This window comes from Paracoccus mutanolyticus (assembly GCF_003285265.1).
GTDB lineage: Bacteria > Pseudomonadota > Alphaproteobacteria > Rhodobacterales > Rhodobacteraceae > Paracoccus > Paracoccus yeei.
Genome location: NZ_CP030239.1, coordinates 2,440,923 through 2,498,593 on the forward strand (window position 1 = coordinate 2,440,923; position 57,671 = coordinate 2,498,593).

Consider the following 57,671-nt stretch of genomic DNA (forward strand, 5'->3'; position numbering starts at 1 on the left):
GGCGGATGCCAAGGCCGACCCAGCAGATCCGCGCCGGCAGGCCCTGGAAGGCGATGCGCTCGCGCGCCATGTCCAGCCAGTTGTGCAGATGCGGGTCGTCGACCAGTTCCTTGACCTTGGCGTCGGTCTTCAGGATGTCCTCGGGGTCGCCCGACAGCGCCGCCCAGCGGAACGGGCCGATGCCCTTGCAGAACAGCGGCCGGATATAGGCGGGGACAAAGCCCGGGAAGGCAAAGGCGCGCTCAAAGCCTTCCTCAAGCGCCATCTGGCGGATGTTGTTGCCGTAATCGACAGTCGGGATGCCTGCGTCATGGAAGGCCACCATGGCCTCGACCTGCTTGCGCATGGAGGCGCGGGCGGCGCGTTCGACGGCCTTGGGGTCGGTCTCCTGCCGGGCGCGCCATTCGGCGACGGTCCAGCCCTGCGGCAGATAGCCATGCACCGGGTCGTGGGCCGAGGTCTGGTCGGTCACGATGTCGGGACGCGCGCCGCGGCGGGCGAGTTCGGGGAACACGTCGGCGGCATTGCCGATCAGCGCCACGGATTTCGCCTCGCCGGCCCTGGTCCAGCGGTCGATCATCGCCAGCGCCTCGTCGAGGTCGTGGGTCTTTTCATCGACATAGCGGGTGCGCAGGCGGAAATCGGCGCGGGTTTCGTCGCATTCCACGGCCAGACAGCAGGCCCCGGCCATGACCGCGGCCAGGGGCTGGGCGCCGCCCATGCCGCCAAGCCCGCCGGTCAGGATCCACTTGCCCTTCAGGTCGCCGCCATAGTGCTGGCGCCCGGCCTCGACAAAGGTCTCGTAGGTGCCCTGCACAATGCCCTGGCTGCCGATGTAGATCCAGGAACCGGCGGTCATCTGGCCGTACATGGCCAGGCCCTTCCTGTCCAACTCGTTGAAATGGTCCCAGTTCGCCCAATGCGGCACCAGGTTCGAGTTCGCGATCAGCACCCGCGGCGCATCCTTGTGGGTGCGGAACACGCCGACCGGCTTGCCCGATTGCACCAGCAGCGTCTCGTCGGTTTCCAGCTTTTTCAGGCTGTCGACGATCAGGTCGAAATCCTTCCAGGTGCGGGCGGCGCGGCCGATGCCGCCATAGACCACCAGCTCATGCGGGTTCTCGGCCACGTCGGGATGCAGGTTGTTCATCAGCATCCGCATCGGCGCTTCGGTCAGCCAGCTTTTCGCGGTGATCTCGGGACCGGTGGGGGGAAAGATGTCGCGGGTGTTGTGACGCGGATTGGTCTGGGGGTTGTCCATGTCTTACGCCTTCAGTTCGGGGCCAAGGGCCGCGAGTTTCGTCAGGATGGCTTTCAGCGTGACCCGCAGCGCATCGGCCTTGGCCGGGTCATAGTCAAAGGGCGGGGCCTCGGTCGCCAGATGGGTGGACTGGGCCAGTTCCATCTGGATGGCGTGGACGCCGCGCGCGGGCTGGCCGTAATGCGCGTCGTCCAGCCGCCCTTGAAGCGGCCGTTCAGCACATGGGACCGGCCGGTGGCGGCGCAAAGCGCCAGCGTGGCGGCCTCGATCCGGGGGTCGCACGACGCGCCGCCGTTGGTGCCGATGTTGAAGTCGGGCAGCGTCCCTTCGAACAGGAACGGAAATGGCTGCGGATCGAATGGCAGTCGTAAAGGATCGCGACGCCATGCCGGGCGCGCACCCGTTCGATTTCCGCCGCCAGCGCCGCGTGATAGAGGGCGTGAAAGTGCTCCTTGCGCTCGGCGATCTCCTCGGCCGAGGGTTCGACCTGCCAGATCGGCTGGCCGTCGAAATCGGTCAGCGGCACAAGCCCGGTGGTGTTCTGGCCGGGATAGAGGCTCGCGTCGTCCGGGCCGCGGTTGGCGTCGATCACATAGCGGTGGAAGGTCGCCCTGACTGTGGTCACGCCGGGCAGCAGCCCGTCGTAGAGCCTGTGGATATGCCAGTCGGTATCGGACAGCACCCGGCCGCGGTCGTTCAACCGGCTCTGGATGGCGGCGGGCAGCCATGTGCCCGTATGGGGCAGGCCCAGGATGACCGGGCCCGCGCCCTGCACGACTTCGACCGGGATCATGCCCGCACCTCGTCCAGCAGGCCGGCGGGGACGGCATCGGTCAGGACGCCCGCCCGGACCAGCCGCGCGGCCTCGACCAGATCGGGCGCCAGATAGCGGTCCTGGTCCAGCGCCGGAATGGTGTCCCGCAGCACCTGGGCCACCGCCGCAGCGGTCCCGAGGTTTGCAGCGGCGCACGGAATTCGATCCCGGCGTCGGCGCAGATCGCCTCGATCCCGATCTGGGCAAGGTTCGCGTTCATCCGGCGCAGCCGGCGCGCGCCATGCGCGGCCATGCTGACGTGATCCTCTTGGTTGGCCGAGGTGGGGGTGGAATCGGTCGAGCAGGGCGTCGCGAGATGCTTGTTTTCCGACATCAGCGCCGCCGAGGTCACTTCGGCGATCATCAGCCCCGAGTTCAGGCCCGGGTCCGGCGTCAGGAAGGGCGGCAGGTCGTGGGACAGCGTCGGGTCGACCATCAGCGCGATGCGGCGCTGGGAAATCGCGCCGATCTCGGCAATCGCCAGCGCGATCTGGTCGGCGGCAAAGGCCACCGGCTCGGCATGGAAGTTCCCGCCCGAGACGATGCGGTCGGCGCCGACCAGCACCAGCGGGTTGTCGGTCGCGGCATTGGCCTCGATCTCCAGCGTGCGGGCGGCCTGCCACAACAGGTCGATGCAGGCGCCCGTCACCTGCGGCTGGCAGCGGATGCAATAGGGGTCCTGCACGCGGGTGTCGCCGGTCCGGTGACTTTCGCGGATCTCGGAGCCCTCCATCAGCGCCCGGATGGTCCGCGCCGCGACGATCTGGCCGCGATGGCCGCGCAGGGTGTGGATCTCGTCCAAGAAGGGCGCGGTCGAGCCCATGATCGCGTCGGTCGAAAGCGAAGATGTCACCAGCGCCGCCCGGGCCGCGGCAAATGCGTCCCAAAGCCCCGCCAGCGCAAAGGCGGTCGAGACCTGGGTGCCGTTGATCAGGGCCAGTCCTTCCTTGGCGGCCAGCACCACCGGGGACAGACCCGCGGCGGCCAGCGCCTCGGCGCCCGCCATCTCGCGTCCCTCATGGGTGGCGCGGCCTTCGCCCAGCATCACCGCCGCCATATGCGCCAGCGGCGCAAGATCGCCCGACGCGCCGACCGAGCCCTGCGCCGGGATCACCGGCAGCACGCCGCGCGCCAGCATGCCTCGATCAGCTGGATCACCTCGGGGCGCACGCCCGAGGCGCCGCGGCCCAGCGACAGAAGCTTCAGCACCAGGATCAGGCGCACCGTCTCGGGCTCGACCGGCTCGCCCACGCCGCAGCAATGCGACAGGATCAGGTTCCGTTGCAGCGTCGCCGTGTCGCCCGCCGCGATCTTGATCGAGGCGAGCTTGCCGAAGCCGGTGTTCACGCCATAGACCGGCGCATCGCCCTTGGCGGCGGCCTCGATGCGGGCGGCCGAGGCGGCAATGCCGGGCCGGGCGCTGTCGGCCAGCCGCACGGCCAAGCCCTCGCGCCAGACGCGCTCGAGCTGGGCAAGCGTGGTGTCGCCGGGGGTCAGGATCAGTTCAGACAAGGTCGCCTCCGAAGATGCGGGCATGAAGGGGGTTGAAGCCGATGCGATAGGTCAGCTCGGCCGGGGCGTGGACATCCCAGATCGCCAGGTCGGCCCGCATGCCGGGCGCGATCACGCCCCGGTCGGCCAGGCCCAGGGCGCGGGCCGCATTGCGGGTGACGCCGGCCAGGCATTCGGCCGGGGTCAGGCGGAACAGCGTCGCGCCCATGTTCATCGCCAGCAGCAGCGAGGTCAGCGGCGAGGTGCCGGGGTTGCAGTCGGTCGCCAGCGCGATGGGCACGCCGGCGTCGCGCAGGGCGCCCACCGGGGGCATCTGCGTTTCGCGCAGCGTATAGAAGGCGCCGGGCAGCAGCACGGCAACGGTGCCGGATGCGGCCATCGCGTCCACCCCGTCCTGGCCCAGCCATTCCAGATGATCGGCCGACATCGCGCCGTGGCGCGCCGCCATTGCCGCGCCATGCAGGTCGGACAGCTGTTCGGCATGCAGCTTCACCGGCAGGCCCAGGGTTTTCGCATGGTCGAAGATCGCCGCCATCTCGTCGCGGGAAAAGGCGATGCTCTCGCAGAACCCGTCCACCGCGTCGACCAGATCCTCGGCATGGGCGGCGTCCATGCCCGCGATCACCACGTCGCGGATATAGCCGGCGCGGTCGCCCTGATATTCCGGCGGCAGGGCATGGGCCGCCAGCCAGGTGGTGCGAACGGTCACCTCTCGGCGCGCCTCGATCAGCCGGGCCACGCGCAGCATCTTCAATTCGTCGGCGACGGTCAGGCCGTAGCCGGACTTGACCTCGATGGTGGTCACGCCCTCGGCGATCAGGTGATCGACCCGGCGCAGCGCGGATTTCAGCAAGCTGGCTTCGTCCGCGTCGCGGGTGGCGCGGACCGAGGACAGGATGCCGCCCCCGGCGCGGGCGATTTCCTCGTAACCCGCGCCCTCGAGCCGCATCTCGAATTCGCGGGCGCGGTCGCCGCCAAAGACGATATGGGTGTGGCAGTCGATCAGCCCCGGCGTCACCAGCCGCCCGCCCAGGTCGCGGCGCGATGCGCCGGCATAGCGTTCCGGCAGGTCCGTCTCGGGCCCGACCCAGCTGATTCGATCATCCTCGACCACCAGGGAAGCCTGCGGGATCAGGCCGTAACCCCCTGTTTCGTCGTTCATCGTGGCGATGGCGGCATGGGTCAGAAGCTGCATCGATGGCGTCCCGCATTGATTTCTTCCTGGTTCTATGTCTAAACTTAAACAGTCTCTATGTCTAAACTTATTTTGGCAGGAAAAAGGGCGTCGCGATGGAAAAGATCTGGGCAGAGCGGGCCTTGCTGCCCGATGGTTGGGCAGAGCATGTCTGCGTGACGATCGAAGCGGGCCGAATCGCCCGGGTCGAACCCGGCGCTGCGCCGCAGGGGCGCCGCGTGGCCCTGCTGCTGCCCGCGCTGGCCAACCTGCACAGCCACGCCTTTCAGCGCGCCATGGCGGGGCTGAGCGAGGGTAGGGGCCCCGAGCCGCGCGACACCTTCTGGACCTGGCGCCAGATCATGTACCGCTTTCTGGATCACCTGACGCCCGACGATGTCGAATCCATCGCGGCGCTGGTGCAGATGGAGATGCTCGAGGCGGGCTATGCCACCAATGTCGAGTTCCATTACCTGCACCACGGACCCGGCGGCCGGCCCTATGCCAACCCGGCCGAGATGGCCGGGCGGATCGCGGCCGCCGCCGCGCGCACCGGCATCGGCCTGACCCTGCTGCCGGTGCATTACCAGTTCGGCGGCGTCGACCGCCGCCCGCTCGCGCCCGGGCAGGACCGCTTCGGCACCACCCCCGGGGATTTCGCCCGCCTGGTCGAGGCGTCCGACGCGGCGCTGCGCGACCTGCCCGCCGACGCCACCCTGGGCATTGCGCCCCATTCGCTGCGCGCCGTCTCGCCCGAGGGGCTGGCGGACTGCGTGGCGCTGCGCCCCGACCGCCCGCTGCACATGCACCTGGCCGAGCAGGTCCCCGAGGTCGAGGAGATCCGCGCCGCCTATGGCCGCCGCCCGGTCGAATGGCTGCTGGACAATCACGCCCCCGACCGGCGCTGGACCCTGATCCACCTGACGCACATGACCGAGGACGAGACCCGCCGCCTGGCCGCCACCGGCGCCGTGGCAGGGCTGTGCCCGATCACCGAAAGCTCACTGGGCGACGGCATCTTCAACGGCACCATCTGGGCCGGGGCAGGCGGGCGCTACGGCTTCGGCTCGGACAGCAACATCCGCATCTCGCTGACCGAGGAACTGCGCACGCTGGAATACAGCCAGCGTCTGCGCGACCGCGCCCGGGCCGTGCTGGCCGTGGCCGGACGCTCGACCGGGCGGGTCATCTATGATGCCGGTCTTGACGGCGGCGCCACCGCGGCGGGGCGCGATACGGGCGCGATCCAGCCGGGGCTTTGGGCCGATCTGGCGGTGGTGGACCTGGACAACCCGGTCATGGCGGGGCGCCGGGGCGACCAGATGCTGGACAGCCTGATCTTTGCCGGCCAGGACGGGCTGGTGCGCGACGTCTGGTCGGCGGGCCGCCATGTCGTGACCGAGGGCAGGCATCTGGACCGCGACCGCATCATCGCGGATTATCTGGCGACCATCGCCCGGCTTCAGGACCGCATGTGACCGAACGCACCGCCCCAGGCTCCAAGGCGCAGGCCATCGCCGCCGAGGTGCGCCGCCGCATCGTCGACCGCGAATGGCGCCAGGGCGACCGCATCCCGGACGAGGCGGAACTGGCCGTCGAATTCGGCGTCGCCCGCGCCACGGTGAACAAGGCCCTGCAACTGCTGGCCGAGGAGGGGCTCCTGGACCGCAAGCGCCGGGCCGGCACCCATGTCACGGTGAACCCGGCGCGCAAGGCCACGCTGACCATCCCCATCGTGCGCGAGCAGATCGAGGGCGCGGGCATGGAATACAGCCACCGCCTGATCGACCAGCGCAGCCATCCGCTGCCCCCCGAGGTCGCGGCCCGCATGGGCCTGCCCGAGGGCACGCCGCTGATCCGCCTGCGCACGGTCCATTACGGCGATGCCCGTCCCTTTCAATCCGAGGACCGCTGGATCAATCCCGTTGCCGCGCCGGGGGCCGAGGCCACCGATTTCCAGCGCATCAACGCCAACGAATGGCTGGTGCGCAACTTTCCGTGGTCGCGCGGCGACATGATCTTTTCGGCCGAGAACGCCGATGCCCGCGACGCGCGGCTTCTGGGTACGCGGCAGGGTACCGCGCTGCTGATCCTGCACCGCACGACTTGGAACGACCTGGGCCCGATCACCTCGGTCCGGCTGGCGTTCCATCCGGGCTATCGCCTGATCGCGACACCCTGAAAGCTCTTGCCATCCGGGGCGGGCCGCGTTCAACAGGGGCATGACCGACCTCAGCCATCTTGCCGTTCCCGGTGCCCGCATCGCGGTGCGGGTGACGCCCCGCGCCTCGCGCAATGCGGTCCTTTGCGGCCAGGACGGGGCGATCCGGGTCCTGGTGACGACGGTGCCCGAGGACGGCAAGGCCAATGCCGCCGTCGTCAAGCTGCTGGCCAAGGCGCTGGGCGTCGCCCGGACGCGCCTGGTGCTGGAGCGCGGCGCCGGGGCGCGGGACAAGCTGTTCCGGATCGACTAGCGCCGTTCCAGGCGATAGTTGCCCTCGGGCAGGTTCAGGGCAGCGCGCAGCTCCTCGAGCTGCTCGATGGTCAGGATGATCTGGGCCAGCTCGCCGCTGTCGGGGTCGAACTGCTCGACGATCACGCGGTCGTCGAAGGTCTGGATCACGACATCCTCGTTCAGGGGACGCGTGCCGGCCTGGGCCCCCTGGGGCAGTTCGTCCACCAGCGTGATCACCGTGGCGTCGAAGTCGTGCTCGATGGTAAACATGGTGGATCCTTCCTGAACTGGCTTAACCAACATTCGCGTGAAGCGGGTGCAAGGGCAAGCCCGGTGCTTGGCCTCGTCCCCGGCCGCGGCTAAGGTGGCGCCAAGGGATCGGCCTCGGGCCGGCGGAACAGGCGGGGGCGCGGATGACCAGGGCATGGCAGGCAGCGGCGGCGGCGCTATTGCTGGCGGGTTGCGTGGCGCAGCCCGTGCCGCAGGGATCCGGCACGCTGCCGGTGGCCGTGGTCGTCACCCCGTCGCCCGACACGCCGGCAGGCGCGCGCGCCTCGGCCCGGACCTTCATCGACGTCATCAGCCGGATGGAGCCTGCGGTCGAACGCGAATGCCTGCAGCGCCGCACCCAGCCCATCAACTGCGACTTCCAGTTCGTGGTCGACGACCGCCCGGGGCTCGAGGCGAATGCCTTTCAGACCGTGGACGCCAACGGCCGGCCGATCATCGGCTTCACCCTTTCCCTGATCGGCGAGGCACGCAACGCCGACGAACTGGCCTTTGTCGTCGGGCACAAGGAGCGCTTCAGCCTGGGCCATATCGAACTCGCTGACAACGCCGCGACCATGGGGGCGGTGATTCTGGGCGGCCTGGCCAGCGCCTATGGCGGCAATCCGGACGCCATCGAAAGCGCGCAGGCGATGGGGGCCCAGTTCGGCGCCCGCTATTATTCCCGCGAATGGGAGCTTGAGGCCGATTATCTGGGCGCGATCATCGCCTTGAACGCGGGTTTCGACCCAGAACACGGGGCGCTGTTCTTTGCCCGCATCCCCGACCCGGGCGACAAGATCCTGGGCACCCACCCGTCGCGCGCGGCGCGGATGAACCAGGTGGCGCGCGCGGTGGCCGATTATCGTTCCGGTCGGGTCCGATAAATCTGACAGATGTGGCAGCTTTGCCGCAAATGCGCGCCTTGGCGTTAATTCCTTGAATTTCCCGTCTTCGTGACTTGTCTTTGGATAGGCTTCATGCGCGTCCAAGGCGAAAATGGCCGTTTTTGGCAGGGAAAATTCTAGTATGCCGGGAACTTACCGAAAGAATCCTCTTTCATGCGCGAAGGTTCGCCGATAGTTTCATCCCGTGATTGACAGGCTTGCCCACCGGAACGGGCGTTTTTTCTTGGGGGCAATTGATGATCGGCGTTATTCTGTGGAGCAGTCTGGCGAAGGAAAAGGCTGTGATCTGGTGCGAAGATCATGCCGCCCTGGCCTATCTGCAAGGACGCGACAACCTGCTCTCGGGACATGACTGGCCCGAAGCGGGCGATCTGGTCGAACTGGACAGCGAAACCATCGACGGGCTGCGTTATGCGCGCGGGGTCTCGTTGGTGTCGGCCCCGAAATGCTCCGAATTGCCCGAACTGCTCAAGGGAATGGCGGCGCCCAAGGGCAGCCGCCAGCCGGTTCTGCGCGTGATTTCCAACAAAAGCCTGACCAGCGACGCCTCTCCGCTGCCGCCGCACCGGGTGGCGGCAGCGGGCTAGCGCGTCAGGCCCCGCGCGACAGCGCGGCGACGCCGGTCCGGGCCAGATGCGACAGCCCCAAGGGACGCATCAGCTCGGCAAAGGCATCCAGCTTTTCCGGCGTGCCCGTCATCTCGAAGACAAAGCTCTCCAGCGTCGAATCGACCACGTTCGCGCGAAAGATCTCGGCGATGCGCAGCGCCTCGACGCGCTTGTCGCCCTTGCCCGTCACCTTGAACAGGCCAAGCTCGCGTTCGACGCTGGGGCCTTCGACGGTCAGGTCATGGACCTCGTGCACGACGACGATGCGGCCCAGCTGCGCCTTGATCTGCTCGATCACCGCCGGTGTGCCGCGCGTCACGATGGTGATGCGCGAGCGGTGGCCCAGGTGGTCCACCTCGGCCACGGTCAGGCTGTCGATGTTGTAGCCGCGTCCTGCGAACAGGCCGATGACGCGCGCCAGCACGCCCGGCTCGTTCTCGACCAGGACGGCCAGGGTGTGGCTTTCGATGACCTGGGCATTGGGGTCGCGCAGGTCATAGGCGGAATGGCTGGACGCGCCCTTCTGGATGTTCAGTGCTGCCATGATGTCGTTCCTTGATCAGACCAGCGCGGCGCCGGTGCCGGTGATGGCGCCCTCGGTCGAGGTTTCGCCCAGCAGCATTTCGTTATGCGGCTTGCCCGACGGGATCATCGGGAAGCAGTTCTCGTGCTTTTCGACCATCACGTCCAGGATGAAGGGGCCGTCATAGTCCAGCATCTCCTGGATGGCGGCATCCAGATCGGCCGGATCGCTGACCAGCCGGCCCTTGCAGCCGAATGCCTCGGCCAGCTTGACGAAATCGGGCAGGCTTTCCGACCAGCTCTGGCTATAGCGTTCGCCGTGCAGCAACTGCTGCCATTGCCGCACCATGCCCAGGCGTTCGTTGTTCAGGATGAACTGCTTGACCGGCGCGCGGAACTGCACCGCCGTGCCCATTTCCTGCATGTTCATCAGCCAGGACGCCTCACCCGCGACGTTGATGACCAGGGCGTCCGGGTGGGCGACCTGCACGCCGATGGACGCCGGCAGGCCATAACCCATGGTGCCCAGGCCCCCCGAGGTCATCCAGCGGTTCGGGTCCTGGAACTGCAGGAACTGCGCCGCCCACATCTGATGCTGGCCGACCTCGGTCGTGATATAACGGTCGCGCCGGTGCGCGGTCAGCGCCTCAAGCCGTTCCAGCGCGTGCTGCGGCTTGATGACCTTGTCCGAGTTGCGATAGTTCAGGCATTTCACCGACTTCCACGCCTCGATCTGCGCCCACCACTGGGTCAGCCCGGCCTGGTTCACGCGGCGGCCGCGCGATTTCCAGACCTTCAGCAGGTCCTCGAGCACATGACCCACATCGCCGACGATGGGCAGGTCGACATGGATCACCTTGTTGATGGAGCTGGGGTCGATGTCGATCTGCGCCTTGACCGAGCCGGGGCTGAACATCCGCCAGCCCGCCCGGTGATGCGGTCGTCGAACCGCGCGCTGAGTCGCGATCGTCAGGTCGCAGTCGTGATGGCATGTTGCGCCTCTGCAGCCGTGCATGCGTAGCCTCACCGATCCAGCCCTTGCTTTCCGGCTCTGTGACTGCGGGTGCTTGCCATCGGGTCTGCTCGCCGAACGGTTGGTAAACCGCGCTTTCCACCTTGGTCCCTGCCGGGCCGGTGATCGCGCGGACCGAGCTAAAGGATCGGTCGGTCGGCTTTCTCCATCAGCTCGACCAGGCGGGTGATCGCGTCGAGATTGCCCTTCTTCGCGGGCTGGTAGCTGGGCGTCTCGATCTGCTTCGGCCCGACATAGTCGCCGGTCGCGAATTGAACGTCCTTGGGAATGTCGACCAGCACCGGACCCGGCCGGCCCGACGTCGCGACATGGAACGCCTTGTGGATCGTCGCCGCCAGCTCGTCGGTTTCCTTGACCAGCCAGTTGTGCTTGGTGCAGGGCCGGGTGATGCCGACCGTGTCCGCTTCCTGGAAGCCGTCGGTGCCGATCAGGAAGGTCGGGACCTGGCCTGACAGGACGACCAGCGGGATCGAATCCAGCAGCGCATCGGTCAGCCCCGTGACCGCGTTGGTCGCCCCGGGCCCCGAGGTGACCAGGACGACGCCCGGCTTGCCGGTCGAACGCGCATAGCCCTCGGCCATGTGGACGGCGCCCTGTTCGTGGCGCACCAGGATGTGCTTGATGTCGTTCTGCTGAAAGATCTCGTCATAGATGGGTAGCACCGCCCCGCCCGGATAGCCGAATACGGTGTCGACGCCCTGATCGCGCAGAGCTTCGATAACCATCCTTGCACCCGTCATGCTTCGGGACATGTCCCATTCTCCCATCCTGGTTCCTGCGGCCGCCAGCCTTTGGGCCGGCCAGGCCGCGTCGCCGGAACCTATGGGGCCAAGCGGGCGCGGTCAATGGCGATTGTCCAAGAAAATGGCGCGCGATGACGAATTATTGTAATTTTATTTCTGATATGAGGCAAAAAGGGTAATATTCATCGCGGCTTTGGCGGCAGGGTGATGCGCGCCACCTGTTCGACGATCGGATCGACCGACAGGGGGTGAATGTCGGAGCTGTGCTGCGCGGGGTCGCCGATCGGCTGCCAGACCCCGCCCTTGTAGATTTCCAGCGCGGAAAACCGCGCCTTGTAGTCCATCTTGCGACTGCCGGGGACCCAGTAGCCCAGATAGACGAAGGGCAGTCCCGCGCTGCGCGCCAGTTCGATATGGTCCAGGATGATGTATGTTCCCAGGCTCGCCGGCTCCATCCGCGGGTCGTAGAAACTGTAGACCAGGCTCAGCCCGTCATCCAGCACATCGGTCAGGCAGACCGCCGCCAGCCTGTCGCTGTCGGACGGCGGGCTGCCCGGCTCGGTCGCGCGGTATTCGATGACGCGGGTGCGGACCGGGGTTTCCTCGATCATCGCGGCGAATTCGAAGATGTCCATGTCGGCCATGCCGCCGTCGGCATGGCGTTCGTCCAGATAGCGGCGGAACAGCTCGTACTGTTCCTCGGTCGCCCAGGCGCTGGTGGCCAGGCGCCGCAGCTGCGCGTTGCGCCGCCCGATGCGCCGCTGCGTGCGCGAGGGCTGGAATTCGCCCACACGGATGCGCGCCGACATGCAGGCCACGCAGCTTTCGCAACTGGGCCGGTACAGCACGTTCTGCGACCGGCGAAAGCCCTGCCGGGACAGCGCGTTGTTCAGTTCGTTGGCCGAATCGCCGGCGAGGGCGGTGAACAGCTTGCGTTCCGCGCGGCCGTGCAGATAGGGGCAGGGCTGCGGTGCGGTGACATAGAACTGCGGGGCATGGGGCAAGGAGTGCCGCATCAGCCGTGCCCCTTTCCGGCCGCGCCAATGTCCCCGCGGGACCTATGAAGGGTGTTGCTGTGCGCGCGCATCGGGAATCGAAAGGGGTGAAGGGACTTTCCTGGGTCGGACGGTGGGGCAAAGCCTAGCAACAGTTCCCCCCCGCGCCAAGCGGCGAAACCGCAAGTTTTTGATGGAACGCCACGATTTGCGGGATCGTCGCGGCGGTGGAAACGCGGGCCATGCGGCGCGGGTTCCGCCGCGGCCCGCCCGGCATTGACCTTGCCCCGCCGCCCGCTAGGGTCGCGCCATGACCCTTGCATCGCGCATCACCCGCCTGCCGATTCCCATCGACCCCGCGCGCGGCCAGTCCGCGGTCGACCGCGCCGGCATCGCCGATCCGGTGCTGGCCGATCTGGTCCGGGGCGCCGCCGGTTGCAGCCCCTATCTGGCCGGGCTGATCCAGCGCGAGGCCGACTGGCTGGCGGACCGGCTGGCCGATGCCTCGGCCGCCGATGCCGATGTGGTGGCGCAGGAAACCGCCGGGTTCCAGCACCTGGCCGCCGACGCCCTGGGGCCGGCGCTGAGGCGGGCCAAGCGGCGGATCGCGCTTTGGGCGGCGCTGTGCGACCTGGGGGGCATTTGGCGGCTGGACCAGGTGACGGGCGCCCTGACCGGCCTGGCCGACCGTGCGACCGACCTTGCGCTGCGCGTCCATGTCGCGCACGAGGCTGCGCGCGGCAAGCTGCCGCCCACTGGGTCGGACGCGGGCGGGGTCACCGCGCTCGCCATGGGCAAGATGGGCGCGGGAGAGCTGAACTATTCCTCGGACATTGACCTGATCGTGTTCTACGACGATGCCGCCTATGACCCGGACGACCAGCACGAGGCGCGCGCCGCCCTGATCCGCGCCACGCGCAAGGCGGCCGCGACCATCTCGGACAACACCGACCAGGGCTATGTCTTTCGCACCGACCTGCGGCTGCGGCCCGATGCGGCGGTGACGCCGGTCTGCATCTCGGTTTCGGCGGCGCTGGGATATTACGAGGCCGAGGGCCGCACCTGGGAACGCGGCGCCTATATCAAGGCGCGCCCCTGCGGCGGCAACCTGGCGGTGGGCGAACGCTTCCTGCGCGAACTCGATCCCTTCGTCTGGCGCCGGCACCTGGACTTTGCCACCATCCAGGACACCGACGACATGCGCCGCCGCATCCGCGCCCACAAGGGCCTGAACGGCCGCATCGATGTGCCCGGCCACAACATGAAGCTGGGCCAGGGCGGCATCCGGGAAATCGAGTTCTTTACCCAGACCCGGCAGCTGATCGCCGGTGGCCGCGACCCCGACCTGCGGGTGCGCGGCACCGTTCAGGGGCTTGCGCGTCTGGCCGAGAAGGGCTGGGTGCCCACCGAGGTCGCGGTCGAACTGACCGAGCATTACCGCGAGCACCGCGAGATCGAGCATCGCATCCAGATGGTCAACGACGCCCAGACCCATCTGGTCCCCGCGACGTCCGAAGGGATCGCGACCATTGCCCACATGATGGGCGAGCCCGATGCCTCGGCCTGGTCGGCGCGGCTTGTCCGGCGGCTGGAGCGGGTCGAGGCGCTGACGGCGGATTTCTTCGCCCCCGCGGATCAGCGCAGCCGGCCCGCGCTTTCCCCGGAATCCGAGGCGATCGTCGAGCGTTGGCGGACCTATCCCGCGCTGCGCTCGGAACGCGCGCGCCAGGTCTTTGCCCGGATCAGCCCGAACTGCTGACGCGCCTCTCCGCCGCCGCCCATGCCGGCGAGGCGCTCGCGCGGTTCGACACCTTCCTGGCGGGACTGCCCGCCGGGGTGCAGCTTTTTTCCCTGTTCGAGGCCAACCCCCAGCTGATCGACCTGATCGTCGACATCTGCGGCACCGCGCCGGGACTTGCAGCCTATCTGGGCCGCCATGCCGAAGTGCTGGACGCGGTGCTGGGCGGCAGCTTCTTTTCGGAATGGCCGGGCGCGGCGGACCTGCAAAAGCAGCTTGAGCAGGTGCTTGCCAACGTGCTTGCAGCGCCCGACGGCGGCTATGAACGCGCGCTGGACGCGGCCCGTCGCTGGGCGCATGAATGGCAGTTCCGCACCGGCGTCCACCACCTGCGCGCCCTGATCGGCGCCGAAGAGGCGGGCAGCCAATATGCCGACATCGCCGATGCGGCCGTGGGCGCCCTGTTCCCCGTCGTCGCGGACGAATTCGGCTGGCGCCACGGCCCGCCGCCCGGCCGCGGGGCGGTCGTGCTGGGCATGGGCTCGCTCGGAGCGCGGCAACTGAACGCCGGTTCGGACCTGGACCTGATCGTGATCTATGACGCGGCCGGGGCCGAGGTCTCGGACGGGCCGAAACCGCTGGCACCGCGCGCCTATTACGCGCGGCTGACGCAGGCCGTCATCACCGCGCTTTCGGCGCCGACCTCGGCCGGGCGGCTTTACGAGGTGGACATGCGTCTGCGCCCCTCGGGGCGGCAGGGGCCGGTCGCGACCTCGGTACAAAGCTTCCGCGACTACCAGATGACCGAGGCTTGGACGTGGGAGCATCTGGCCCTGACCCGCGCCCGGGTGATCGGCGGCTGCGGCGCGGACGCCGCGCGCCTGGCCGACGAGGTCGAGGCCCTGCGCATCGGGGTGCTCAAGGCGCGCGGGGGCGATCCGCGCGTCATGCCCGATCTGGCCGAGATGCGGGCCCGGATCTTTGCCGCCAAGGCCCCCGATGGCGCATGGGAGGCCAAGATCGGCCGCGGTCGGCTGCAGGACATCGAGCTTGTCGCCCAAAGCCTCGCTTTGCGTGCCGGATCGCCCAGCCGGGGGGCGCTGGCGCAGCTGCGGGCGGGACCGCGCGCCGGGCTGGTCAGCCGGGACGAGGCCGAGACCCTGGCCCGAGCCCGGCGCTTCCTGTGGAACCTGCAATGCGCTGGCCGGCTGCTGACCGACCGGCCGCTGGACATGGAGACGCTGGGCAAGGGCGGCCAAGCCTTCCTGCTGCGCGAAACCGGGACCGAGACGCTGGCCGCCCTGTCCGAGCGCCTGGCGCAAACCGTCGAGCAGGCGGGCCAGGTGATCGATCAGCTGATGGCCAAGGCGGAACAGGCCGGTGCCGCGCCTTGATCGGCTGCGGAACAAGGCTGCGCCGCCCGGGTGCGGGCGGCCAGTGCGAATGAGTGATGGCGGGCAAGCCATGCTCGGGCCGGCTGGCTCAGCCGATCCGGCCCAAGAGCGGGACAGGGCCGGGGTCCTGCGCCGCAGCCTTGGGCTGCGGGGCGGCCGCGCCAGCCGGTCCCGTGCGGCGCAGGGGGATCAGCGCGGCAGGGGCGTCGGGGACGGCGATCGCGCCCTCTTCGGCGGCATCAAAGATGCCGTGCTGGGTCTTGTCCCAGTAGAAGGGCTTGGCCACGACCTCGTAGATCGCCTTCCAGGCGGCCAGGCAGCCCAGCGGGAAATACAGGTGCAGGGTCGCGACCCAGGGCAGCAGGTGGCGGTGGGTCCGTCCCCGGACCGCCCAGGCGGCAATGGCCATGTTCAGGAACTCGGCCAGCAGGAACAGCGAAAAGAGCAGGGCGATGGCATTGCCGCCCAGCCGGCCCTCGAGCAGGCCCCGGACCGGATGCGGCAGCCCCAGGCTGAGCAGCCACAGGCTCCAGAGCACGGGCGCCAGCAGGTATTGCGAGACCGAGGCCGCAAGCTGGACCTGCAGGGCGACGAACCGCCCCGTGCCCAGGTCGCGCCACAACCCCACCGGGTCGCGCATGTGCACGCCCCAGGTCATGACGAAGCCCTTGAGCCAGCGCGACCGCTGCTTGATCCAGGGAACCAGGCGGCAGCAGGCCTCCTCATGCGTGACGGTGTCCAGCATCTGCGTGCGATAGCCGCGCCGGGTCAGGCGCACGCCCAGGTCGCAATCCTCGGTCACGTTCCAGGCATCCCAGGCGCCGACCCGCTCCAGCAGGTCGCGGCGAAAGAACAGCGTCGTGCCGCCCAGGGGTACCACCAGGTCCAGTGCGGCGGCTCCGGCGAGCGTACCGCGGAACCAGGCCGCATATTCCATCGTGAAGGCACGCGACAGCCAGTTGGTCCGAGGGTTGTAGTAATCCAGCACGCCCTGCAGGCAGGCCACGTCCGGCGCCGCGAAGTGAAAGCCGCGGGCAACCTTGTGCAACTGGTCGGGCTCGGGCCGGTCCTCGGCGTCCCAGACCCCGATGATGCTGCCCCGGCAGAAGTTCAGTGCATAGTTCAGCGCCCGGGGCTTGGTGCGGATCGGACCGTCTGGCACCCTGACGACGCGCATCCAGCGCGGCAGCTGCACCTGCGCCAGCGCGTCGCAGGCACGCGGTCGGTTTCCTCGACCACGATCAGGACGTCCACAGCTCGCGCGGGTAATCCAGCCGCGACAGCCGGCCGATCAGCCGGTCGGCGATATCGGCCTCGGCGAACATCGGCACCATGACCGAGATCACCGGCAGCGATCCCGTCATTTCGGGGCGCGCGACCTGACCGCGCGCCGCCGCCCGCGCCAGGGCGGTTTCCTGCGCGCGCTGGCGCAGGATCGCCTGGAACGAGAACAGCTTGAGCAGCATCGAGGCGAAAAGCGTCAGCACCGCCCAGGCGGTCAGCACCGCGATCACCGCGACCGGAGCCAGGACCAGCCCCAGCGCCGCGCCGCCCACCAGACCCAGCGCGATCCGCCCGGTGCGGCGTTCGTTGCGGGTCCGGCAGCTTTCGACGGCGGGAACGCGCATCTCGGCCTCGCGGATCAGCGCGGTGCGGCGGCTTTTCAGGACCGCCTCTCGCGCCGCGTTTTCCGAACAGAGCAGCATCCGCACGGTGCCGAAGTCACGCGGCAGGCGGGGAATGAGGTCATCGAAGGCATCGGGGCGCGAGGTCGCGATGAAGGTCACGCCGCCAACCCGCCGCCAGGGCACCAGCCCCTCGGCCAGGCAAAGGCCGGCCCCCACGGCATCGACCAGGCGGGGATCGGGCGGCAGCGCCGCAAGGTCGATGACCGAGGCGCGCCATTGCCGCGACAGCGCGCGGGTCAGCGCCTCTTCCTCGACCCAGCCGTGGGACAGAAGGATTTCGCCCAGCCGCGCGGACTGGCGCTGGCGCATGACGACGGCGCGCAGCAGGTTCCGGGGATCGACCGCGCCGTCCTCCAGCAGGATCTGGCCCAGGGGGCGCAGGTCGCGGCCGGCAATGACCGCCGCTTCGTCGCGGGGTGCAGGGGCCGCCGGGCGGGCCGGCAATGTCGCGATCGTCGTGGGTTTGCTTAACGCGGTTCCAGCCATGCCCGATTCCCGTCCTTTGGTCCCTCATCTGGCACAGGGAGGGTTAAGGACGGGTTAATCGGGTCGCGGCAGCCTCAGCGCCGCGCGCGCATCGCCTCGGTGAAGCGGTCGAACAGATAGGCGCTGTCCTGCGGGCCCGGGCTGGCCTCGGGGTGGTATTGCACCGAAAAGACCGGCCGGTCGCGCATCCGAAGTCCGCAGTTCGAGCCGTCGAACAGGCTGACATGGGTTTCGATCACGCCCTCGGGCAGGGTCTGGGCATCGACCGCGAAACCGTGGTTCATCGAGGTGATCTCGACCTTGCCGGTTTCCACGTCGCGCACCGGGTGGTTCGCGCCGTGGTGGCCGTGGCCCATCTTGACGGTCTTGGCCCCCAGCGCCAGCGCCAGCATCTGATGGCCCAGGCAGATGCCGAAGATCGGCATGTCGCGGTCCAGCAGGTCGCGGATCATCGGCACGGCATATTCGCCCGTGGCCGCCGGGTCGCCCGGCCCGTTCGACAGGAACACGCCCTCGGGATTATGGGCCAGCACCTCCTCGGCGGTGGCGGTGGCGGGCAGAACCACGACCTCGGCCCCGGTCTGCGCCAGCGAGCGCAGGATGTTGCGTTTCGCGCCGTAGTCCAGCGCGACCACGCGGAAGGGCTTCTTTTCCTCGGACTTGCCGAACTGGCCGGGCCATTCCCACAGCCCTTCGTCCCAGCGATAGCTTTGCCGGGTGGTGACTTCGCGGGCCAGGTCCAGACCGACGAGACCCTTCCAGTCGCGAGCGCGGGCGACCATCGCGGCGATGTCGAAATTGCCCTCGGGGTCATGGGCCAGCACGACATGGGGCGACCCCTGCTGCCGGATCGCGCGGGTCAGGCGACGGGTGTCGATGCCGCCGATGCCGATGCGGCCGCGCCGCGCCATCCAGTCCACCAGGTCGGACGAGGCGCGCCAGTTCGACGGCTCGGTCGGATCCCATTTCACCACGATGCCCGAGGCGACCGGATCGGGGGCCTCGTCGTCCTGTTCGGTGACGCCGGTGTTGCCGACATGGGGAAAGGTGAAGGTGACGATCTGGCTGGCATAGCTGGGATCGGTCATGATCTCCTGATAGCCGGTCATGGCGGTGTTGAACACCAGCTCGGCCACCACCTCGCCCGTCGCGCCGAAGCCACGGCCATGGAACACGGTGCCATCGGCAAGCGCCAGACATGCGGTCGGTTTTGGGGCCATGGTCATCTCTCCGGGTAAATCGGCGGGAACCTAGGGAAAGCGGCCTGCTGCGTCAAGGCGGGAACTTGACGGGACGGGGCAGGGCGGGGAAAGCTTGCGGAACGGCACGGGTTGACGCCCGGTGCGAAGCCGGGGACAAGCGCCGCCGGATTGATCAGCGAGGATCGGATGGGCGAGAACCAGTTGGGATTGCGCGAACGCATCGCGGCCGACATCAAGGACGCGATGAAGGCCAAGGATTCGGCCAGGCTGTCGACGCTGCGGCTGATCTCGGCCGCGATCAAGGACCGCGAGATTGCCGCGCGCACCAAAGCGGCGACGAAACCGGCCTCAGCGATGCGGATCTGACCGCGATCCTGTCCAAGATGGTCTGCAGCGACCAGGAAGCCGCCCGCGCCTATGAAGAGGGCGGCCGGATCGAGCTGGCCGAGCGCGAGCAGGACGAGATCGCGGTGATCCAGTCCTATCTGCCGCGCCAGCTCGACCCCGATGAGACGGCCGCGGCGATCGACCGCGTGATCGCGGACCTGGGCGCGGGCTCGATCCGCGACATGGGACGGGTGATGGCCGAATTGCGCGCCCGCCACGCGGGGCAGATGGATTTCGGTGCGGTCGGGCCCGCCATCAAGACCCGGCTCATGGGCTGACGGCCCGGCCGTCCCACGAAAAACCTGACTGCGGCACGAAAAAATAGGGGCGAGGTCGAAACCCCGCCCCTCGGCCGCTGCTTGCCCCCTCAGACCCGGGCGGCCGAACTGAAATGATTCCCTGTAATCGGCAGTGCTATGGAATGGGTCCTGCCTAGCGGCCAGGGACGGCCGTTGCCTTGATCCAGATCAAGTCCTGTCAGACGCGAAGTCCCCGCACCCAGGTTTCCCGAAGTCCGGCTTCCATGGCCTTCCGATTCCGGTCGTCGGCGCGCAGCCCGGGCTGCCTGCGGGCAGCGATGGCGTCATGGCAGGCCCGCGTGTCGTGGATTGGCCGTGACCGTGGCCATGGCGCGGGGCAGGTCGTCCCACAGCCGCGCCAGGATCAGCGCACCCGCCAGCAGGCCCGAGGGAACGTAATCCGACGACAGGATGTCGAGATGCCCGGCCCGGGCCAGGTCGGCGGCCGAGACATTGCCCGAGTGCGACCCGCCCCGGATCAGGTTCGGCGCGCCCATCATCACCATGATGCCATGCGCGTGGCAGGCGGCCGCCGCCTCGGGGGTGGTCGGAAACTCGGCCAGCCGCGCCCCGTGCCGGGCCGAGACCGCAACCTGGTCCGCCGTGGTGTCGTCGTGGCTGGCCAGAACCGCGCCCAGCCGGTGCGCCACCGCAACCGCCGCCGCCTCATGCGCGTCGCCGTAGCGGTCGCGCAGGGCCCGCAGCCGTGCGACATGGTCGGCAAAGCCGGCGTCGTCCAGCTTGTACTTGCCCTGCACATATTGCGCCAGTTTCGAGATGTCGCGGAACTGGCGCTGGCCCGGCGTGTGATCCATCAGGCTGATGATGCCCACGCGATCCTGGGGCCCGAACTCGTCCAGTTCGGCGATCAGGGTTTCGGAGCAGACCTCGGCGCGCAGGTGCAGAAGGTGGCTGATCCGCAGCGCCTTGCGCTCGCGCAGCGCGATCAACTCATGCGCCAGTTCACGGGCGTATTTCTGGTAATCCTGGTCCGGCCCGTCGTTCCAGATCGAGCCGACGCGCCGCGTGAACACCGTCTTCGATGTCGCTGCCGGCCAGTTCCGCGTCATGCCAGGCATTGCGGCGGCGTGGGGCCAGTCGACGCCCGGGCGGGGCCGGATGTGGCGTTCCAGGTTGTCGGTGTGCAGCTCCACCAGCCCCGGGGCCAGATAGTCGCCGCCCATGTCCAGCGCGCCGGGCGGCACCCTGTCCCCGGGCAGGATCTCGGCGATGGTCCCGTCGCTGAGCGAGACGGCGCCCCGGAGGACCGTATCGGCAAGGATCAGGCGGGCATTGGCAAGGATGGTCATGGCTGTCTTTCGAAACGGGCCCGTTCAGGCGCAAAGGGCGTCGACCCAGCGGGGCACGATGACGGTGGCAGGCCCGATCAGCCGTTCGTCGAAGTCGCGGCTGTTGACCGAGGTGGCCAGGTTCAGCTCAATCGTGCGCGCCCCCATGCGGCGGGCGTGCTGGGCCAGCCCCGCCGCCGGATAGACCTGCCCCGAGGTGCCGATGGCCGCGAACAGCTCGGCGTTCTCGACCGCCTGCCAGATCCGTTCCATGTGATAGGGGATTTCCCCGAACCAGACGATGTCGGGGCGCGTCGCCTGCTTGCCGCAAGCCGGACAGGCATCCAGCGAGCGCATGACCAGCGAGGCCGGCCAGCGATGCCCGCAGGCCGCGCAAAGCGCGCCCAGCAGGCTGCCGTGCATGTGGATCACGTTGGCCGACCCGCCGCGTTCGTGCAGGTCGTCCACGTTCTGGGTGATCAGCGTCAGGTCGTGGTGCCGCCCCAGCCGCGCCAGCGCCCGATGCGCGGCATTGGGCTGGGCGCGGGCCGCGTCGCCGCGGCGCATGTTGTAGAAGCGGTGCACCAGCACCGGGTCGCGGCGAAACCCCTCGGGCGTCGCCACGTCCTCGATCCGGTGCTCTTCCCAAAGCCCGTCGGTTGCGCGGAAGGTCCTGATCCCGCTTTCGGCCGAAATTCCGGCGCCGGTCAGAACGGCGATGCGCATGGATGTCTCAGTTCGAGCAATAGGCCTCGGCGGTGGCGGCGAAGTTCTTGTAGCGCGCCCAGAAGGCATTGTCCGCATCGCTTTTCGACATGCGGATTTCCTGCGCCTCGTCGGCGTTGCGAAACAGCCGGGCGGCGCGGCGCTGGTCGGACCGCGACAGGGTCTGGTTCGCGACCTGCTGGATGCAGCCGCACAGCCGGGGGCTTGCGGCGCGTTCGGATCGGATGCATGCGGAATCGATCGGTCCCGCCACGGCAAGCGGCGTGGTCAGCGCCACCGCGGCCGCGGCGATCATCAGGCGGTTCATCATCTCTGTCTCCTCGGCTCTGGCCTGCATGCGGCGGGGTTGGCCCCCTTTGCTGCCGCTTGTTGGTCCGGCGACTCTAGCAGAAGGGCGGCTTCGCCTCAATCGCGGGGCGCCTCAAGCATTGGCGCGGGGCAGGGGGCGGGACGCAAGATGTGCCGCCGGCGCATTGCGCGCCGCGTCTGCAGGCGAATCGCGCGCGATCCCGGCTTTCGCCGGGCCGCGATCCGGCCTATAGCACCGTCGCGGGCGCGGGCGCCGCAGTTTCCCCAGATCGAGGTCGGGCGAATGGTCTGCGCAAACTTTCGTGCGGCGATGCTGATGGTCGTCTCGATGGTGCTGTTCGCCTTCGAGGACATGTGCATCAAGCTGCTGACGGCGACGCTGCCCTATGCCCAGGTGCTGGGCATGATCGGGCTTCTGGGCTGGTTCAGCTTCTGGATCATGCTGCGGCGGCAGGGCGGGCGGCTCTGGACGCGGGCGCTGCTGGACCCGCTGGTCCTGCTGCGCAACCTGGCCGAGGCGGTGGGCTCGATCGGCATCGTCGTGGCCCTGGCGCTGACCGAGCTGTCCTCGACCTCGGCCATCATGCAGGCGCTGCCTTGGCCATCGTGCTGGGCGCGGCGCTGTTTCTGGGCGAGCCGGTGGGCTGGCGGCGCTGGTCGGCGATCATCGCGGGCTTTCTGGGTGTGATCCTGGTCATCCGGCCGGGCCTGGCCGGATTCCAGCCGGTGTCGCTGATGGCGGTGGTCGCGGTCCTGGGCCTGGCGGCGCGCGACCTGGCGACGCGGCGCATTCCGCGCGGCATCCATTCGATGCAGCTGGCGGCCTCGGCCTTCTTCGCGATCTTCGTCGCCGCGGTCCTGATGGGGCTGGTCATGGGCCAGCGCCCGGTCCTGCCGGACGTCCGGGAATGGCTGATCCTGGCGGGCTGCATGGCGGTCGGCATCGGCGGCTACAGCTTGCTGGTCACGGCGACCCGCCTGGGCGAAGCGTCGGCGCTGGCGCCCTTCCGCTATGCCCGGCTGGTCTGTGCCCTGATCCTGGCGCTGATCGTCTTTGGCGAACGGCCCGACTCCCTGACCCTGACCGGCGCCGCGATCATCGTCGGCTCGGGCTGCTACGCCATGCTGCGCGAAGCGCGCCTGCGCCGGACCCAGTTGCGCGCCGCCGGCATGTCCCCGCGCTGAACCCTCTTTCCGCAACGCCAAAGCCCGAGTATAGCCCGGCCATGACCGACCTTGATCTTATCCGCAACTTCTCGATCGTGGCCCATATCGACCACGGCAAATCCACGCTGGCCGACCGTCTGATCCAGATGACGGGCACGGTGGCCGAACGCGACATGAAGGCCCAGCTGCTGGACAGCATGGATATCGAGCGCGAGCGCGGCATCACCATCAAGGCCAACACCGTGCGCATCGAATATCCGGCGCGCGACGGGCGGACCTATGTGCTGAACCTGATCGACACCCCCGGCCACGTCGACTTCGCCTACGAGGTCAGCCGGTCCATGCGCGCGGTCGAGGGCAGCCTGCTGGTCGTCGATGCCAGCCAGGGCGTCGAGGCGCAGACGCTGGCCAACGTCTATCAGGCCATCGACGCGGGCCACGAGATCGTGCCGGTCCTGAACAAGATCGACCTGCCCGCCGCCGAGCCCGAGCGGGTCAAGGAGAACATCGAGGAGGTCATCGGCATCGACGCCTCGGACGCGCTGGAGATTTCGGCCAAGACCGGGCTTGGCATTCCCGACGTGCTGGAAGCCATCGTCACGCGCCTGCCGGCCCCCAAGGGCGACCGCAACGCGCCGCTCAAGGCCATGCTGGTCGACAGCTGGTATGATGCCTATCTGGGCGTCGTGGTCATGATCCGGGTCATGGACGGGGTCATCCGCAAGGGCGACCGCATCCGCATGATGCAGACGAACGCCGTCTACGGCATCGACAAGCTGGCCGTGCTGAAGCCCGCAAAGGTCGACATTCCCGAGCTTCGCCCAGGTGATCGGCGTGCTGACCGCCTCGATCAGCAGCCGCGCACCGCGTCGCTGACACCATCACGCATGAGAAGAAGGGCACCGACACGCCGCTGCCGGGCTTCAAGCCCGCCCAGCCGGTGGTCTTCTGCGGCCTGTTCCCGGTCGACGCCAACGATTTCGAGGCGCTGCGCGACGCCATCGAGAAGCTGGCCCTGAACGACGCATCCTTCAGCTATGAGATGGAGACCTCGGCCGCGCTGGGCTTCGGCTTCCGCTGCGGCTTCCTGGGACTGCTGCACCTGGAAGTGATCCGCGACCGGCTGGAACGCGAATACGACCTGGACCTGATCACCACCGCGCCTTCGGTGGTCTTCAAGCTGCACATGCGCGACGGAGAGGTGCGCGACCTGCACAACCCCGCCGACATGCCCGACCTCACCCATGTGGATCATATCGAGGAGCCGCGCATCAAGGCCACGATCATGGTCCCCGACGAATACCTGGGCGACGTGCTGAAGCTGTGCCAGGATCGGCGCGGCATCCAGCTGGACCTGACCTATGCCGGCAACCGCGCGATGGTGGTCTATGACCTGCCGCTGGCCGAGGTGGTCTTCGATTTCTACGACCGGCTGAAATCCGTGACCAAGGGCTATGCCAGCTTCGACTATCAGATCAGCGAATACCGCGAGGATTACCTGGTCAAGATGTCGATCCTGGTCAACGACGAGCCGGTGGACGCGCTGTCGATCATGGTCCACCGCGACCGGGCCGAGTCCCGCGGCCGGGCGATGGTCGAAAAGCTCAAGGAGCTGATCCCGCGCCACATGTTCAAGATCCCGATCCAGGCGGCAATCGGCAGCCGGGTCATCGCCCGCGAAACCCTGTCCGCGATGCGCAAGGACGTGACGGCGAAATGCTATGGCGGCGATGCCACCCGGAAAAAGAAGCTTCTGGAAAAGCAGAAGGCCGGGAAAAAGAAGATGCGCCAGTTCGGCAAGGTCGAAATCCCGCAGACCGCCTTCATCCAGGCGCTCAAGATGGACAACTAGGCGCAGGGGCGGGGCGATCCCGCCCCTTCTTCGTCAAGGCCGTCTTCGTCAGTTCCGGGGCGAATCGCCGTGATGGCTGCTCAGCTCCTCGATATGGCTCAGGTCGCCGGGACGATGGGTGGCCTTGTTCCAGACCCAGGTGACTGCCCAGAGCACGATGCCGATGCCCAGCAGCCAGGCCGCGACGCGATACTGCTCCATCTGGGCGGCGCTGCGGGCCCAGGGGCCGGCCAGGAACAGGCAGGTCGCCGCGCCGATCCAGGGCAGAATGCGGGGCGTGCGAAAATGCTCATGCTCGACCCGGTGCTTGCGCAGGACCAGCAGTGCGATGTTCACGATGGTGAAGACGCACAATAGCAACAGCGCCGTCGTCCCCCCAAGCAGGCTGACCGCCGTAGCGTCCGAGCGCGTGACCACGAAATAGATCAGGCCGAAGGCCAGTGCGGTGGTGAACAGGATCGCGACCCAGGGCGTCCGGCTGCGGTGGTGGACCAGCCCCAGCGCATGGGGCAGGACGCGCTGGCGCGCCAGCCCGTAAAGCAGGCGGCTGGCCATCAGCATGTTGATCAGCGCCGAGTTCGCGACCGCGAACATGCCGATGAACGGAAAGATCCTGTCGAAGGGAAGGTTCGGCGCGCCTGCCCGCACGACCTGCGTCAGGGCCGAGCCGTTGTCGGGATTGGACAGCTCGCCCACGGGAACCAGCGCCACCGCGCAGATTGCCACCAGCACATAGGTGACCGCGGAGAGCGCGGCGGGCTGACGAGTGCGGAGAAGGACCGGATCAAGGAACTGGAACGCGAGGTGCGGGAGCTTCGCACCGCCAATGAGATCCTGAAGAAGGCCAGCGCATATTTCGCTGCGGCGGAGCTCGACCGCCCGTTCCGCAAATGATCGGAAGATCATCACCTCGGTGAAATCGGCCCGGCCCTGCGCCATCGCATAAAAGCCGATCATGATGATCATCAGCAGGCCCGACAGCTCGACACAGGTCAGCACCACGTTGGCCTTGACGCTTTCGCCGACGCCGCGCAGGTTGATCGCCGCGACCAGCGCCATGAAGCCCAGCGCGATCAGCAGGATGCCCGTGCTGCCGTCGGAAAAGCCCAGCCGAAGCCGTCGTTCAGAAAGCCCGCGAAGGCGTTCGAGGCCGTCGAGGCCGAGGTGATGCCCGAACACATCACTGTGAAGGCCACGATGAAGGTCAGGAAATGCACGCCAAAGGCGCGGTGCGTGTAAAGCGCGGCGCCGGCGGCCTGAGGATAGCGCGTCACCAGTTCCAGATAGGACAGCGCCGTGATGGTCGCGACCGCAAAGGCGATCAGGAAGGGGGCCCAGGCGGCGCCCCCGACCTCTCCGGCGACGGTGCCGGTCAGGGCATAGACCCCGGTGCCCAGGATGTCGCCGACGATGAACAGCAAAAGCAGCTTTGGCCCCATGACCCTTTTCAGTTCGGGCTGGTGCGGGGCAGCGGTCGTGGCCGTCATGGTGTCCCCCTGACTGGACGTTGCATGACCACTACGTTCCCGCCGATGGCTTTGTTCCACAAGCTGTTTGATGCGGCCCCCCGGGCGATGCGGGGTGTCCTGTGGCAGGAGAGGGCGCGGGTGTCTCCGGCCCGCGCCCTCCTGAGTCGCTCGTTCACACCCCACCACAAGCATGGCCGAGCAACTTCCCTGGAACCTGAACCAGCGGCCCATACTGCCCTTTGGAGGAAAGGTCGTCGAGGACCGTAATCCAGAAAACTGTCACGGTACCGCGTCCGGCGCGTGCCCCCTTCGTGTCGCAGCCAAGGCCCTCATGTCCAGGCCGAACCGTTTAACCCAGGCCAGCTTACACCATCCTTGCAGGAATATGCATGATTGATCTGACCTGACGTTGCCCTGACCGAAACTCGTGATCCCAGGCTGTACCAGGAATGTTACTGTCTGGAAGCTTCCCCAGCGTCAAGGGACATCTGGATGGGGGTTCTTTTGTCTGCGTGAAGGCGCCTGCGGCCCGGCGGGACTGCGCTGCCCTTTCTGGGGCCCGCATGGCATTTGCCGTTGCCTGCCCCGGCCTGCGGGGCTATCGCAGGCGAAAAAGGGGCGCGCAAGGGATGAGCTTCAACAGTTTCGGCCGGGTCTTTACCTTCACCACCTGGGGCGAAAGCCACGGGCCGGCCTTGGGGGCGACGGTGGACGGGTGCCCGCCGGGGGTGGCCTTGGACGAAGGCTTCATCCAGCGGTTTCTGGACCGGCGCCGGCCGGGGACGTCGAAGTTCACCACCCAGCGGCAGGAGCCGGACCAGGTCCGCATCCTGTCGGGCACCTTCGAGGGGCGCACCACCGGCACGCCGATCCAGCTGATGATCGAGAACACCGACCAGCGCAGCAAGGATTATGGCGAGATCGCCCAGGCCTTCCGCCCGGGCCATGCCGACATCGCCTATCACCTGAAATACGGGATCCGGGACTATCGCGGCGGCGGGCGCTCCAGCGCGCGGGAAACGGCCGCGCGGGTGGCGGCGGGGGGCGTGGCGCAGGCGGTGCTGCGCGACCTGGTCCCGGGTCTGCGGTCACCGGTATATGGTCCAGATGGGAGTGCTGCACCTGGACCGCTCGCGCTTCGACGCGGACGAGATCGGCAACAACCCGTTTTTCCTGCCCGACGCCCAAGCGGTTCCCCAGTGGGAGGATTATCTGAACGCCATCCGCAAGGACCAGACCAGCGTCGGCGCGGCGATCGAGGTGCTGATCCAGGGCTGCCCACCAGGCTTGGGCGCGCCGGTCTATGCCAAGCTGGACACCGATCTGGCGGCGGCGATGAAGGTGTGGCGCAGATCGTGAATGCGCGCTTGGGCATGGGCGCCGCGCGCCGTCCAGCCGAGGTCGCCTCGAGATCCGCATGGGCAATGAAGGCCCCCGGTTCCTGTCGAACCACGCCGGCGGCATCCTGGGCGGCATCTCGACCGGGCAGGACATCGTGGTGCGCTTCGCGGTCAAGCCGACCAGCTCGATCCTGACGCCGCGCCAGACCATCAACCAAAGGGGCGAGGAGATCGAGCTGATCACCAAGGGCCGCCACGACCCCTGCGTCGGCATCCGCGCCGTCCCCATCGCCGAGGCCATGGCGGCCTGCGTGATTCTGGATCACCTGATGCTGGACCGGGCGCAGACCGGCGGCGTTCGGGGAACCATCGGCTGATTTCCAAAGTTTTTTCCGCGATCCGTTAAGAACCGTTAACGGATCGCGCATTGTCGCACTCTTGTCACATTCCAGTCGCATAAGCGTCGCAGCCCGGCACTAGAGCGTCGGGCAGGCCGATCCCGGCCCCCAAGGAACTGTCAGGAGTGATCCTATGAAATCCGCGAAACTCGCCGTGTCGGCACTTGCCATGATCGCCGCATCGGCGACGCTTGCCTCGGCCCGCGACCAGATCCAGGTCTCTGGCTCGTCCACCGTGCTGCCCTATTCGACCATCGTGGCCGAAGCCTTCGGCGAAAACTCCGACTTCCCGACGCCGGTCGTGGAATCGGGCGGGTCGTCGGCCGGCCTGAAGAAGTTCTGCGAAGGCGTGGGCGAAAACACCATCGACATCGCGAACGCCTCGCGCCCGATCAAGGAATCGGAAATCGAGGCCTGCAAGGCTGCCGGCGTGACCGACATCATGGAAGTCCGCATCGGCTATGACGGGATCGTCTTTGCCAACGACACCGCCGGCCCGGACTTCGCCTATACCGCTGCCGACTGGTTCAACGCGCTGGCCGCCCAGGTGGTCAAGGACGGCAAGGTCGTCGCGAACCCCTATACCAAGTGGAACGAGATCCGCCCGGAACTGCCCGATCAGGAAATCCTGGCCTTCGTTCCCGGCACCAAGCACGGCACCCGCGAAGTGTTCGAGGAAAAGGTGATCCTGGCCGGTTGCAAGGAGTCGGGCGCGCAAGAGGTTCTGGTCAAGGAACTGGGCGAGGAGAAGGGCGAGGAAGCCTGCGGGGCGCTGCGCACCGACGGCAAGTCGGTCGACATCGACGGCGACTATACCGAGACGCTGGCCCGCATCCAGTCGGCCAAGAACGGCATCGGCGTCTTTGGCCTGTCCTTCTATGAAAACAACACCGACAAGCTGAAGGTCGGCACCTTCGGTGGCGTCGCCCCCTCGACCGAGACCATCGCCAAGGGCGAATATCCGGTGTCGCGTCCGCTGTTCTTCTACGTCAAGAAGGCGCACCTGGGCGAGATTCCCGGCCTTGAGGAGTTCGTCCAGTTCTTCGTCTCGGACGAGATCGCCGGTCCCGAGGGCCCGCTGGCCGCCTATGGCCTGGTCGCCGACCCGGAACTGGCCGCCACGCAGGAAGCCGTGGCCGCCGGCAAGACGCTGACGAACTGAGCCCTTGGGGCGCGGAGCCAAGGCTCCGCGCCTTTCTCCTGTCCCTCCCCATCCGAGGCTCACATGCCCGTCACCTGGACTCTTCTGATCGTCCTGGCCCTGGCAGCCGCCGGTTTCTACCTTGGCCGCTCGCGCGCTCTTGCCGCAGCCCAAGGCGACAGCCGCAAGCTGCATTCGCGCACCAGCTATTATGGCTGGAACATCGCCCTGTTCACCGCTGTGCCCGCCCTGTTTCTGATCGCCATCTGGAGCTTTGCGCAGCCCGACGTCAATCGCACGGTCCTGGCGGGCGTCGCCCTGATCCTGGCCGCCGCGGGCATGGCCTGGTCGCTGTCGCGCACCGCACCCGATTTCCGGGCCCGCAACGTGGTCGAGACCTTCGTCCGCTTCCTGCTGATCCTGTGCTCCAGCATCGCGATCCTGACCACCGCCGGGATCGTGCTGTCGATGCTGTTCGAGACCGGGCATTTCTTCCAGCAATACCCCTGGCAGGACTTCCTGTTCGGCACCACCTGGTCGCCCCGCTTCGGCGGCGGCTCGCAACTGGGCATCCTGCCGCTGGTCTGGGGCACGCTTTACATCTCGCTGATCGCGCTGGCCGTCTCGATCCCGATCGGGCTGTTCGCGGCGATCTACATGTCGGAATATGCCTCGCCCCGCCTGCGCAGCATCGCCAAGCCCGCCATCGAGGTGCTGGCCGGCATCCCGACCATCGTCTACGGCCTGTTCGCGCTGATCACCGTGGGCCCGATGCTGCGCGACTATTTCGCCCAGCCGCTGGGCCTGGGCAGCTCGGGGTCGTCGGTGATACGGCGCGTCGGCAAGGAGCCCATCCATGACCGTGAAGTCCTCGATCTCGCTCAGCGACGAACATCACGCCTTTGCCCGCGAGCGGTGCGGACGGCGCGCTGGTCCTCGGTCACGCCCTCGGAAAGTGCGCAAGGTTGGTTCTGCCCGCCGCCCTGCCGGGCATCGTCGGCGCCGTCCTGCTGGCCGCCAGCCGCGCCATCGGCGAGACCATGATCGTCGTGCTGGGTGCCGGCGCGAGCGCCCGATGAGCCTGAACCCCTTTGGTCGATACAACGACGTCAAGATCGTCAGCCAGCTGACTGGCGACACCGATTTCGCCGCGCCCGAGACGCTGGTGGCCTTTGCCCTGGGGATCACGCTTTTCATCGTCACGCTGGGGCTGAACATCGTCGCGCTCTACATCGTGCGCAAATACCGGGAGCAGTACGAATGACCGAGGCAAGCTTTCCCGCCGCCGCGCCCCATGCGCAGGGTTCGCTGCTGGCCGCAGACGAGCGCACGCGCAAGCGCAACGCCGCCGAGGCCCGGTTCCGCGCCTATGGCCTGTCCGCCATCGCCATTTCGATGATCGCGCTGGTCGTGCTGCTGTTCTCGATCTTCTCGGACGGCATCGGCGCGTTCCGCCAGACCTATCTGGAAATCCCGGTGACCCTGGACGCGGCCCAGCTGGACAAGTCCGGCAACCGCGACCCCGAGGAGATCAGGAAGGTCCTGACCCTGACCTATGGCAAGATCCTGGAGCAGTCGCTGCGGACGGTGATCGCCGACAAGGGCATTGCGGTCGAGGGGCTGACCGACAAGGACGTGTCGACCCTGATCTCGAAAGAGGCGCCGGCGCAACTGCGCAACCGCGTGCTGTCCGACCCCGAACTGGTTGGACAGACGGTCCAGGCGCGGGTGCTGACCAATGGCCGGATCGACGGCTATTACAAGGGCCGCGTCACCATGGAAAGCGCCGCGCGCGACGCCAACACCTCGGTCGCGCAGCTGCAGCTTGCCAATGCGCTCAAGGATCAGGGGCTGCTGGCCACGGAATGGAACTGGTCGTTCCTGACCATGCCCGACAGCTCGGACCAGCGCCCCGAATCGGCGGGCGTCGGTGTCGCCATCCTCGGCTCGCTCTACATGATGCTGGTCGTGCTGTTCCTGGCCGTCCCCATCGGCGTCGCCGCCAGCATCTATCTTGAGGAATTCGCCCCCAAGAACCGGCTGACCGATATCATCGAGGTGAACATCTCGAACCTGGCCGCGGTGCCGTCCATCGTCTTCGGTATCCTCGGCCTGGCAGCCTTCATCAACTTCGCCGGCCTGCCGCAGTCGGCGCCCATCGTGGGCGGCCTGGTGCTGACGCTGATGACGCTGCCGACCATCATCATCGCGACGCGCGCCGCGCTCAAGGCGGTGCCGCCCTCGATCCGCGACGCGGCGCTGGGGGTGGGGGCGTCCAAGATGCAGTCGGTGTTCCACCACGTCCTGCCGCTGGCGCTGCCGGGCATCCTGACCGGGACCATCATCGGCTGGCCCAGGCCCTGGGCGAAACCGCGCCGCTTCTGCTGATCGGCATGGTCGCCTTCGTCAAGAACTTCCCGGCCGCCCCGCCCGAGGGGCTGTTCGATCCCGCGTCGGCCCTGCCGGTTCAGGTCTACAACTGGACCCAGCGCGCCGACCCCGCCTTCATGGAGCGCGCCTCGGGCGCCATCATCGTGCTGCTGGTCTTCCTGCTGTCGATGAACCTTATCGCCATCTTCCTGCGCCGCAAATTCGAGCGCCGCTGGTAAACCCGGAAGGAGTTACCAATTATGAACGACATGAGCATTGTGGAGCGCGGCGTGACGCAGCAGGAGATCAAGATTTCGGCCCGCAAGGTGCAGGTCTATTACGGCGACAAGCACGCCATCAAGGATGTCGACGTGGACATCCTGGACAAGACCGTCACCGCCTTCATCGGGCCGTCGGGCTGTGGCAAGTCCACCTTCCTGCGCTGCCTGAACCGGATGAACGACACCATCGACATCAGCCGGGTCGAGGGCAAGATCACGCTGGACGGCGAGGACATCTACGACCGCCGCGTCGACCCGGTGCAGCTGCGCGCCAAGGTCGGCATGGTGTTCCAGAAGCCGAACCCGTTCCCCAAGTCGATCTATGACAACGTGTCCTATGGCCCGCGCATCCACGGCCTGGCGCGCAACCGCGCCGAACTGGACGAGATCGTCGAAAAGGCGCTGCGCGGCGCCGCGCTTTGGAACGAGGTCAAGGACCGGCTGCAGGACCCGGGCACCGGGCTTTCGGGCGGCCAGCAGCAGCGCCTGTGCATCGCCCGCGCCGTGGCGACCCAGCCCGAGGTGCTGCTGATGGACGAGCCCTGCTCGGCGCTGGACCCCATCGCGACCGCCCAGGTCGAGGAGCTGATCGACGAATTGCGTTCGCAGTTCTCGGTCGTGATCGTGACCCACTCGATGCAGCAGGCCGCCCGCGTCAGCCAGAAGACCGCCTTCTTTCACCTGGGCAATCTGGTGGAATACGGCAGCACCGACGACATCTTCACCAATCCGCGCGATCCGCGGACGGAAAGCTACATCTCGGGCCGCATCGGCTGAGCCTGAAGGGGATCTGACATGAACACCGAACGTCATATCCTGTCGGCCTTCGACAGGGATCTGGAAACCGTGCAGGCGCTGGTCGTCAAGATGGGCGGCATGGTCGAAAGCGCCATCCACGACGCCGCCAATGCGCTTGAAAACCGCGACGAGGAACTGGCCGAGGCCGTGCGCCGCCGCGACAGCGCCATCGACCAGCTGGAAACCCAGATCAACGAAGAGGCCGCGCGGCTGATCGCCCTGCGCGCGCCCCGCGCGACCGACCTGCGCACCGCGCTGACCGTCATCAAGATCTCGGCCATCCTCGAGCGGGTGGGCGATTACGCCAAGAACATCGCCAAGCGCAGCCATGTCCTGGTCCACATGCCGGCCGTCGAGGGCGCGGGCATGGCGCTGCGGCGCATGTCCTCGACCGTCGAGGGGATGATGAAGGACGCGCTGGACAGCTATATCCAGCGCGATGCGGCGCTGGCCGCCGACGTCCGCCGGCGCGATCTGGAAGTCGACCAGATGTACAACGCCCTGTTCCGCGAATTCCTGACCTACATGATGGAAGACCCGCGCAACATCACGCCCTGCATGCACCTGCATTTCATCGCCAAGAACATCGAGCGGATGGGCGATCACGCGACCGGGATCGCCGAGCAGGTGATCTATCTGGCCACCGGCGAACTGCCCGACGACGCCCGCCCGAAAAGCGAAAGCGTTACCCGGGCCAATCTGAACGAAGGCGAGGACTGAGCGATGGCCCAGGCGCAACCCTGTGTTTTGGTCGTCGAGGACGAGGGCGCGCAGCGCGAGGTTCTGAAATACAACCTCGAATCCGAAGGCTTCTCGGTCGTTATGGCCGAGAACGGCGACGAGGCCATGCTGCTGGTTGCCGAGGAACAGCCCGACCTGATCGTGCTGGACTGGATGCTTCCCAACATCTCGGGGATCGAGATCTGCCGTCGCGTCAAGGCCGACCCCCAGACGCGCCAGATCCCGATCATCATGCTGTCGGCCCGCTCCGAAGAGGTGGACCGGGTGCGGGGGTTGGAAACCGGTGCCGACGACTATGTGGTCAAACCCTATTCGGTCGTCGAACTGATGGCGCGGTTGCGCACCCAACTGCGCCGCACGCGCCCCGCCTCGATGGGTGAACGGCTGAGCTTTGGAGACATCATCCTGGATGCGGGCGAACACCGAGTGTTTCGCGGCGGCCAAGCCCTGCATTTGGGACCGACCGAATTCCGCCTGCTGTCGACGCTGATGGAGAAACCGGGCCGCGTCTGGACGCGCGAGCAGCTTCTGGACCGGGTCTGGGGCCGCGACATCTATGTGGATACCCGCACCATCGACGTGCATGTGGGACGCCTGCGCAAGGCTCTGATGGCTCACGGCGGTGACAACCCGGTGCGCACCGTGCGCGGAACAGGATACGCGCTGGGGTGACGGACGCCCGGGCGACGGTCGAGACCGCCGCCCGGGGCCTTCCTATTGCTGTTCCAGCAGGTCGGTGATGCGGCGCACGGCGACGCGGCGGTTCTCGCGCTCGGCCCCGTCGGTCGGAACCAGCAGGAACTGTTCGCCATAGCCTTGCACCACCATGTTTTCCGGCGGCACCTGATAGTATTCCGTCAGCGCGAGCGCGACCGATTCGGCGCGGCGATCCGACAGCGCCAGGTTTTCCGCGCTGGAGCCGACCGCGTCGGTATAGCCCTCGATCATGTAGACCTCGTTCGGGTTCTGGTCGATCGAATCGCGGATCACCTTGCCCAGCGAAGCCAGTTGTTCCGCTTGCGAAGCCGCCAGCGCGGCCGAGCCGCTGTCGAAGGTCACCTGCGGCAGGTTCACCGGCGCCACCAGCGAGCGCACCTCGGGGATGTCGCGGATCTGGCCCAGCGTAAAGCGACGATCGGCCGCGCTTTCCTGCAGCAGGGCGTTGCGCAGTTCCGTCTCGTTCAGCGGTCGGGTGGTGTATTCGACCGGAACCGGCGCCGGCAGGGTCGAGATCTGGACTGGCCGCACCTCGGTGTTGCTGATCAGACGGGTTTCCGTTCCGTTCGGATGGATCAGGGTGCGGCGCAGGATGTTCATGTCCGCATCGCGGATCGTCACCACCCGGCTGCCATCGGCACGCAGCACTGTTGTCCGGGTCGAGCCGTCGGCGAATTGCTCGGTCTGCACGTCCGAACCCGGACGGTAAAGCAGCGCGTTGTCGTCGCGGACGATCTGCTGGCTTCCGTCGGGCAGGGTCAGCACCGCCCGGTCGCCGGTGTTCAGCGCGACCTGGCGATTGCCGGACAGCATCTTGCCGACCGCAAAACCGGCGGCGCCTGCCAGCAGAAGTTTCGCGATGTCGCTGCCGTTGTCGTCATCGTCGTCGCGGCGGGCCAGGTCACGCTCGCGCTCGTCCAGCCGGCGCTCATCCTCGCGCAACTGGCGCTCGCGGCGTTCCAGATCGCGCAACTCGGCAGGGCTCAGGTTGCGGCGGTCGCCGGGGCGGAGCCCATCCCTGATTCGGGTGCCGAAGTCCTGGTCCGAGCGTCGGATGTTCTGTTCGGTGATCCGGCGCTTGATGACATTCTCCTGCGACTGGCGTTCGGCGGCGGCGGCCAGAGCCGCTGCCTTGGGCGGCGCGCTGCGTTCCGCCGCGCGTCGCGCAAGGTCGTTCGGCTTCACATCCGCCTCGGGCGCGCGCAGGCGGATCTCGCCATTGCTGCGCTGCAACTGACGCTGCAACTCCTCGCGGGTGCGGGGACGTTCGGGCGCTTCCGTGTCACTGGGTCGGCGCGGGTCAAGCGCTTGCTGGTTGCGCGCGGGCCGGGGGGCAGGCTGCTGCCCTTCGCGCTCGCGCTGCTCCATGACATTGCGAAGCGCGCTGGCATCCATCGGCGCCGGGCGCTGTTCGCGCGCACCGGGGGCCTGCTGGCCGTCGCGATTGGCCGCGCGCGGCGGCGGGTTTTCACGACCTTCGCCACGCTGAGGCGCCGCGGGGCGGTTCTGCGGCGCCTCCGCACGCTTCGGGGCAGGGCGAGACGCCTGCTGTTCGGGACGCGCCTCCCGCTCGGCGCGGCTTGGTCCGCCGGCCGGCGGGGGTCCGGACGGGGCTGTTCGCGGGACGGGCGCGCATCATCACGCTGGCCCTGCGCGGCGCGCGGGGCCGGTGCGTCGTCTCCTGCGCGGCGGGGCTGGGCATCCCGGGCAGGCTGCTGCTGGCGCGGCTCGGCCTGCTGGCGCGCGCGTTGCTCTGCTGGGCTCGCGTTGCGCGGTTCGGCGGCTGGGCTTGGCGCTCGGGCTGCTGCGCAGGCTGCTTGCGGGGCGGCTGGCCCTCGCGCGCGGGCTGGCCCTGGGCACGTTGGGGCTGCTGTTCCGCCCGGGGGCGTTGCTGCTGGGCACGCTCAGCAGGTTGGGCGCGCTGCTGCTGGGCACGTTCAGGGGCCCGCTCTTGCTGGGCGCGTTCGGCCGGTTGTGCGCGCTGGGGCTGCCTTTCCTGGCGGTTCTGCGGCGCGGCTTGCTCCCGATGTTGCTGCTGGCGCTGTTGTTGTTGGCGCTGCTGCTGCTGTTTTTGCTGTTGCTGCTGCTGGCGTTCCTCGGCGCGGCGCTTCAGAAGCTCTGCCTCGCTCTGGGCCACGGCAAGCTGAGGCGACAGGATGCTGATGATGGCCACGATTGCAGTGGTCGTCTTGAAGATGCGACGCATGACGGTCCCTTTCCGCTGGACGCCTAGATACGCGTGCAAATCAACCATAACCGCCAGCCCCGGTTCCGGAACAAGGCCGTGACCGCCGCGTGAATGTGCGGAAATCTGCCAAGTGTCGGCGGCCCGGGTCAGCCTGTCACAAGCGCGATCCGGCCACCGGCCAGCCGCCTGACCTGACCCGCAAGCTCCAGCGACAGCAGGGCGGGGGCAAGGGTCGCGGCAGGCAGGCCCAAGTCGCGGATCAGCAGGTTTTCTTCGGTCGGGCTGGGGCTCAGCTTGGACAGGATGCGCGATTCAAGGCTGGCCGGGCCGCCGGCGTCCGAAGGCAGGGGCCGGGCTGGCGCCTCGCGCCGCATGGCGTGGCCCAGCTGGGCCAGGCGGCGGGCAACGGCCGCGGGTTGCAAGGCACCGGCCATGCCCTTGCGGGCTGGTGACGGGGCCGGTTCGGCGCTTTGCTGGACGGGCTGCGTGGGGGCAGGGTCGTGGTTCAGGGCCACCAGCACGTCGGCCGCGGCGCGGACCGGCAGCGCTCCGTCCCGGATCAGCGCATTGCACCCCGAGCGCGCGCGTCCATCGGATGGCCCGGCACCGCCATGACCTCGCGCCCCTGGTCCAGCGCCGCTTTGGCGGTAATCAGGCTGCCCGAGCGGTGCGCCGCCTCGACCACCACGACGGCCTGGGACAGGCCCGAGATGATGCGGTTGCGGGCCGGGAAGTGGCGCGCCACGGGTTCGGTCCCCGGGGGCTGTTCGGTGATCAGCAGGCCCGTGTCGCAGATCGCCTCGGCAAGCGCGGTATTCTCGGCCGGATAGATCATGTCGATGCCGCCCGCCATCACGGCGATGGTGCCGCTGGGCAGGGCGGCCTCGTGGGCCACGGTGTCGATGCCGCGCGCCAGCCCCGCGACCACGACCGCGCCGGCCTGGGCCAGTCCCGCCGCCAGGCCGCGCGCCATGCGAAGCCCCAGGGACGAGGCATTGCGCGCCCCGATCACGGCGACGGGCAGCCGTGCCCAGGACGCCGGCCTGACCCTTGATCCACAAGACGGGCGGCGCCTCGGCAAGCCGCGCAGCCGCGCGGGATGTCCGGGCGTCACAGGTCAGAGCTCGCTCCGGTGAATGCAGTAATGCGGGTGATCTATGCTGAGACCGCAGCGACAGGGCAGGGCGTTACCGACGGGGACAGACACAAAGCCGCCGACGAGGCTCGCAAAGTCTGCCTGGACGCTCATGTGCGGCCAGCAGCCGGTGAAAGGTCGCCGGCCCGACCTTGCGCGAGCGGATGAGGCGCAGGGCGGCAAGCCCGCCGCCGTTCTGGGCGACTGAATTGTGGTGGGGGTCGAAAGAAAGCGGTCGTGCCATCGTTTCATGCTCCTTGCCTCATCCGGCAATGGTGATGACACGGCAATGGTTAAGATTCGGTTAGCCGCGCAGGGAAGGTCCTGCGCGGCTGACAAGTCCCTGAAAACGATGAGGCTTCAGACGGCCGAGCCGCCGACCGTCAGCCCGCCGATCATCACCGTGGGCAGGCCCACGCCGACCGGAACCCATTGGCCCTGCTTGCCGCAGTTGCCGATTCCAGGGTCCAGCGACAGGTCGTTGCCGATGGCCTTGACCTGCTCCAGCGATGTGGCTCCGTCGCCGATCAGCGTGGCGCCCTGGATCGGGTCGCCGATCTGGCCGTTCCTGACGCGATAGGCCTCGGTGCAGGAAAACACGAACTTGCCGTTGGTGATGTCCACCTGCCCGCCGCCGAATCCCACCGCATAGATCCCGTCCCTGAGCCCGGACAGGATCGCGGCCGGGTCTTCGGACCCCGGCAGCATGAAGGTGTTGGTCATCCGCGGCATGGGCGCGTGGGCATAGCTCTGCCGTCGTCCGTTGCCGGTCGGTTCCACCCCCATCAGCCGCGCGTTCTGACGGTCCTGCATGTAACCGACCAGAATGCCGTCTTCGATCAGCACGTTGCGCCCGGGGGCCGAGCCCTCGTCATCGACCGAGATCGAGCCGCGCCGGTCCGGAATGGTGCCGTCGTCGATCACCGTGACTCCGGGGGCCGCCACCCGTTGGCCCAGCAGGCCGGCAAAGGCGGAATGGCCCTTGCGGTTGAAGTCCCCCTCCAGTCCGTGACCCACGGCCTCGTGCAGCAGGATGCCGGGCCAACCGGGGCCCAGGACCACGTCCATCACCCCGGCCGGGGCGGGGACCGAGCGCAGGTTGACCAGCGCGATCCGCAGTGCCTCGCGCACCTGGGCCTGCCAGTGCTCGGGCGCGATCAGCCCGTCCAGCGCCACGCGGCCGCCGCCGCCGGCATTGCCCGATTCGCGGCGGCTGTTCGATTCGACGATGACCGAGACGTTCAGCCGCGCCATCGGCCGGATGTCGGTGGCAAGCCCGCCCTCGGGGCGCAGGATCGCGATTTCCTGGACCGAGGTCGAGATGCTGGCCGAAACCTGCACCACGCGCGGGTCGAGCGCCCGCGCGAAGGCGTCGATTTCGCGCAGCAGCGCCACCCGGGCGGCAAGCTGATGCCCTCGGCCGGGTCGATCGCGGCGTAAAGCGGCGCCATCGGCCCCGAGGGCGGCAGCGCGAGCGTGCCGCCGCCGTCGCCCACGGCCAGGCGCACGGTCTGGGCGGCCTTCTTCAGCGCGGCTTCGTCGATCTCGGTCGAATGGGCATAGCCCGTCACCTCGCCCCGGACGGCGCGCAGGCCGAAGCCCTGCTCGGCGTCATAGCTGGCGGTGCGCAGCCGGCCGTCGTCGAAGGCCAGCGTCTCGGCGCCGAGCTTCCAGGAAAGCTCGCCGTCGTCGGCCCCGCCACCGCACCTTGCAGGATACGCAGGGCGCGGTCGCGGTCCAGATGGGTCTCGAAGGGCGAAAAAGCCAGGTCGGTCATCGGAAAGTCCTTTGCCAGGAAGCCTCGACTAGGGGTTTTTTGGTCACAAGTCGATAGGTATGACTTGCCCGTGCGGGGAAGATATGGTTGTCAACCTTATACCGATGCCGGCTTTCCGGGGTGGAGGACCCGGGGGGCTGGCGGCACAGTAGGCAACGGGATGGGATAATGGCAATTGCGACGATGCGCCGCGCATGGGCGGCGGTGACTGGCCTTGGACTGGCGGCGGTGGCGGGGGCTCCCGCCTGGGCGCAGGACGTGCTGGGCGAGCTGCCCGTGATCGGCAAGCCCCATGCCCGCGGCATGGGCTTCCAGCCCGCCTCGAGCCCGCTGGCCCATGACCAGCAATGGCTGGACCATTTCGTGCTGTACATCATCACGGCGGTGACGATCTTCGTCTGCCTGCTGCTGCTGATCTGCATTGTCCGTTACAACCGCCGCGCGAATCCTGTTCCGGCGCGCTTTACCCACAACACGCCGCTGGAAATCGCCTGGACGCTGGTGCCGGTTCTGATCCTGGTGGCCATCGGCGCCTATTCGCTGCCGGCTCTGTTCCGCAGCCAGGAGATGCCCAACAATCCCGACCTGGTCATCAAGGCCATCGGGCACCAGTGGTACTGGTCCTATGAATATCCCAACGACGGCGTGGCCTTCGACGCGCTGATGCTGGAAAAGGACGCCCTGGCCGAGGCCGGCTATGCCGAGGACGAATATCTTCTGGCGGCCGACAACCCGGTCGTGGTCCCTGTGGGCAAGACGGTGCTGGTCCAGGTGACGGCGACCGACGTGATCCACAGCTGGACCGTCCCCGCCTTTGCCGTCAAGCAGGATGCGGTGCCCGGTCGCATTGCGCAGCTGTGGTTCTCGGTCGACAAGGAGGGCGTGTTTTTCGGGCAGTGCTCGGAACTGTGCGGCATCAACCACGCCTACATGCCCATCGTCGTGAAAGCCGTGAGCCAGGAGAAGTACGACGCCTGGCTGGCCGGCGCGAAAGAGGAATTCGCCGCCGACGCATCGGATTACCTGCCCGCCCAGCCGATCCAGCTGGCCCGGGCGGAATAAGGACGCCCCGTGACCGACATCAACGCATATGAAGGGCCCGCCGAGGCCGGGTTCGGAGACTATGTCGCGCTGCTCAAGCCGCGCGTCATGTCCCTGGTGGTGTTCACGGCCTTTGTCGGGCTGCTGGTCGCGCCGGTGTCGATGAATCCCTTCGTGGCCTTCTGCGCGGTGCTGTTCATCGCGCTGGGGGGCGGGGCCTCGGGCGCGCTGAACATGTGGTACGACGCCGACATCGACGCCGTGATGAAGCGCACGGCGGGTCGGCCGGTGCCCTCGGGCCGGGTGCCCCCGGGCGATGCCCTGGCGCTGGGGATCGCGCTGTCGGGCCTTTCGGTGATGATGCTGGGTCTGGCGGCGAACTGGTTCGCGGCGGGCTTCCTGGCCTTTACCATCTTCTTTTATGCCGTGGTCTATACGGTCTGGCTGAAACGCTCGACCCCGCAGAACATCGTCATCGGCGGCGCGGCCGGGGCGTTTCCGCCCATGATCGGCTGGGCCTGCGCCACGGGCGGCATCGGGCTGGAATCGCTGCTGATGTTCGCGCTGATCTTCTTCTGGACACCGCCGCATTTCTGGGCGCTGGCGCTGTTCATGAAAGAGGATTACCACAAGGCCGGCGTTCCCATGCTGACCGTGACGCATGGCCGCGCGGCCACGCGGCGCCACATCTTTGCCTATACGCTGGTGCTGGCGCCCTTCGCGCTGTGGCTGGGCTTTACCTCGGTCGGCGGGCCGCTTTACCTGGCGGTTGCGGTGGTCCTGAACGCGCTGTTCATCCTGGGCGGCTGGCGCATCCTGCGCCGGACCGAGGACGAGGCCCAGGCCGACGGCTACAAGGTCGAAAAGGGCTATTTCCGCCTGTCGCTGTATTACACCTTCCTGCATTTCCTGGCCCTTCTGGTCCAGCATTGGCTTGGGGGATGGTGATGCTGCCAAGGGTCGAACACGAGTTGCACCACCGCCGCCGCAGCCGCAACGTCGGCCTTCTGGTCGTGCTGCTGGCCTTCGTGGCGCTGGTCTTCGGCCTGTCGGTGGTCAAGATCACCCAGGGCGACATGATGGAAGGGTTCGACCACCAGCCCCGCGCCTCGGTCCTGCCGCATGACCCGAACCCGCCGGCCCGCACTGCCCCCGTGGCCGCCCCCGGCACCCCCGGCGCCGAGCAGGGCGTCGGCACGTCACCGGGAGGAACGCCATGAGCACCCGGTCCAATGGCCGCACCGTCGCCATGCTGGCGGGCGTCGTCGTGGTGATGGGCGCGCTCAGCTGGGCGGCGGTGCCGTTCTACGACTGGTTCTGCCGCGTGACCGGCTATGGCGGCACGACCAACGTGGCCGCCCAGGGGTCGGACCACGTCCTGGACGAAACCGTGCGCGTCCGCTTCGATGCGAACGTCGATCCCGACATGGGCTGGACCTTCCGCCCGCTGCAGCACGACATGGTGCTGAAGATCGGCGAGAACGCCATTGCCTTCTACGAGGCGATCAACACCACCGACGAGCCCATCACCGGCACCGCGAGCTATAACGTGGCGCCCGACGTGGCCGGCTATTATTTCAACAAGATCCAGTGTTTCTGCTTTACCGAGCAGACCCTGCAACCCGGCGAGCGGATCGAGATGCCGGTCAGCTTCTTCGTCGACGCCGGCATCGTGGACGACCGCGACGCGGGCCGGGTCCGCGACATCACGCTTTCCTATACCTTCCATCGGACCAAGGAGCCCCGGCAGGCGGCGCTTCGGACCGGCACGGACGAGACCACGAACTGAGCAACACGACGCAGCAACAGCGGAACGCAGCCATGGCCCATGTAACGAACCACGACTATCAGATCCTTCCGCCCTCGATCTGGCCGCTCCTCGGCGCGATCGGCGCCTTCGTGATGCTGACGGGAACGGTTCGCGGCGCGGGCAATCAGATGTCCTGACGAATTGCGTCCGAAGCCGGTTCCTGATCGGGTTCGTCGGTCCTGGCAGGGCTATAGACGAACCAAAGTGCGTTTGCGAAGGTGCCAAGGGTGCCGGCAATGGCGTAGGTCAACAGGATCATCCACCACCGGGCACCGAGAGCCTGCAATACGGCTTCATCCTGTTCATCATGTCCGAGGTGATGTTCTTCGTCGCCTGGTTCTGGGCCTTCATCAAGAACGCGCTGTATCCGATGGGACCGGACAGCCCGATCAAGGACGGGGTCTGGCCGCCCGAAGGCATCGTGACCTTCGATCCCTGGCACCTGCCGCTGATCAACACGCTGATCCTGCTTCTGTCGGGTGTGGCCGTCACCTGGGCCCACCATGCCTTCGTCCACGAAGGCGACCGCCGGACCACGATCAACGGGCTGATCGTCGCGGTGATCCTGGGCCTGTGCTTACGAGCTGCAGGCGTACGCATTCGCACCCACATCCGGTGGCACGACATCTTCAGATGCCGCTGCCGTCTCTGGCATCTGGGTATCATCATTGGCAGGTGCCGCCACAGTCTCGTCTGCCTGTTCGTCTGCCTGATCCCTCCTGCTCGGACACCAACCCTGCAGCAGCAGTCGGCTTCGAGGCGGCGGCCTGGTACTGGCACTTCGTCGACGTGGTCTGGCTGTTCCTGTTCGTGGTCATCTATATCTGGGGCCGCTGATCCCGAACCATTCCCTGGACGGCGCGGGGCACCCCTCGCGCCGTTTTGCATGAGAGGGGCCGATGCGCCGCTATCTGTTTCCCCTGATCCTGGGCGTACTGGGTTGCGCCATCCTGGTCTCGCTGGGGGTCTGGCAGCTGCACCGCCTGGCCTGGAAGGAGTCGATGCTGGCCGACATCCAGCGCAGCATCGAGGGCGCGCCCGTGCCGCTGCCGGCCGCGGTGGATCCGTCGATGAAATACCTGCCGGTGACGGTGTCGGGCACCACCACGGGGCAGGAAATCGACGTGCTGTCGGGCACGCGCGAATCCGGCGGCGGCTATCAGATCGTGTCCGCCCTTGTGACCGACGACGGCCGCCGCATCCTGCTGGACCGCGGGTTCGTCGATCAGGACCACAAGCGCGACCCACGCCCGCCGGTCCGGCTGGACGTGGTCGGCAACCTGCACTGGCCGCAGGAAAAGGGCTCGGCCACGCCGGCGCCGAACCTCGACCAGAACATCTGGTTCGCGCGCGATGTCCCTGCGATGGCCAAGGCCCTGGGGACCGAACCCGTGCTGGTCGTCGCGGCCGAGGTCCGGGGCGACGCGCAGGGCGTCGAGCCCATCCCCGTCGCCATCGAGGGCATCCCGAACAACCATCTCAGCTATGCCGTGCAGTGGTTCATGATCGCCGCGGTCTGGGCAGGGATGACAGTCGCGCTGATCTGGCGTATCAGGCAGCGTCAATACTAGAGGATCACGATGCGCTACGTTTCGACCCGGGGGCGGGCAGAGGTTCTGGATTTCGCGCAGGCCATGATGACCGGGCTTGCGCGCGACGGCGGGCTTTACCTGCCGGAAACCATCCCCACGCTTTCGGCCGAACAGATCGCGGCGCTGGAAGGCCTGCCCTATGAGGAGGCGGCGCTGCGCGTGATCACGCCCTTCGTCGGCGACAGCTTCAGCCAGGACGAGCTCAGCGGCGCCATCGCCCGCGCCTATGCCGGGTTCGACCATGTGGCCCGCGCGCCGCTGGTGCAGCTGGCGCCGGGGCATCACCTGCTGGAACTGTTCCACGGGCCCACCATCGCCTTCACGGACTTTGCCATGCGCTGATCGGCCAGCTGTTCCAGATGTCGCTGGCAAAGTCGGGGCAGCGCGTCACGATCCTGGGCGCGACCTCGGGGGACACGGGCTCTGCCGCCATCGAGGCGTTCAAGGGCCTGCCCAACGTGGACGTGTTCATCATGTATCCGCACGGCCGCGTCAGCGCGGTGCAGCGCCGCCAGATGACGACGCCGGATGATGCGAACGTCCACGCGCTGGCCGTCGACGGCACCTTCGACGATTGCCAGGCCCGGCTGAAGGACCTGTTCAACGACCATGCCTTCCGCGACGCGGTGGGCTTGGCGGGCGTCAACTCGATCAACTGGGCGCGGGTGCTGGCGCAGATCGTCTATTACTTCACCGGCGCCGTGTCCCTGGGCGCGCCGGGGCGCGCGGTCGACTTTACCGTGCCGACCGGGAATTTCGGCGACATCTTCGCGGGCTCCATCGCCAAGGCGATGGGCCTGCCCATCGGCCGGCTGGTGGTGGCGACGAACCAGAACGACATCCTGCACCGGGCGCTGTCGACCGGCGAATACCGGGTGGGCACGGTCGCGCCCTCGATCAGCCCGTCGATGGACATCCAGGTCAGCTCGAACTTCGAGCGCGCGCTGTGGCTGGCCTATGGCCGCGACGGCGCCGCCGTCAGTCAGCTGATGGACGAGCTGAAATCCGGCGGCTTCGCGATCAGCCAGGGCGCGCTGCAGGCCTTGCGCGAAACCTTCGCCTCGGGCCGCGTGTCCGAGGAGGAGACCAGCGCCATGATCGCCACGATCCGGGTCGAGACCGGCCAGGTGATCTGCCCCCATACGGCGGTGGGCGTGGCCGTCGCGCGGCAAAACCTGCGCCCGGGTGTGCCCATGATCACGTTGGCGACCGCCCATCCGGCCAAGTTTCCCGATGCGGTGCAGGCCGCCATCGGCCTGCGCCCGGACCTGCCGCCGCAGATGGCCGGCCTGTTCCAGCGCCCCGAGCGCAGCACCCGAGTTGAAAATGACGCGGAAAAGCTTAAATCGCTGATCCTTGAACGGAGGTCAGCTTGAACCAAACCCGCATCAGCACGCTGCCCAACGGGCTGCGTGTCGTCACCCGCGACATGCCCGGGCTTCATTCCGCCGCCATCGGCATCTGGGTGAACGCCGGCTGCCGCGACGAGCGCGCCGAACAGAACGGCATCGCCCATTTCCTGGAGCACATGGCCTTCAAGGGCACGCCGACGCGCACGCCGCTTGAGATCGCCGAAGCTATTGAAAACGTGGGCGGCTATATCAACGCCTATACCTCGCGCGATGTGACCAGCTATTACGCGCGGGTACTGGCGGGCGATGTCGGCATGGCCTTGGACGTTATTTCCGACATCGTGCTGAACCCGATCTTCGACGCGCGCGAGATCGAGGTCGAACGCGGCGTGATCCTGCAGGAAATCGGCCAGTCGCTGGACACGCCGGACGACGTGATCTTCGACTGGCTGCAAGAGGCGGCCTATCCGGACCAGCCGATGGGCCGCACCATCCTGGGCCCGGCCGAGCGGGTCAGCCATTTTTCGCGCGATGACCTGTCGGGCTTCATCGGCGAACATTACGGGCCGGAACGCATGATCGTGTCGGCGGCGGGGGCGGTGGACCACGACCGCGTGCTGCGCCAGGTCGAGGCCATCTTCGGCCATCTGGCGCCGCGCGCCCGGACCGCGCGCGAACCCGCCCGCTGGCGGCCGCAGCTCCCCTTTCGCCGGACACACTTATCCCATTGCCGCAGTGACCGGGATGCCGAGGGCCGTGAAGCGATTCATGACCGCTGCGCGGATCTGGACCTCGGCAACCTGGCGGTCGAAGTCCTCGCGCCTGTTTCAGAAGGTGCGCGAGGAACGCGGCCTGTGCTATTCGATCTTTGCGCAATCGGGGTTCCACGACGACACCGGCATGGTGACGGTCTACGCCGGGACCTCGGGCGACCAGGTGGGCGATCTGGCCAATATCACCATCGACGAGATCCGCCGCTCGGCCGAGGACATGACCGAGGCCGAGATCGCCCGCGCCCGTGCCCAGTTGAAGGCCGGGCTGCTGATGGGGCTGGAAAGCCCGACCGGCCAGGCCGAGCGCATGGCCCGTTCGCTGGCGATCTGGGGCCGGGTGTCGGAGCCGGCCGAGGTCGCGGCGCGCATCGACGCGGTGACGGTCGAGGACGTGCGCGACCACGCCCAGCGGCTGATCGCGAACGCCCGCCCGGCGCTGGCGCTTTACGGCCCCGTCCGGGCCGCGCCCAGTCGCGACAGGCTGGCCGAGAGGCTCGCCGCCTGATGTTCCTGCGCCACCGTCCGCCGTGTCTGGAAACCGAGCGGATGGTGCTGCGCTTGCCCGTCCATGGCGATCATCTGGCCTGGGCGCAGCTGCGTGCCGAAAGCCGCGCCTTCCTGGCCGCGTGGGAGCCCGTCTGGGCGGCGGACCACCTGACGCGGCGCAGCTTTACCCATCGCGTCTATTGGGCGCGGCGGGCCTGCCGGAACGGCAATGCGCTGCCGCTGTTCCTGATCCGGCATGACGGCACGCTTCTGGGGGCGATCACGCTGGACAACATCCGGCGCGGCCCGGCGCAGTCGGCGACCATCGGTTACTGGATTGGCCAGCCCTTTGCCCGCCAGGGCTATATGCGCGAGGCCATCGGCGCCTTGGTCAGCCACGCCTTCACCGCCATGGACCTGAGCCGGATCGAGGCCGCCTGCCTGCCCGAGAACCTGGCCTCGCGCGGGGTGCTGGAGCGCTCGGGCTTCAAATACGAGGGCGTCGCGCAAAGCTACCTGCAGATCAACGGCCGCTGGCGCAACCATGTGCTTTATTCCAACCTGCGCCACGACCGGCGCGGCAAGACCGAGGTGCGCTGATGCATGAGCCCGCCGACGATGCCCTGGCCGCGCGCCTGCCGGCGGGCGTGCTGCGCGAGGTCGCGCCGGCCTTCTGGAGGAACCGCGCGGCCGCTATCTCGGCCGGGCGGGGCTGGTCGCGGCGCCGCGCACCACCGACGAGGTCGCGGCTGTGGTCCGCGCCTGCGCCGAGGCCGGCGTGGGCATCGTGCCGCGCGGCGGAGGCACCGGGCTGGTCTCGGGGCAGGTGATGCCGGATGGTCCCGCGCCGCTGATCCTGTCGCTGGAGCGGATGACCGCCCTGCGCGGTGCCTGGCCCGAGGAAAACGTCCTGGTCGCCGAAGCCGGCTGACCCTGCAGGCGTGCGCGACGCGGCCGAGGCGGCCGGCCGGCTGTTCCCGCTGTCGCTGGCCAGCCAGGGGACGGCGGCCATCGGCGGCTGCCTGGCGACCAACGCCGGCGGCGTCACGGCGCTGCGCTATGGCAGCGCCCGGGCGCTGTGCCTGGGGATCGAGACGGTCCTGCCCGACGGCTCGGTGGTCCACGACCTCAAGCGGCTGCGCAAGGACAACACCGGCTATGACATCCGCGACCTGCTGATCGGAGCCGAAGGCACCCTGGGTATCATCACCGCCGCCAGCCTGAAGCTGGTGGTGCCGCCGCCGAACGTGGGCGTGGCGATGCTGCAGGTGCCCGACCCCGCGGCGGCGCTGACCCTGCTGGCGCTGGCCGAGGGCCGGATGGCGGGCGGCGTCACCGCATTCGAGCTGATCGGCGGCCAGGGCCCGGCCTTCCTGGCCGAAGTCCTGCCCGAGATCCGCCAGCCCCTGCCGGGCGCCGACTGGTCGGTGCTGATCGAGGTCGGCCTGCCCGAAGGGCTTGCCCCCGACGCCGCGCTTGAAGGGCTTCTGGTCGATGCGATGGAGCGCGGCCTGGTTCTGGACGGCGTCATCGCCCAGTCCGGCCAGCAGGCTGCGGATTTCTGGTCCTTGCGCGAACACATCCCCGAGGCGAACCGCCGCATCGGAGCCATCGCCAGCCATGACATCAGTCTGCCCTTGTCGGAAATCGCCGGCTTCATCCGCGACGCGGGCGCCGCGCTGGCCGGACACGGCGTCAGGATCAACTGCTTCGGCCATCTGGGCGACGGCAACCTGCACTACAACCTGTTCCCCGCCGCCGGCGGCGCGCGGCGACTACGATGCGCTGCGTCCGGCGCTGTCGCGGCTGGTCCACCGGATGGCGGTGGACCGCGGCGGTTCGTTTTCGGCGGAACATGGCGTCGGCCGGCTGAAGGTGGCCGAGCTTGCCGAATGGGGCAACCCGGCCCGGCTGGCGGCCATGCGCGCGATCAAGCGCGCGCTCGACCCTCTGGGCATCATGAATCCGGGCGCGGTTCTTTCAGCAGGGGCGTAAGCCGCGCCCGCAGGTGGTCCAGATAGGCGGTCAGCCGCGGCGGGATGAAGGGCTGCGGCAGGTACAGCGCCTGGATGTCCAGCTGGGGGCCGGGGAAATCCGCCAGCACCCGCTCCAGCCGCCCCTCGGCCACATCGTCCGCGATGACGAAGCGCGGGACGATGCCCAGCCCGTCGCCCTGCAGCACCAGCCGGCGCACGCCCTGGGCGCTGTTCAGCGTGACGCGGCCGGGCAGCGGGACGCTGGCCGCCTTGCCGTCGACCACGAAGGTCGCCCGGTGGGCCGAGGCGGCGTTGCTGTCGCGGATCATCTGGTGGTCGCGCAGCGCGTCCGGGTGTGCGGGCCGGCCGTGGCGATCCAGATAGGCGGGGCTGCCCACGACCCAGCTTTCGGTCCCGCCGATGCGTCGCCCGATCAGGCTGGAATCGCCCAGCACGCCGATGCGCAGCGCCAGGTCGAAGCCCTCGGCCGCCAGATCCACATAGCGGTCGGTCAGGCGCAGGTCGATGCTGACGCCGGGGTTCTGCGCCAGGAAGTCGTGGGTCAGGACGCTGACGAACATCTCGCCGAAGGCGACGGGGGCGGTGATGCGCAGCCGGCCCGTCAGGGTGCCCTGGTCGGCGCGGGTCTGGGCGTCCAGTTCCTCGACCGCCGATAGGACGCGCCGGGCGGCGGAGAGGAAGCGTTCCCCCGAAGGTGTCAAGGACAGAGCGCGCGTGGTGCGATTGAGAAGCGTGACCCCCTGCTGCCGCTCCAGCGCCGCGACATATTTGCTGACCAGCTTGTTCGAGATGCCCAGCCGCTGCCCCGCCCGGGTAAAGGATCCCGCATCGACCACCGAGACGAAGGCGCGCAGCCCGTCGATCCGATCCATTCCATTTGCTCCGCCATGGCGACAATATGTCGGCGAATATCGAAGTTTTCGCGATAATCGCCAAGCCTTATCTGAGCTGGCAGTTACCCCCTTTCTTCATGGAAACGACGACATGACCGATAAAGAACGCAATGCCGATCTGGCGGCGCTGATCCTGCGCCTTGTGACCGGCGCCTGGTTCCTGACCCACGGGCTGATCAAGCTGTTCATCTTTACCCCCGCCGGGACCGCGGGTTATTTCCAGTCCATCGGCCTGCCCGGCGCGCTGGGCTATCTGACGATGCTGGCGGAAATCGCGGGCGGGCTGGCCCTGCTGGCCGGGATCGCCACGCGCTGGGTCTCGCTGGTCATGGCGGCTGTGCTGCTGGGCGCCACGATCTTTGGCCACGCGGGCAACGGCTTTACCTTCTCGAACCCCGGCGGCGGCTGGGAATACACCGTGCTTTGGGCGGTGGTGATGGTGGCGCTGTCGCTGCTGGGCGACGGCCGCTGGTCGCTGGCCAAGCGCGCCTGACGAAACGATCTTGCGAAAGGCCGGTCTGGCGCTGGCCTTTCCTTGCGTGCATGGCAGGGTTGATTTGCGCGTCGCCCGCCGAGCCTCTAAGACAGCCGGACCTTTGGGGGGAGGATTGCCGTGACCGAAGATCACCTGCGCCGGATTCGCCATGCCAGCCTGCGCGAACGTGTTGTCAGCGCCGATCAGGCCGCATCGCTGATCCGCGACGGCATGGTGCTGGGCATGTCCGGGTTCACCCGCGCGGGCGAGGCCAAGGCCGTGCCGATGGCCCTGGCCGAGCGTGCAAAGCGCGCGCCGATGAAGGTCACGCTGATGACCGGGGCCTCGCTTGGCAACGATCTGGACAAGACCATGGCCGAGGCGCATCTGTTGTCGCGCCGCATCCCCTTCATGTCCGACCCCGCCCTGCGCCGCGCCATCAACGCGGGCGAGGTGATGTATATCGACCAGCATCTGTCCGAGACGGTCGAGCAGCTGCGCACCTGCCAGCTGCCCCCGGTGGACATCGCCATCGTCGAGGCGGTGGCGATCACCGAGACGGGCGGCATCGTGCCCACCACCTCGGTCGGAAATTCGGCGAGCTTCGCGCTTCTGGCCGAGAAGGTGATCGTGGAGATCAACCTGAGCCAGTCCGAGATGCTGGAGGGGCTGCACGACATCTATATCCCGACCTATCGCCCGACACGCACGCCGATCCCGGTGGTGTCGCCGGAAAGCCGCGTCGGTTTCCCCTTCATCCCGGTGCCGCCCGAGCGCATCGCGGCCATCGTGGTCTCGACCAAGCTCGACTCGTCCTCGACCGTGCTGGACCCGGATGCCGACACCCGCGCCATCGCCGGCCACCTGACCGAATTCCTGAAGAACGAGGTCGCCCATTCCCGCCTGCCGAGCCACCTGCACCCCTTGCAGGCCGGCATCGGCACGATTGCCAACGCGGTGCTGCACGGCTTCATCGACAGCCCGTTCCACGACCTGACGATGTACAGCGAGGTCCTGCAGGATTCGACCTTCGACCTGATGGACGCGGGCAAGATGGTGTTTGCCTCGGGCTCGTCCATCACGCTGTCGGCGCCGAAATATGCCGAGGTGATGGGACGCTTCCAGGATTACAAACGCAAGCTGATCCTGCGCCCGCAGGAAATCTCCAACCACCCCGAGGTGGTGCGCCGGCTGGGGCTGATCTGCATCAACACGGCGCTGGAGTTCGACATCTACGGCAACGTGAACTCGACCCATGTCATGGGCACGCAGATGATGAACGGCATCGGCGGGTCCGGGGATTTCGCGCGCAATGCGTTCCTGTCGGTCTTCGTCAGCAAGTCCATGGCCAAGGGCGGGCGGATCTCCTCGGTGGTGCCGATGGTCAGCCATGTCGATCATACCGAGCATGACGTGGACATCCTGGTGACCGAACAGGGCCTGGCCGATCTGCGAGGCCTGGCGCCGCGCGAGCGGGCCCGGGTGATCCTGCGGAACTGCGTGGCGCCCGCGTGGCGGGACGCGCTGGAGGATTACCACGAGCGCGCGCTGGCCCGCGGTGGGCATACGCCGCATCTGCTGGAGGAGGCGCTGTCCTGGCACGACCGGCTGCGGCGAACCGGGACGATGCAGCCCGAATAGGCGAACGCCCCGCGTGCTGCGGGGCGTCGCCTTTTGGGTATTTGGAAAACGGTGACGATCACCAGGCCGGGATGACGGCGCCGGTGTATTTGTCCTGGATGTATTTCTTCACCGCGTCCGAGTGGTAGGAGTCGACCAGGGTCTTGGCCCAGGGCGCATCCTTGTCGGCAGTGCGGACGACGATGATGTTCGCATAGGGGCTTTCGGCGGCTTCGATGGCGATGGCGTCCTTTTCCGGGTTGAGGCCGGCTTCCAGCGCGTAGTTCGTGTTGATGATCGCCACGTCTGCATCGGCCAGCGCGCGCGGCAGCTGCGCTGCGTCGAGCTCCAGGAACTTGAGGTTCTTGGCGTTTTCCGTCACGTCGAGCGGCGTCGGGGTCAGGCCGGTGCCCTCGGCCAGCGTGATGACGCCCTTGTCCTGCAAGAGAAGCAGCGCGCGGCCGCCGTTGGTCGGGTCGTTCGGCAGCGCGACCTTGCCGCCCTCGGGCAGGTCGTCCAGCGACTTCAGCTTTTCGGAATAGACGCCCATCGGCGTGGTGATGGTCTTGCCGATGGCCACCAGGTCGAAGCCGCGGTCCTTGATCTGCTGGTCCAGATAGGGCTGGTGCTGGAAGCTGTTCGCTTGCAGGTCGCCGTCGTTCAGGGCCTGGTTCGGCACGACATAGTCGGTGAATTCGACGATGTCGATGTTCAGGCCCTTGTCCTTGGCGACCTTGGCCACCTGCTCCATGATCTCGGCATGTTCGCCGACCGAGACGCCGACCTTGATGTCCTCGGCCGAGGCCATGGCCGCGCTGAGCGCGAGGGCCGAGGCAAAGAGAGCGAGTTTGCGCATGGGGGTTCCTTTCACGGTTTACCGGCCCCGGTTGCGGGGCGCGCGTTTGTCAAAGCGGGATGCGATCCATTCGCCGAGCGATTGGACCGCCTGGACCAGAACGATCAGGATGACGACGACCGCCAGCATCACCTCGGGCATGAAGCGCTGGTAGCCGTAGCGGATGCCGAGGTCGCCCAGCCCCTCGCCGCCGACCGCGCCGACCATGGCGGAATAGCCGATCAGGCTGACGACGGCCAGCGTGAGGCCCAGGATGATGCCGGGCATCGCCTCGGGGATCAGGACCTTGCGCACGATCTGCATGGGAGTGGCGCCCATGGCGCGGGCGGCCTCGATCAGGCCGGCGTCGATTTCGCGGATCGCGGTTTCGATCAGGCGGGCGATGAAGGGGGCGGCTGCGATGGTCAAAGGCACGATGGCGGCGGTGGTGCCGATCGAGGTGCCCGCCAGCGCCGGGTCAGCGGGATGATCGCCACCACCAGGATGATGAACGGGGTCGAGCGCGCGGCATTGACGATCAGCCCCAGCACGGCGTTCAGCACCGGGGCCGACAGCAGCTCGCCCCGGCGCGAGGTGGCCAGGAAGATGCCCAGCGGCGCGCCGATGATCGTGCCGAGCAGGGTCGACATGGCGACCATGTAAAGCGTCTGCAGGGTCGATTCCCACAGGATCGGGATCAGGTTAGCCGACATAGCCAAGCACCTCGGTCAGAAGCCCGTGTTCTTCCAGGAAGGACCGCGATTCCGCCAAGCGGGACGCGGGCAGGCCGACGATCAGGCTGCCAAAGGGCTGGGTGCCGATTTCCTCGATGGCGCCGGCCAGGATGTTGACGCTGACGCCGCGTTCGGCGGTCAGCCGCGCCAGCATCGGGTCGGTCGCGTGGCGGCCGGTGAAGGTGACCTGGACCACCGCCTCGGCCTGATCCGACCCGGGGGTGTCGGTCATCATGCCCTTGACGAAATGCGGGATCGCGACGCCGGTCACGCCTTGCAGGAAGCTGCGCGTGGTCGGGTGCCGGGGCCGGGAAAACACGGCATAGGTCTCGCCCGCCTCGACGATGCGCCCGGCCTCGATCACGGCGACATGGCAGCAGATGTCGCGCACCACCGCCATGTCATGGGTGATCAGCAGGATGGTCAGGCCCATCTCGCGGTTGATGTCCTGCAGCAGTTCCAGCACCTGCTGCGTGGTGTCGGGGTCAAGCGCCGAGGTCGCCTCGTCCGACAGCAGGACGCGCGGTCCGGTGGCAAGCGCGCGGGCGATGCCCACGCGCTCCTTCTGGCCGCCCGACAGTTCGGCCGGATAGCGCCCGGCCTGCGCGCCAGCCCACGCGTTCGATCAGTTCGGCCACGCGGGGGGCGATGGCGGCGCGGGGTTCGCCCGCGATCGTCCAGCGGCAGGGCGATGTTTTCGGCCACGGTCAGGTGGAAACAGGTTGAAATGCTGGAAGACCATCCCGACCTCGCGCCGGATCGCGTGAAGCCGGCTGTCCGAGGCCGCGCCCACGTCGCGCCCGTGCACGATGACCTGCCCCGAGGACGGCCGCTCCAGCCCGTTGACCATGCGCAGAAGCGTGGACTTGCCCGCGCCGGACCGGCCGATGATCCCGGTGATCGCGCCTTCGGGCACGTCCAGGTCGATGTCGTGCAGCGCCACCACGTCGCCGCCGCGCTTTTGCGGATAGCGGCGCGTCACGCCCCGAAATGAGATTGCCGGCTCTGCCATGATCCTGTCCTGACTGTCAGGCTGACCTATGCGCCACGGCCACCGCTTGGCAAGGGGCCGGGGCAGGGCGGGGCGATGATCGCGTTCCACCCAGGACGCGCCGGGAGGAACCCTGTTCTTTTTCGCGCGCGAAGGGGTCAGCCCAGCCGGTAGTTCGGGCTTTCCCGGGTGATCTGCACGTCGTGGACGTGGCTTTCCTTGAGGCCCGCGCCGGTGATGCGGACGAACTGGCAGCCGCCGCGCATCTCGGCCACGGTGGCGTTGCCGGTATAGCCCATCGCGGCGCGCAGCCCCCCCACCAGCTGATGGATCACCGCGCTGGCCGAGCCCTTGTAGGGCACCTGGCCCTCGATCCCCTCGGGGACCAGCTTGTCGGTCGCCGCGTCCTTCTGGAAATAGCGGTCGGCCGAGCCGCGCGCCATGGCGCCAAGGCTGCCCATGCCGCGATAGGACTTGAAGCTGCGGCCCTGATACAGGATCACCTCGCCCGGGCTTTCGTCGGTGCCGGCGATGGCGCTGCCGACCATGGCGCAGCTTGCGCCTGCCGCAATGGCCTTGGCGAAGTCGCCCGAGAACTTGATGCCGCCGTCCGCGATCACCGGCACGTCGCCCGCGCCTCGTACCGCGTCCATGATGGCGGTCAGCTGCGGCACGCCGACACCCGCGACGATGCGGGTGGTGCAGATCGAGCCGGGGCCGATCCCCACCTTGATCGCATCGGCGCCGGCATCGACCAGGGCGCGCGCGGCCTCGGCGGTGGCGACGTTGCCGGCGACGACCTGGACCTCGTTCGACTGGTTCTTGATGCGGGCGACCGCGCGGGCCACGCCTTCGGAATGGCCGTGCGCGGTGTCGATCACGACCATATCGACGCCGGCGTCGACCAGCGCCATGCTGCGTTCATACCCTTCGTCGCCCACGGTCGAGGCGGCGGCGACCCGCAGCCGGCCCAGTTCGTCCTTGCAGGCCAGCGGGTTCAGCACCGACTGTTCGGTGTCCTTCAGCGTCAAAAGCCCGGTCAGCTTGCCTGCGGCATTGGTGATCAGCAGCTTTTCGATGCGCCGCGCCTTCATCAGGCTGATCGCCTCGGCCCGGTCGGCGGGCTCGCGCAGGATCGCCAGGTTGTCGGCCGTCATCACCGCCTTGACGGGCATGTCGTCGCTGTTGGCGAAGCGCATGTCGCGGTTGGTGATGATGCCGACGACGCGGCCTTCGGCATCGACGACCGGAAAGCCGGTGACGTTGTAACGTTCCTGCAGCGCCTTGGCGTCGGCCACGGTCTGGTCGGGCGTCAAGGTGATCGGGTTGTAGACGATGCCGGATTCAAAGCGCTTGACGCGGCGCACCTCGTCGGCCTGCTGGTCGGCGGTCAGGTTGCGGTGGATCACGCCGATGCCGCCGGCCTGGGCCATGGCGATGGCCATGCGGCTTTCGGTCACGGTGTCCATCGCGCTGGAGAGCAGGGGAATGTTCATGCGGATCTGCCGGGTGACGAAGGTCGTCACATCGGCGGTGGACGGCATCACCGAGGACGCCGCAGGAACCAGAAGAACGTCATCGAAGGTCAAAGCCTCACGAATCTGCATGGGAGCATCCTTGTCAGGGGTTCGTTTGGCAGTTTCCCATTTCACGGGCGGAACCGAATGTCCAGTGCGGCCGCACACCCGCCGCGCGACCCGTGCCGCTTGCCCCAGTGTGGCGAAGTGGCCGCAGCGACACGCGTAAAACGCGAACCGGCGTGGGACGCCGCGTCAGAAGGCTGATAAGATTGACGCAAGCCATTGGGCTGCCGCACGCTTTGTCCGGGTTCCTTGGAACCGTTTGGGGGAGGAAGACATGAAATATCTGATAACCGGGATCGGCCTGCTGCTGGGCAGCACCGCACCGGTTCTGGCCGGGGGAATCGAGCGGGCGCCGCAGTCGCTGGCCCCCCTGTTCGAAGAGGGAGATTATGTCGAGCTGAGCTTTGTTCCCGGTCGATCAGGACGTGTCGGGCCGCGACCTGGCGCTGTTCGGCGGGCGCGGCACCGGGGACGTGGCGCAAGGCTATGGCTTCGCCGGCATCGCCTACAAGCACCAGTTCAACCCGAACCTGTCGGGCGCCTTCATCATGGAGCAGCCCTTCGGCGCGGACATCCGCTATCCCGGGGGCGAATCGATTGCCCTGGGCGGCACCTTCGTCGAGGTGAACTCGACCACCTACACGGCCCTGCTGCGCTGGAAGTTCGAGAACAACTTCTCGGTCCATGGCGGTATTCGCGGGTCGCGCGCCGACGGCGTCGTCGGGTTGAACGGGGCGGCCTACGGCCCGCTTGCGGGCTATCAGGTGGACCTGGACAGCGCCTGGGGCGTGGGCTGGGTCGCGGGCGTCGCCTATGAGCGGCCCGACATCGCGGCGCGTGTCTCGCTGACCTACAACTCGCCCATCGAGCATGATTTCGACACGACCGAAACCCACCCGCTGGTCGGTGCGGTCGGCAGCGAGACGACGGTCAAGACCCCGCGGTCCTGGCTGCTCGAAGGGCAGACCGGCATCGCGCCCGACATGCTGTTGTTCGGCTCGATCCGCTGGGTGAACTGGTCCGAGTTCAAGGTCGAGCCGGTCTTGCTGGTCGGCGCCCCGCCCGCCGGCTTCGGCGTCGAGGGCGGGCTGGTCGAGCTTGAGGACACGACCACCTACACCATCGGCGTCGGCCGCAAGTTCACCGAGAACTGGTCGGGCTCGGTCTCGGTCATGTACGAACCCGATGGCGATGACCTGGTGTCGCCCCTGGCGCCCACCAACGGGCGCAAGGGCGTCACGCTGGCTGCGATCTATACGCAGGACAGCTTCAAGGTCACGACCGGCGTCAGCTATGTGAAGCTGGGCGATGCCTATGCCGAAACCGGCACGCCGGACGAGGCCCGCGCGCGCATGTCGGGCAACCATGCCTGGGGCGTGGGTGTCCGCGTCGGCTATCACTTCTGATCCGGGACCGGGCCGCGCCGGACCATCCCGGCGGCCCGGTTCATCCTTGGAATGCGCTCCGACCGCACCGGCCGTTCCGGTGCGGTCTTGCATTTCCGTCGCGCGCCACGGCGCAGTGCCACCGGCCTGCCGGGGCCGCCGCCCAAGCGCCGCGTTCTGCCGCGCGTCAGGATAGGTCGCGGGGCGGAAAGGACAATTTTCCCGCCGATGTCACCTTACCGTCACCTGTGGCGGGTAGCAGGGCGCCGTGAGCTTCGGCTCGGACGAGATTCAAACGAGGCAGGAATGCGCGCTCTGATTACCGCTTTGGCGGCCACCACGATGTTTACCTCTGTCGCCCAGGCGGCGACGATCATGCCGCTGGACCGCGCGACGATCCTCGCGGCCTCGCCTTTCGACTTCAAGGTCGAACTGGACGCCGTCCACCCCGAGACCGAGATCGCCGTGACCGTGAACGGCCAGCCCTATGCCGAGGTCTTCGGCAAGCCCGCCGATTATGTGGCCGAGGAAAAGGACGAGGACGGCACGGTCCTGGGCTCGGCCCTGATCCTGCGCGACCTGGCCCTGGCACAGGCGGGGGATTACACGGTCGAGGTCAAGGCCGGCGACGAAAGCAAGACCGTCACCTGGACCGTCTATGCCACCCCCGAGACCGCCAAGGCCAAGAACGTGATCTTCATGGTCGCGGACGGGCTGTCGGTCGCGCACCGCACCGCCGCCCGGATCATGTCCAAGGGCATGACCGAGGGCAAGGCCGACGGCCGGCTGGCGATGGACGACCTGGACCACATGGCCTTCATCGGCACCTCATCGACGCATTCCATCGCGACGGATTCGGCCAACACCATGTCGGCCTACATGACCGGACACAAAAGCCGGGTGAACGCGCTGGGCGTCTA

At 67.8% G+C, this 57,671-nt stretch carries 38 protein-coding genes and 23 pseudogenes (2 of these 61 cut by a window edge); 36 read left to right on the forward strand and 25 right to left on the reverse strand.

The genetic code is table 11. From position 1 onward, the window contains the following. From hutU to hutI, 4 genes and pseudogenes are all read right to left on the reverse strand, one after another. A protein-coding gene (gene hutU / locus DPM13_RS13270) for a urocanate hydratase (RefSeq protein ID WP_112888191.1) crosses the window boundary here: on the reverse strand, positions 1–1,261 show its 5' portion. Its footprint begins 416 nt before the window's first position; the window shows 1,261 of its 1,677 coding nt (coding positions 1–1,261); the start codon lies at positions 1,259–1,261; its stop codon lies off the left edge, out of view. A gap of 53 nt (positions 1,262–1,314) precedes the next feature. Then, positions 1,315–2,054 (reverse strand): annotated as a pseudogene (locus DPM13_RS13275) (N-formylglutamate amidohydrolase). Then, a pseudogene (hutH, locus tag DPM13_RS13280) lies at positions 2,051–3,611 on the reverse strand (histidine ammonia-lyase). The pseudogenes DPM13_RS13275 and hutH overlap by 4 nt, the downstream one beginning before the upstream one ends. Further along, positions 3,580–4,782, reverse strand: a complete 1,203-nt coding sequence (hutI, locus tag DPM13_RS13285) for an imidazolonepropionase (RefSeq protein WP_112888192.1) — start codon at positions 4,780–4,782, stop codon at positions 3,580–3,582. Before hutI ends, hutH begins: the two are co-directional and overlap by 32 nt. Before the next feature lie 95 nt (positions 4,783–4,877). Here hutI and DPM13_RS13290 point away from each other — a divergent pair, with 95 nt between their 5' ends. The 3 genes from DPM13_RS13290 to DPM13_RS13300 are packed head-to-tail and all read left to right on the forward strand — an operon-like array spanning position 4,878 to position 7,235. Continuing rightward, positions 4,878–6,239, forward strand: coding sequence for a formimidoylglutamate deiminase (locus tag DPM13_RS13290; RefSeq protein WP_112888193.1), 1,362 nt, complete (start codon positions 4,878–4,880; stop codon positions 6,237–6,239). After that, a complete protein-coding gene (locus DPM13_RS13295; RefSeq protein ID WP_112888194.1) occupies positions 6,236–6,943 on the forward strand; it encodes a GntR family transcriptional regulator in 708 nt (235 codons plus the stop codon). The genes DPM13_RS13290 and DPM13_RS13295 overlap by 4 nt, the downstream gene beginning before the upstream one ends. A gap of 40 nt (positions 6,944–6,983) precedes the next feature. Beyond that, positions 6,984–7,235: a DUF167 domain-containing protein gene (locus tag DPM13_RS13300; RefSeq protein ID WP_028719378.1), complete on the forward strand. Its 252-nt coding sequence runs from the start codon at positions 6,984–6,986 to the stop codon at positions 7,233–7,235. On the opposite strand, the gene DPM13_RS13305 is transcribed toward DPM13_RS13300, so the two are convergent. Beyond that, positions 7,232–7,486, reverse strand: a complete 255-nt coding sequence (locus tag DPM13_RS13305; RefSeq protein ID WP_028719377.1) for a hypothetical protein — start codon at positions 7,484–7,486, stop codon at positions 7,232–7,234. The two genes, DPM13_RS13300 and DPM13_RS13305, sit on opposite strands and share 4 nt — an antisense overlap. 143 nt (positions 7,487–7,629) lie before the next feature. Here DPM13_RS13305 and DPM13_RS13310 point away from each other — a divergent pair, with 143 nt between their 5' ends. Together DPM13_RS13310 and DPM13_RS13315 are read left to right on the forward strand one after the other, a co-directional pair. Continuing rightward, positions 7,630–8,370, forward strand: coding sequence for a M48 family metalloprotease (locus DPM13_RS13310; protein ID WP_112888195.1), 741 nt, complete (start codon positions 7,630–7,632; stop codon positions 8,368–8,370). Between the two features lie 218 nt (positions 8,371–8,588). Further along, positions 8,589–8,978 (forward strand): hypothetical protein, encoded by a 390-nt coding sequence (locus tag DPM13_RS13315; protein WP_223252022.1) that lies wholly within the window; start codon positions 8,589–8,591, stop codon positions 8,976–8,978. Between the two features lie 4 nt (positions 8,979–8,982). Here the strand turns inward: DPM13_RS13315 and ilvN are convergent, their stop codons facing one another. The 3 genes and pseudogenes from ilvN to DPM13_RS13330 form a co-directional block, all read right to left on the reverse strand. Next, positions 8,983–9,543 (reverse strand): acetolactate synthase small subunit, encoded by a 561-nt coding sequence (gene ilvN, locus DPM13_RS13320; protein WP_028719374.1) that lies wholly within the window; start codon positions 9,541–9,543, stop codon positions 8,983–8,985. A 15-nt stretch (positions 9,544–9,558) separates the two neighbouring features. Further along, positions 9,559–11,306, reverse strand: a pseudogene (gene ilvB / locus DPM13_RS13325) (biosynthetic-type acetolactate synthase large subunit). Positions 11,307–11,479: 173 nt separating this feature from the next. After that, the gene (locus DPM13_RS13330; protein ID WP_028719372.1) at positions 11,480–12,313 is read right to left on the reverse strand and encodes an arginyltransferase; all 834 of its coding nucleotides are present in this window, start codon (positions 12,311–12,313) and stop codon (positions 11,480–11,482) included. Positions 12,314–12,602: 289 nt separating this feature from the next. Here DPM13_RS13330 and DPM13_RS13335 point away from each other — a divergent pair. After that, positions 12,603–15,424: pseudogene (locus tag DPM13_RS13335) on the forward strand ([protein-PII] uridylyltransferase family protein). Between the two features lie 88 nt (positions 15,425–15,512). Here DPM13_RS13335 and DPM13_RS26115 read toward each other — a convergent pair. From DPM13_RS26115 to carA, 3 genes are all read right to left on the reverse strand, one after another. After that, the gene (locus tag DPM13_RS26115) at positions 15,513–16,601 is read right to left on the reverse strand and encodes a glycosyltransferase family 2 protein (protein ID WP_317616312.1); all 1,089 of its coding nucleotides are present in this window, start codon (positions 16,599–16,601) and stop codon (positions 15,513–15,515) included. A 64-nt stretch (positions 16,602–16,665) separates the two neighbouring features. Next, the gene (locus DPM13_RS26120; protein ID WP_317616313.1) at positions 16,666–17,556 is read right to left on the reverse strand and encodes a GspE/PulE/PilB domain-containing protein; all 891 of its coding nucleotides are present in this window, start codon (positions 17,554–17,556) and stop codon (positions 16,666–16,668) included. A 116-nt stretch (positions 17,557–17,672) separates the two neighbouring features. Next, on the reverse strand, positions 17,673–18,818 hold the full coding sequence (carA, locus tag DPM13_RS13345; protein WP_189654680.1) for a glutamine-hydrolyzing carbamoyl-phosphate synthase small subunit: 1,146 nt from the start codon (positions 18,816–18,818) through the stop codon (positions 17,673–17,675). 183 nt (positions 18,819–19,001) lie between these two features. Here carA and DPM13_RS13350 point away from each other — a divergent pair. After that, a pseudogene (locus DPM13_RS13350) lies at positions 19,002–19,465 on the forward strand (GatB/YqeY domain-containing protein). A gap of 305 nt (positions 19,466–19,770) precedes the next feature. Here DPM13_RS13350 and DPM13_RS13355 read toward each other — a convergent pair. The 3 genes from DPM13_RS13355 to DPM13_RS13365 are packed head-to-tail and all read right to left on the reverse strand — an operon-like array spanning position 19,771 to position 21,811. Then, positions 19,771–20,796, reverse strand: coding sequence for an alpha-D-ribose 1-methylphosphonate 5-triphosphate diphosphatase (locus DPM13_RS13355; RefSeq protein ID WP_112888197.1), 1,026 nt, complete (start codon positions 20,794–20,796; stop codon positions 19,771–19,773). A gap of 24 nt (positions 20,797–20,820) precedes the next feature. After that, a complete protein-coding gene (locus DPM13_RS13360) occupies positions 20,821–21,501 on the reverse strand; it encodes an NAD-dependent deacylase (RefSeq protein WP_112888198.1) in 681 nt (226 codons plus the stop codon). A 7-nt stretch (positions 21,502–21,508) separates the two neighbouring features. Further along, on the reverse strand, positions 21,509–21,811 hold the full coding sequence (locus DPM13_RS13365; RefSeq protein WP_088239180.1) for a hypothetical protein: 303 nt from the start codon (positions 21,809–21,811) through the stop codon (positions 21,509–21,511). A gap of 147 nt (positions 21,812–21,958) precedes the next feature. On the opposite strand from DPM13_RS13365, the gene DPM13_RS26125 reads away from it, so the two are divergent. From DPM13_RS26125 to lepA, 3 genes and pseudogenes are all read left to right on the forward strand, one after another. Further along, positions 21,959–22,498 (forward strand): hypothetical protein, encoded by a 540-nt coding sequence (locus DPM13_RS26125; RefSeq protein ID WP_317616314.1) that lies wholly within the window; start codon positions 21,959–21,961, stop codon positions 22,496–22,498. After that, complete coding sequence (locus DPM13_RS26130; RefSeq protein WP_317616448.1) at positions 22,417–22,995, forward strand: DMT family transporter; 579 nt, start codon at positions 22,417–22,419, stop codon at positions 22,993–22,995. The genes DPM13_RS26125 and DPM13_RS26130 overlap by 82 nt, the downstream gene beginning before the upstream one ends. Positions 22,996–23,036: 41 nt before the next feature. Then, positions 23,037–24,829, forward strand: a pseudogene (lepA, locus tag DPM13_RS13375) (translation elongation factor 4). 48 nt (positions 24,830–24,877) lie between these two features. Here lepA and DPM13_RS23570 read toward each other — a convergent pair. After that, positions 24,878–25,561 (reverse strand): APC family permease, encoded by a 684-nt coding sequence (locus tag DPM13_RS23570; RefSeq protein WP_223252023.1) that lies wholly within the window; start codon positions 25,559–25,561, stop codon positions 24,878–24,880. A gap of 6 nt (positions 25,562–25,567) precedes the next feature. Here DPM13_RS23570 and DPM13_RS21025 point away from each other — a divergent pair. Continuing rightward, a pseudogene (locus DPM13_RS21025) lies at positions 25,568–25,725 on the forward strand (transposase); the annotation flags it as partial. Between the two features lie 177 nt (positions 25,726–25,902). Here DPM13_RS21025 and DPM13_RS21030 read toward each other — a convergent pair. Then, positions 25,903–26,316: an APC family permease gene (locus DPM13_RS21030; protein ID WP_189654681.1), complete on the reverse strand. Its 414-nt coding sequence runs from the start codon at positions 26,314–26,316 to the stop codon at positions 25,903–25,905. A gap of 611 nt (positions 26,317–26,927) precedes the next feature. Between DPM13_RS21030 and aroC the strand changes: the two are divergent. From aroC to phoB, 8 genes and pseudogenes are all read left to right on the forward strand, one after another. Beyond that, positions 26,928–27,642, forward strand: a pseudogene (aroC, locus tag DPM13_RS13385) (chorismate synthase); the annotation flags it as partial. Positions 27,643–27,706: 64 nt separating this feature from the next. Next, positions 27,707–28,015, forward strand: a pseudogene (locus tag DPM13_RS27165) (chorismate synthase); the annotation flags it as partial. Positions 28,016–28,169: 154 nt separating this feature from the next. After that, positions 28,170–29,198 carry a substrate-binding domain-containing protein gene (locus DPM13_RS13390; RefSeq protein WP_112888199.1) on the forward strand — a complete coding sequence of 343 codons (1,029 nt, stop codon included), beginning with the start codon at positions 28,170–28,172 and terminating at the stop codon, positions 29,196–29,198. Positions 29,199–29,261: 63 nt separating this feature from the next. After that, positions 29,262–30,441: pseudogene (gene pstC / locus DPM13_RS13395) on the forward strand (phosphate ABC transporter permease subunit PstC). Beyond that, positions 30,438–31,786, forward strand: a pseudogene (gene pstA, locus DPM13_RS13400) (phosphate ABC transporter permease PstA). The pseudogenes pstC and pstA overlap by 4 nt, the downstream one beginning before the upstream one ends. 21 nt (positions 31,787–31,807) lie before the next feature. Then, complete coding sequence (gene pstB, locus DPM13_RS13405; protein ID WP_028718328.1) at positions 31,808–32,605, forward strand: phosphate ABC transporter ATP-binding protein PstB; 798 nt, start codon at positions 31,808–31,810, stop codon at positions 32,603–32,605. Positions 32,606–32,623: 18 nt separating this feature from the next. After that, a complete protein-coding gene (gene phoU / locus DPM13_RS13410) occupies positions 32,624–33,346 on the forward strand; it encodes a phosphate signaling complex protein PhoU (protein ID WP_080621990.1) in 723 nt (240 codons plus the stop codon). Between the two features lie 3 nt (positions 33,347–33,349). Further along, entirely contained in the window at positions 33,350–34,039 is a 690-nt protein-coding gene (gene phoB, locus DPM13_RS13415; RefSeq protein WP_112888200.1) for a phosphate regulon transcriptional regulator PhoB, read from the forward strand. Positions 34,040–34,081: 42 nt separating this feature from the next. Here the strand turns inward: phoB and DPM13_RS13420 are convergent, their stop codons facing one another. Beyond that, positions 34,082–35,479 carry an OmpA family protein gene (locus DPM13_RS13420; RefSeq protein ID WP_112888201.1) on the reverse strand — a complete coding sequence of 466 codons (1,398 nt, stop codon included), beginning with the start codon at positions 35,477–35,479 and terminating at the stop codon, positions 34,082–34,084. 394 nt (positions 35,480–35,873) lie between these two features. On the opposite strand from DPM13_RS13420, the gene DPM13_RS13425 reads away from it, so the two are divergent. Next, positions 35,874–36,317, forward strand: a complete 444-nt coding sequence (locus DPM13_RS13425) for a hypothetical protein (protein ID WP_112888202.1) — start codon at positions 35,874–35,876, stop codon at positions 36,315–36,317. Between the two features lie 101 nt (positions 36,318–36,418). Here DPM13_RS13425 and dprA read toward each other — a convergent pair. Further along, positions 36,419–37,651, reverse strand: a pseudogene (gene dprA / locus DPM13_RS27710) (DNA-processing protein DprA). A 116-nt stretch (positions 37,652–37,767) separates the two neighbouring features. Then, positions 37,768–39,184, reverse strand: a pseudogene (tldD, locus tag DPM13_RS13435) (metalloprotease TldD). A gap of 168 nt (positions 39,185–39,352) precedes the next feature. On the opposite strand from tldD, the gene coxB reads away from it, so the two are divergent. The 8 genes and pseudogenes from coxB to DPM13_RS21035 form a co-directional block, all read left to right on the forward strand. Further along, the gene (gene coxB / locus DPM13_RS13440) at positions 39,353–40,246 is read left to right on the forward strand and encodes a cytochrome c oxidase subunit II (RefSeq protein ID WP_260502667.1); all 894 of its coding nucleotides are present in this window, start codon (positions 39,353–39,355) and stop codon (positions 40,244–40,246) included. A 9-nt stretch (positions 40,247–40,255) separates the two neighbouring features. Continuing rightward, positions 40,256–41,173, forward strand: coding sequence for a heme o synthase (gene cyoE / locus DPM13_RS13445; protein ID WP_080621994.1), 918 nt, complete (start codon positions 40,256–40,258; stop codon positions 41,171–41,173). Continuing rightward, a complete protein-coding gene (locus DPM13_RS13450; RefSeq protein ID WP_028718320.1) occupies positions 41,173–41,445 on the forward strand; it encodes a hypothetical protein in 273 nt (90 codons plus the stop codon). Before cyoE ends, DPM13_RS13450 begins: the two co-directional genes overlap by 1 nt. Then, a complete protein-coding gene (locus tag DPM13_RS13455; RefSeq protein ID WP_080621995.1) occupies positions 41,442–42,014 on the forward strand; it encodes a cytochrome c oxidase assembly protein in 573 nt (190 codons plus the stop codon). The genes DPM13_RS13450 and DPM13_RS13455 overlap by 4 nt, the downstream gene beginning before the upstream one ends. A 32-nt stretch (positions 42,015–42,046) precedes the next feature. Continuing rightward, a pseudogene (locus DPM13_RS27185) lies at positions 42,047–42,872 on the forward strand (cytochrome c oxidase subunit 3). A 62-nt stretch (positions 42,873–42,934) separates the two neighbouring features. Beyond that, complete coding sequence (locus tag DPM13_RS13475; RefSeq protein WP_080621997.1) at positions 42,935–43,606, forward strand: SURF1 family protein; 672 nt, start codon at positions 42,935–42,937, stop codon at positions 43,604–43,606. 9 nt (positions 43,607–43,615) lie between these two features. Beyond that, positions 43,616–45,003, forward strand: a pseudogene (gene thrC, locus DPM13_RS13480) (threonine synthase). 53 nt (positions 45,004–45,056) lie between these two features. Then, positions 45,057–45,614 (forward strand): annotated as a pseudogene (locus DPM13_RS21035) (M16 family metallopeptidase); the annotation flags it as partial. Between the two features lie 84 nt (positions 45,615–45,698). Here DPM13_RS21035 and DPM13_RS21040 read toward each other — a convergent pair. Then, positions 45,699–45,794: pseudogene (locus DPM13_RS21040) on the reverse strand (IS5/IS1182 family transposase); the annotation flags it as partial. Between DPM13_RS21040 and DPM13_RS21045 the strand changes: the two are divergent. The 3 genes and pseudogenes from DPM13_RS21045 to DPM13_RS13495 form a co-directional block, all read left to right on the forward strand. Continuing rightward, positions 45,754–46,257 (forward strand): annotated as a pseudogene (locus tag DPM13_RS21045) (M16 family metallopeptidase); the annotation flags it as partial. The pseudogenes DPM13_RS21040 and DPM13_RS21045 overlap by 41 nt on opposite strands. After that, positions 46,257–46,838: a GNAT family N-acetyltransferase gene (locus tag DPM13_RS13490; protein ID WP_028718314.1), complete on the forward strand. Its 582-nt coding sequence runs from the start codon at positions 46,257–46,259 to the stop codon at positions 46,836–46,838. The pseudogene DPM13_RS21045 and the gene DPM13_RS13490, both read left to right, overlap by 1 nt. Beyond that, positions 46,838–48,233: pseudogene (locus DPM13_RS13495) on the forward strand (FAD-binding oxidoreductase). Before DPM13_RS13490 ends, DPM13_RS13495 begins: the two are co-directional and overlap by 1 nt. Here DPM13_RS13495 and DPM13_RS13500 read toward each other — a convergent pair. Then, positions 48,196–49,107: a LysR family transcriptional regulator gene (locus tag DPM13_RS13500; RefSeq protein ID WP_112888203.1), complete on the reverse strand. Its 912-nt coding sequence runs from the start codon at positions 49,105–49,107 to the stop codon at positions 48,196–48,198. The pseudogene DPM13_RS13495 and the gene DPM13_RS13500 sit on opposite strands and share 38 nt — an antisense overlap. Before the next feature lie 112 nt (positions 49,108–49,219). On the opposite strand from DPM13_RS13500, the gene DPM13_RS13505 reads away from it, so the two are divergent. Both DPM13_RS13505 and DPM13_RS13510 read left to right on the forward strand, forming a co-directional pair. Next, positions 49,220–49,621, forward strand: a complete 402-nt coding sequence (locus DPM13_RS13505; protein WP_099648977.1) for a DoxX family protein — start codon at positions 49,220–49,222, stop codon at positions 49,619–49,621. 120 nt (positions 49,622–49,741) lie between these two features. Next, the gene (locus DPM13_RS13510; protein WP_112888204.1) at positions 49,742–51,244 is read left to right on the forward strand and encodes an acetyl-CoA hydrolase/transferase family protein; all 1,503 of its coding nucleotides are present in this window, start codon (positions 49,742–49,744) and stop codon (positions 51,242–51,244) included. Positions 51,245–51,302: 58 nt separating this feature from the next. Here the strand turns inward: DPM13_RS13510 and DPM13_RS13515 are convergent, their stop codons facing one another. The 4 genes and pseudogenes from DPM13_RS13515 to guaB form a co-directional block, all read right to left on the reverse strand. Then, positions 51,303–52,079 (reverse strand): MetQ/NlpA family ABC transporter substrate-binding protein, encoded by a 777-nt coding sequence (locus tag DPM13_RS13515; RefSeq protein ID WP_099648978.1) that lies wholly within the window; start codon positions 52,077–52,079, stop codon positions 51,303–51,305. 18 nt (positions 52,080–52,097) lie between these two features. Further along, a pseudogene (locus DPM13_RS13520) lies at positions 52,098–52,771 on the reverse strand (methionine ABC transporter permease). Beyond that, a pseudogene (locus tag DPM13_RS13525) lies at positions 52,761–53,804 on the reverse strand (methionine ABC transporter ATP-binding protein). Before DPM13_RS13525 ends, DPM13_RS13520 begins: the two co-directional pseudogenes overlap by 11 nt. A 137-nt stretch (positions 53,805–53,941) precedes the next feature. Next, positions 53,942–55,390 (reverse strand): IMP dehydrogenase, encoded by a 1,449-nt coding sequence (gene guaB / locus DPM13_RS13530; protein WP_080622004.1) that lies wholly within the window; start codon positions 55,388–55,390, stop codon positions 53,942–53,944. Positions 55,391–55,770: 380 nt separating this feature from the next. On the opposite strand from guaB, the gene DPM13_RS13535 reads away from it, so the two are divergent. The 3 genes and pseudogenes from DPM13_RS13535 to DPM13_RS25195 form a co-directional block, all read left to right on the forward strand. Further along, complete coding sequence (locus DPM13_RS13535; protein WP_223252024.1) at positions 55,771–56,772, forward strand: OmpP1/FadL family transporter; 1,002 nt, start codon at positions 55,771–55,773, stop codon at positions 56,770–56,772. Between the two features lie 678 nt (positions 56,773–57,450). Next, positions 57,451–57,618, forward strand: a pseudogene (locus DPM13_RS25190) (hypothetical protein); the annotation flags it as partial. Positions 57,619–57,670: 52 nt separating this feature from the next. Further along, position 57,671 (forward strand): annotated as a pseudogene (locus tag DPM13_RS25195) (alkaline phosphatase); its annotated part runs 311 nt beyond the window's last position; the annotation flags it as partial.

Excerpts from the sequence above, each read along its gene's own strand:
- DPM13_RS26115 (WP_317616312.1), bottom strand. The coding sequence starts at position 16,601 with ATGCGCGTCGTCAGGGTGCCAGACGGTCCGATCCGCACCAAGCCCCGG.
- DPM13_RS13390 (WP_112888199.1), top strand. The coding sequence starts at position 28,170 with ATGAAATCCGCGAAACTCGCCGTGTCGGCACTTGCCATGATCGCCGCA.
- coxB (WP_260502667.1), top strand. The coding sequence starts at position 39,353 with ATGGCAATTGCGACGATGCGCCGCGCATGGGCGGCGGTGACTGGCCTT.
- DPM13_RS13500 (WP_112888203.1), bottom strand. The coding sequence starts at position 49,107 with ATGGATCGGATCGACGGGCTGCGCGCCTTCGTCTCGGTGGTCGATGCG.
- ilvN (WP_028719374.1), bottom strand. The coding sequence starts at position 9,543 with ATGGCAGCACTGAACATCCAGAAGGGCGCGTCCAGCCATTCCGCCTAT.
- DPM13_RS13490 (WP_028718314.1), top strand. The coding sequence starts at position 46,257 with ATGTTCCTGCGCCACCGTCCGCCGTGTCTGGAAACCGAGCGGATGGTG.
- DPM13_RS13330 (WP_028719372.1), bottom strand. The coding sequence starts at position 12,313 with ATGCGGCACTCCTTGCCCCATGCCCCGCAGTTCTATGTCACCGCACCG.
- DPM13_RS26125 (WP_317616314.1), top strand. The coding sequence starts at position 21,959 with ATGTGCCGCCGGCGCATTGCGCGCCGCGTCTGCAGGCGAATCGCGCGC.
- DPM13_RS13355 (WP_112888197.1), bottom strand. The coding sequence starts at position 20,796 with ATGACCATCCTTGCCAATGCCCGCCTGATCCTTGCCGATACGGTCCTC.
- pstB (WP_028718328.1), top strand. The coding sequence starts at position 31,808 with ATGAACGACATGAGCATTGTGGAGCGCGGCGTGACGCAGCAGGAGATC.
- guaB (WP_080622004.1), bottom strand. The coding sequence starts at position 55,390 with ATGCAGATTCGTGAGGCTTTGACCTTCGATGACGTTCTTCTGGTTCCT.
- DPM13_RS13475 (WP_080621997.1), top strand. The coding sequence starts at position 42,935 with ATGCGCCGCTATCTGTTTCCCCTGATCCTGGGCGTACTGGGTTGCGCC.
- hutI (WP_112888192.1), bottom strand. The coding sequence starts at position 4,782 with ATGCAGCTTCTGACCCATGCCGCCATCGCCACGATGAACGACGAAACA.
- DPM13_RS13290 (WP_112888193.1), top strand. The coding sequence starts at position 4,878 with ATGGAAAAGATCTGGGCAGAGCGGGCCTTGCTGCCCGATGGTTGGGCA.
- DPM13_RS13515 (WP_099648978.1), bottom strand. The coding sequence starts at position 52,079 with ATGCGCAAACTCGCTCTCTTTGCCTCGGCCCTCGCGCTCAGCGCGGCC.
- DPM13_RS21030 (WP_189654681.1), bottom strand. The coding sequence starts at position 26,316 with ATGACGGCCACGACCGCTGCCCCGCACCAGCCCGAACTGAAAAGGGTC.
- DPM13_RS13450 (WP_028718320.1), top strand. The coding sequence starts at position 41,173 with ATGCTGCCAAGGGTCGAACACGAGTTGCACCACCGCCGCCGCAGCCGC.
- DPM13_RS13310 (WP_112888195.1), top strand. The coding sequence starts at position 7,630 with ATGACCAGGGCATGGCAGGCAGCGGCGGCGGCGCTATTGCTGGCGGGT.
- DPM13_RS13420 (WP_112888201.1), bottom strand. The coding sequence starts at position 35,479 with ATGGATGCCAGCGCGCTTCGCAATGTCATGGAGCAGCGCGAGCGCGAA.
- DPM13_RS13455 (WP_080621995.1), top strand. The coding sequence starts at position 41,442 with ATGAGCACCCGGTCCAATGGCCGCACCGTCGCCATGCTGGCGGGCGTC.
- DPM13_RS13365 (WP_088239180.1), bottom strand. The coding sequence starts at position 21,811 with ATGATGAACCGCCTGATGATCGCCGCGGCCGCGGTGGCGCTGACCACG.
- DPM13_RS13360 (WP_112888198.1), bottom strand. The coding sequence starts at position 21,501 with ATGCGCATCGCCGTTCTGACCGGCGCCGGAATTTCGGCCGAAAGCGGG.
- phoU (WP_080621990.1), top strand. The coding sequence starts at position 32,624 with ATGAACACCGAACGTCATATCCTGTCGGCCTTCGACAGGGATCTGGAA.
- carA (WP_189654680.1), bottom strand. The coding sequence starts at position 18,818 with ATGGCCCCAAAACCGACCGCATGTCTGGCGCTTGCCGATGGCACCGTG.
- DPM13_RS13300 (WP_028719378.1), top strand. The coding sequence starts at position 6,984 with ATGACCGACCTCAGCCATCTTGCCGTTCCCGGTGCCCGCATCGCGGTG.
- DPM13_RS13505 (WP_099648977.1), top strand. The coding sequence starts at position 49,220 with ATGACCGATAAAGAACGCAATGCCGATCTGGCGGCGCTGATCCTGCGC.
- DPM13_RS13305 (WP_028719377.1), bottom strand. The coding sequence starts at position 7,486 with ATGTTTACCATCGAGCACGACTTCGACGCCACGGTGATCACGCTGGTG.
- phoB (WP_112888200.1), top strand. The coding sequence starts at position 33,350 with ATGGCCCAGGCGCAACCCTGTGTTTTGGTCGTCGAGGACGAGGGCGCG.